43 protein-coding genes and 4 pseudogenes are annotated in these 57,671 nt (G+C 41.5%); 24 read left to right on the forward strand and 23 right to left on the reverse strand.

Features of this window, described 5'->3' with window-relative positions; all coding sequences use genetic code 11:
- Positions 1–189: 189 nt before the first annotated feature.
- Positions 190–960: a 3-methyl-2-oxobutanoate hydroxymethyltransferase gene (gene panB / locus HWQ37_RS11410; RefSeq protein ID WP_292747103.1), complete on the forward strand. Its 771-nt coding sequence runs from the start codon at positions 190–192 to the stop codon at positions 958–960.
- A gap of 55 nt (positions 961–1,015) precedes the next feature.
- Here the strand turns inward: panB and HWQ37_RS11415 are convergent, their stop codons facing one another.
- The gene (locus HWQ37_RS11415) at positions 1,016–1,189 is read right to left on the reverse strand and encodes a hypothetical protein (protein ID WP_292747105.1); all 174 of its coding nucleotides are present in this window, start codon (positions 1,187–1,189) and stop codon (positions 1,016–1,018) included.
- A gap of 674 nt (positions 1,190–1,863) precedes the next feature.
- Between HWQ37_RS11415 and dapB the strand changes: the two genes are divergently transcribed.
- Together dapB and HWQ37_RS11425 are read left to right on the forward strand one after the other, a co-directional pair.
- Entirely contained in the window at positions 1,864–2,700 is an 837-nt protein-coding gene (gene dapB / locus HWQ37_RS11420; RefSeq protein WP_292747108.1) for a 4-hydroxy-tetrahydrodipicolinate reductase, read from the forward strand.
- A gap of 17 nt (positions 2,701–2,717) precedes the next feature.
- A complete protein-coding gene (locus HWQ37_RS11425; RefSeq protein ID WP_292747111.1) occupies positions 2,718–3,401 on the forward strand; it encodes a phosphate ABC transporter permease in 684 nt (227 codons plus the stop codon).
- A 198-nt stretch (positions 3,402–3,599) separates the two neighbouring features.
- On the opposite strand, the gene HWQ37_RS11430 is transcribed toward HWQ37_RS11425, so the two are convergent.
- The 4 genes from HWQ37_RS11430 to HWQ37_RS11445 all read right to left on the reverse strand — a co-directional run bounded on the left by HWQ37_RS11430 (position 3,600) and on the right by HWQ37_RS11445 (position 7,349).
- The gene (locus tag HWQ37_RS11430; protein ID WP_292747114.1) at positions 3,600–5,012 is read right to left on the reverse strand and encodes a right-handed parallel beta-helix repeat-containing protein; all 1,413 of its coding nucleotides are present in this window, start codon (positions 5,010–5,012) and stop codon (positions 3,600–3,602) included.
- 203 nt (positions 5,013–5,215) lie between these two features.
- The gene (locus tag HWQ37_RS11435; RefSeq protein WP_292747117.1) at positions 5,216–5,845 is read right to left on the reverse strand and encodes a precorrin-8X methylmutase; all 630 of its coding nucleotides are present in this window, start codon (positions 5,843–5,845) and stop codon (positions 5,216–5,218) included.
- 104 nt (positions 5,846–5,949) lie between these two features.
- Positions 5,950–6,759: a TPM domain-containing protein gene (locus tag HWQ37_RS11440; RefSeq protein ID WP_292747120.1), complete on the reverse strand. Its 810-nt coding sequence runs from the start codon at positions 6,757–6,759 to the stop codon at positions 5,950–5,952.
- A 434-nt stretch (positions 6,760–7,193) separates the two neighbouring features.
- Positions 7,194–7,349 carry a hypothetical protein gene (locus HWQ37_RS11445; RefSeq protein WP_292747123.1) on the reverse strand — a complete coding sequence of 52 codons (156 nt, stop codon included), beginning with the start codon at positions 7,347–7,349 and terminating at the stop codon, positions 7,194–7,196.
- Positions 7,350–7,462: 113 nt separating this feature from the next.
- Between HWQ37_RS11445 and HWQ37_RS11450 the strand changes: the two genes are divergently transcribed.
- Together HWQ37_RS11450 and HWQ37_RS11455 are read left to right on the forward strand one after the other, a co-directional pair.
- Complete coding sequence (locus HWQ37_RS11450) at positions 7,463–7,783, forward strand: DUF2281 domain-containing protein (RefSeq protein ID WP_292747126.1); 321 nt, start codon at positions 7,463–7,465, stop codon at positions 7,781–7,783.
- Positions 7,783–8,226 carry a PIN domain-containing protein gene (locus tag HWQ37_RS11455; protein ID WP_292747129.1) on the forward strand — a complete coding sequence of 148 codons (444 nt, stop codon included), beginning with the start codon at positions 7,783–7,785 and terminating at the stop codon, positions 8,224–8,226. Before HWQ37_RS11450 ends, HWQ37_RS11455 begins: the two co-directional genes overlap by 1 nt.
- Before the next feature lie 43 nt (positions 8,227–8,269).
- On the opposite strand, the gene HWQ37_RS11460 is transcribed toward HWQ37_RS11455, so the two are convergent.
- From HWQ37_RS11460 to HWQ37_RS11470, 3 genes are all read right to left on the reverse strand, one after another.
- Positions 8,270–8,809 (reverse strand): DUF948 domain-containing protein, encoded by a 540-nt coding sequence (locus HWQ37_RS11460; RefSeq protein ID WP_292747132.1) that lies wholly within the window; start codon positions 8,807–8,809, stop codon positions 8,270–8,272.
- An 11-nt stretch (positions 8,810–8,820) separates the two neighbouring features.
- Complete coding sequence (locus HWQ37_RS11465) at positions 8,821–9,171, reverse strand: YtxH domain-containing protein (RefSeq protein WP_292747135.1); 351 nt, start codon at positions 9,169–9,171, stop codon at positions 8,821–8,823.
- Positions 9,172–9,561: 390 nt separating this feature from the next.
- Entirely contained in the window at positions 9,562–9,897 is a 336-nt protein-coding gene (locus HWQ37_RS11470; RefSeq protein ID WP_292747138.1) for a hypothetical protein, read from the reverse strand.
- A gap of 822 nt (positions 9,898–10,719) precedes the next feature.
- Between HWQ37_RS11470 and HWQ37_RS11475 the strand changes: the two genes are divergently transcribed.
- On the forward strand, positions 10,720–11,712 hold the full coding sequence (locus HWQ37_RS11475) for a metal ABC transporter solute-binding protein, Zn/Mn family (RefSeq protein ID WP_292747144.1): 993 nt from the start codon (positions 10,720–10,722) through the stop codon (positions 11,710–11,712).
- Between the two features lie 538 nt (positions 11,713–12,250).
- Here HWQ37_RS11475 and HWQ37_RS11480 read toward each other — a convergent pair.
- The 12 genes and pseudogenes from HWQ37_RS11480 to vnfD form a co-directional block, all read right to left on the reverse strand.
- Positions 12,251–12,748, reverse strand: coding sequence for a DUF427 domain-containing protein (locus HWQ37_RS11480; protein WP_292747222.1), 498 nt, complete (start codon positions 12,746–12,748; stop codon positions 12,251–12,253).
- A 146-nt stretch (positions 12,749–12,894) separates the two neighbouring features.
- The gene (locus HWQ37_RS11485) at positions 12,895–14,478 is read right to left on the reverse strand and encodes a putative HlyD family type I secretion protein (RefSeq protein WP_292747147.1); all 1,584 of its coding nucleotides are present in this window, start codon (positions 14,476–14,478) and stop codon (positions 12,895–12,897) included.
- Between the two features lie 117 nt (positions 14,479–14,595).
- Positions 14,596–17,607 (reverse strand): peptidase domain-containing ABC transporter, encoded by a 3,012-nt coding sequence (locus tag HWQ37_RS11490; RefSeq protein ID WP_292747150.1) that lies wholly within the window; start codon positions 17,605–17,607, stop codon positions 14,596–14,598.
- 907 nt (positions 17,608–18,514) lie between these two features.
- Positions 18,515–21,106 carry a beta-propeller fold lactonase family protein gene (locus tag HWQ37_RS11495; RefSeq protein ID WP_292747152.1) on the reverse strand — a complete coding sequence of 864 codons (2,592 nt, stop codon included), beginning with the start codon at positions 21,104–21,106 and terminating at the stop codon, positions 18,515–18,517.
- A gap of 401 nt (positions 21,107–21,507) precedes the next feature.
- On the reverse strand, positions 21,508–23,430 hold the full coding sequence (gene ftsH / locus HWQ37_RS11500) for an ATP-dependent zinc metalloprotease FtsH (protein ID WP_292747155.1): 1,923 nt from the start codon (positions 23,428–23,430) through the stop codon (positions 21,508–21,510).
- Positions 23,431–23,775: 345 nt separating this feature from the next.
- Positions 23,776–26,451 (reverse strand): alkaline phosphatase family protein, encoded by a 2,676-nt coding sequence (locus HWQ37_RS11505; RefSeq protein ID WP_292747157.1) that lies wholly within the window; start codon positions 26,449–26,451, stop codon positions 23,776–23,778.
- 517 nt (positions 26,452–26,968) lie between these two features.
- Positions 26,969–27,223 carry a SemiSWEET transporter gene (locus tag HWQ37_RS11510; RefSeq protein WP_292747159.1) on the reverse strand — a complete coding sequence of 85 codons (255 nt, stop codon included), beginning with the start codon at positions 27,221–27,223 and terminating at the stop codon, positions 26,969–26,971.
- Positions 27,224–27,553: 330 nt separating this feature from the next.
- Complete coding sequence (locus tag HWQ37_RS11515) at positions 27,554–28,834, reverse strand: glycosyltransferase (protein ID WP_292747162.1); 1,281 nt, start codon at positions 28,832–28,834, stop codon at positions 27,554–27,556.
- 491 nt (positions 28,835–29,325) lie between these two features.
- Positions 29,326–32,484, reverse strand: a complete 3,159-nt coding sequence (locus tag HWQ37_RS11520) for an esterase-like activity of phytase family protein (RefSeq protein WP_292747225.1) — start codon at positions 32,482–32,484, stop codon at positions 29,326–29,328.
- A gap of 237 nt (positions 32,485–32,721) precedes the next feature.
- Positions 32,722–33,945 (reverse strand): annotated as a pseudogene (locus HWQ37_RS34605) (alkaline phosphatase PhoX); the annotation flags it as partial.
- 551 nt (positions 33,946–34,496) lie between these two features.
- Positions 34,497–34,910, reverse strand: coding sequence for a hypothetical protein (locus HWQ37_RS11525; protein WP_292747165.1), 414 nt, complete (start codon positions 34,908–34,910; stop codon positions 34,497–34,499).
- 88 nt (positions 34,911–34,998) lie between these two features.
- Positions 34,999–37,131, reverse strand: coding sequence for a nitrogenase vanadium-iron protein, alpha chain (gene vnfD / locus HWQ37_RS11530; protein WP_292747168.1), 2,133 nt, complete (start codon positions 37,129–37,131; stop codon positions 34,999–35,001).
- A gap of 1,038 nt (positions 37,132–38,169) precedes the next feature.
- On the opposite strand from vnfD, the gene nifH reads away from it, so the two are divergent.
- From nifH to HWQ37_RS11620, 18 genes and pseudogenes are all read left to right on the forward strand, one after another.
- Positions 38,170–38,997, forward strand: coding sequence for a nitrogenase iron protein (nifH, locus tag HWQ37_RS11535; protein ID WP_292747171.1), 828 nt, complete (start codon positions 38,170–38,172; stop codon positions 38,995–38,997).
- Positions 38,998–39,163: 166 nt separating this feature from the next.
- Positions 39,164–39,550 (forward strand): hypothetical protein, encoded by a 387-nt coding sequence (locus HWQ37_RS11540; RefSeq protein ID WP_292747174.1) that lies wholly within the window; start codon positions 39,164–39,166, stop codon positions 39,548–39,550.
- A 436-nt stretch (positions 39,551–39,986) separates the two neighbouring features.
- Positions 39,987–41,189, forward strand: coding sequence for a substrate-binding domain-containing protein (locus HWQ37_RS11545; protein WP_465249689.1), 1,203 nt, complete (start codon positions 39,987–39,989; stop codon positions 41,187–41,189).
- Between the two features lie 141 nt (positions 41,190–41,330).
- Positions 41,331–42,449 carry a homocitrate synthase gene (gene nifV, locus HWQ37_RS11550; protein WP_292747180.1) on the forward strand — a complete coding sequence of 373 codons (1,119 nt, stop codon included), beginning with the start codon at positions 41,331–41,333 and terminating at the stop codon, positions 42,447–42,449.
- A 198-nt stretch (positions 42,450–42,647) separates the two neighbouring features.
- Positions 42,648–42,776 (forward strand): annotated as a pseudogene (locus HWQ37_RS11555) (CopG family transcriptional regulator); the annotation flags it as partial.
- A gap of 185 nt (positions 42,777–42,961) precedes the next feature.
- Positions 42,962–43,126 carry a hypothetical protein gene (locus HWQ37_RS11560; protein ID WP_292747183.1) on the forward strand — a complete coding sequence of 55 codons (165 nt, stop codon included), beginning with the start codon at positions 42,962–42,964 and terminating at the stop codon, positions 43,124–43,126.
- Positions 43,127–43,207: 81 nt separating this feature from the next.
- Positions 43,208–43,918 carry a 2OG-Fe(II) oxygenase gene (locus tag HWQ37_RS11565; protein ID WP_292747185.1) on the forward strand — a complete coding sequence of 237 codons (711 nt, stop codon included), beginning with the start codon at positions 43,208–43,210 and terminating at the stop codon, positions 43,916–43,918.
- 108 nt (positions 43,919–44,026) lie between these two features.
- A complete protein-coding gene (locus HWQ37_RS11570; protein ID WP_292747188.1) occupies positions 44,027–44,848 on the forward strand; it encodes an NADPH-dependent oxidoreductase in 822 nt (273 codons plus the stop codon).
- Between the two features lie 669 nt (positions 44,849–45,517).
- On the forward strand, positions 45,518–45,745 hold the full coding sequence (locus HWQ37_RS11575; protein WP_292747193.1) for a hypothetical protein: 228 nt from the start codon (positions 45,518–45,520) through the stop codon (positions 45,743–45,745).
- Between the two features lie 294 nt (positions 45,746–46,039).
- Positions 46,040–46,540, forward strand: a complete 501-nt coding sequence (locus HWQ37_RS11580; protein WP_292747228.1) for a phosphate-starvation-inducible PsiE family protein — start codon at positions 46,040–46,042, stop codon at positions 46,538–46,540.
- A 733-nt stretch (positions 46,541–47,273) separates the two neighbouring features.
- Entirely contained in the window at positions 47,274–47,765 is a 492-nt protein-coding gene (locus HWQ37_RS11585; RefSeq protein ID WP_292747196.1) for a DUF2231 domain-containing protein, read from the forward strand.
- On the forward strand, positions 47,765–48,370 hold the full coding sequence (locus HWQ37_RS11590) for a DUF2231 domain-containing protein (RefSeq protein WP_292747199.1): 606 nt from the start codon (positions 47,765–47,767) through the stop codon (positions 48,368–48,370). Before HWQ37_RS11585 ends, HWQ37_RS11590 begins: the two co-directional genes overlap by 1 nt.
- A gap of 125 nt (positions 48,371–48,495) precedes the next feature.
- On the forward strand, positions 48,496–49,458 hold the full coding sequence (locus tag HWQ37_RS11595; RefSeq protein WP_292747231.1) for a cytochrome c oxidase subunit II: 963 nt from the start codon (positions 48,496–48,498) through the stop codon (positions 49,456–49,458).
- A 101-nt stretch (positions 49,459–49,559) separates the two neighbouring features.
- Positions 49,560–51,209, forward strand: coding sequence for a cytochrome c oxidase subunit I (gene ctaD / locus HWQ37_RS11600; protein ID WP_292747234.1), 1,650 nt, complete (start codon positions 49,560–49,562; stop codon positions 51,207–51,209).
- 135 nt (positions 51,210–51,344) lie between these two features.
- Positions 51,345–51,602, forward strand: a pseudogene (locus HWQ37_RS11605) (cytochrome c oxidase subunit 3); the annotation flags it as partial.
- A gap of 427 nt (positions 51,603–52,029) precedes the next feature.
- Positions 52,030–52,917, forward strand: coding sequence for an ABC transporter substrate-binding protein (locus tag HWQ37_RS11610; protein WP_292747205.1), 888 nt, complete (start codon positions 52,030–52,032; stop codon positions 52,915–52,917).
- Between the two features lie 83 nt (positions 52,918–53,000).
- Positions 53,001–53,699, forward strand: a complete 699-nt coding sequence (locus HWQ37_RS11615; protein ID WP_292747208.1) for an ABC transporter permease — start codon at positions 53,001–53,003, stop codon at positions 53,697–53,699.
- Positions 53,696–54,775, forward strand: a complete 1,080-nt coding sequence (locus HWQ37_RS11620; protein ID WP_292747210.1) for an energy-coupling factor ABC transporter ATP-binding protein — start codon at positions 53,696–53,698, stop codon at positions 54,773–54,775. Before HWQ37_RS11615 ends, HWQ37_RS11620 begins: the two co-directional genes overlap by 4 nt.
- 173 nt (positions 54,776–54,948) lie before the next feature.
- Here the strand turns inward: HWQ37_RS11620 and HWQ37_RS11625 are convergent.
- The 3 genes and pseudogenes from HWQ37_RS11625 to HWQ37_RS11635 all read right to left on the reverse strand — a co-directional run bounded on the left by HWQ37_RS11625 (position 54,949) and on the right by HWQ37_RS11635 (position 57,669).
- Positions 54,949–55,695, reverse strand: a pseudogene (locus HWQ37_RS11625) (MAE_28990/MAE_18760 family HEPN-like nuclease).
- Positions 55,692–56,810 (reverse strand): DUF262 domain-containing protein, encoded by a 1,119-nt coding sequence (locus HWQ37_RS11630; RefSeq protein WP_292747213.1) that lies wholly within the window; start codon positions 56,808–56,810, stop codon positions 55,692–55,694. Before HWQ37_RS11630 ends, HWQ37_RS11625 begins: the two are co-directional and overlap by 4 nt.
- A gap of 244 nt (positions 56,811–57,054) precedes the next feature.
- Positions 57,055–57,669, reverse strand: a complete 615-nt coding sequence (locus HWQ37_RS11635; protein WP_292747216.1) for a TetR/AcrR family transcriptional regulator — start codon at positions 57,667–57,669, stop codon at positions 57,055–57,057.
- Positions 57,670–57,671: the final 2 nt, after the last annotated feature.

Below are 57,671 nucleotides of genomic sequence, written 5' to 3' on the forward strand. Positions count from 1 at the left end.
ACGGACAGTGCAAAACCCCATATTGCTTTCAGCCGCGCTGTTAAATGATTAGTTAAGAGTTAAGAGTTATGAGTTAGTAGTTATAAGTTAAATAATTTTTGAAATTGAAAACTCCTAACTTCTCACTCTTAACTTCTCACTCTTAACTTCTAACTCAGCACTCACTACTCACTACTCAGCACTCAAAAAATGGCAATCAATACCCAGCAATTAATTCAATGGAAACAACAGGGACGTTCAATTGTCGCGTTGACCGCCTGGGATTATGCGATCGCTCAACTCCTCGATGCAGCTGGTGTAGACTTAATCCTTGTGGGTGACTCTATGGCAGTAGTTTTAGGGTATGAAACAACACTGCCAATCACTTTGGATGAAATTATCTATCATGCCAAATCTGTACGCCGTGGGGTGAAACGGGCATTAGTAGTTGTAGATTTACCATTTTTGACGTATCAAGAAAGTCTCCAACAAGCGATGCACTCAGCTGGGCGAGTACTAAAGGAAACGGGCGCTCAAGCGGTAAAATTAGAAGGTGGCTATCCAGCAATGGCCGAAACTGTGGCTCGTTTAGTAGAAGCCGGAATTCCGGTCATGGGTCATGTGGGTTTGACACCACAATCAATACATCAACTGGGTTTGCGACAACAAGGCAAGACACAAGAAGCCAGTGAGAAAATTTTACTTGAAGCGATCGCTCTCGAGCAAGCGGGTGTATTTTCTCTCGTGTTAGAGCATATCCCCGCAGATTTGGCAATGCAGATTTCACAAAAATTAAGTATTCCCACAATTGGTATCGGTGCGGGAATTCACTGCGATGGACAAGTTTTAGTTACTTCAGATGTCCTGGGACTTGTAGAGAAGCATCCACCATTCGCCAAAGTTTACACGAATTTGCGCGAGACGATTACCAAAGCTGTGCAAGATTATGCCGCAGAAGTGCGAGAGCGGAAGTTTCCTTAACTCCATCATTAACTATGGCTGAAACTGAAGCAACAAATTTCTTAAGAGTTCTACTTCAAAAAGATTCAGAGCAAGTACAAGCTTGGTTGAGAAAATAATGATACAAATACGCTGGTAAGGGCATGGCATTGCCCATTGGTGTCAACTTAACGCGAAACCGCTTGTCCGCCGGGAATTGAAATTCCCGTCTCATCGCTAAAGTCATCTGAAGATGACTAAATATCGCCAAAAATCTCCAGTCTACTTCAGTAGACTTAAGCTATTAGCCCGAAAATTTATTTCCGGGCGGGCATGGAAGCCAACAGATAAGCTATTTCCAGCTTAAGTTGACACCAGTGGGCATTGCCATGCCCCTACGATAAATCTATATGTATCAGGATTTTCGTGAATTAATATAACTACTAAAGAAATGTTAAATAAGCAGCTAATGAAGAACATAAAAAACCCCGACTTGATAGCCGAGGTAGATGGGAGAAGTCCAAAATGTCGATGGGATATTGTAAAACCGAAGTCTGTTTTTCTTAGTTAACACCCAATGCAACCAAAACTATATAGGTAATAGACAAGGTGCAATCTTAGCTATGCAGCTTACTTTGGAGCTTTACTAAGCTATGTAAATAAATATAATAAAATATTACAAATGGTCAACTAGACTTGACAAACAAAGGCTGATATATTTTATAAAGACTACTTATCAAAACAGTACCATCGGCAAATAAAAAGGGTTACTGGGTAAGATAGTGCAATGAAAACGAGAACCGATATTTTGGAGAGTAGAAAAACTAAGCGATTAGCTGCACAATTCAGGGTAGGTGGAATTAAGCCAAAAATTTGAGAAGCTAGCTACTAGATCGCCAAAGTCTTTACAATTCCCTTGTTGACTCAAAAAGTATTTCTCGACCTATGACGAATCAAGCTCCTATCCCGGTTATTGTCAACGGTGCTGCTGGCAAAATGGGCCGTGAAGTGATTAAGGCGGTAGCACAAGCGCCTGACTTAAACCTAGTGGGTGCAATTGACCACAGTTTAGAACATCAAGATAAAGACGCTGGAGAGTTGGCGGGTTTAAGCGAACCTCTGGAAGTGCCAATTACCAATCAATTAGAACCGATGTTGGGGTATGTGGCTGGCGACAGAAAATCTCCTCCAGGGGTGATTGTAGACTTTACCCATCCTGACTCAGTTTATGACAATATTCGTAGTGCGATCGCTTATGGTATTCGTCCTGTAGTTGGCACTACTGGGTTAAGTCCAGCACAAATTCAAGACTTGGCAGACTTTGCCGACAAAGCTAGCACTGGTTGTCTAATTATTCCTAATTTTTCCATTGGGATGGTATTGTTGCAACAAGCTGCGATCGCAGCCTCAAAATATTTTGACCATGTGGAAATTATCGAACTGCATCACAACCAAAAAGCTGATGCTCCCAGTGGTACTGCCATTCAAACAGCGCAGTTATTAGGGGAATTGGGTAAAACTTTCAACCCTGCTCTTGTAGAAGAAACAGAGAAATTAGCAGGAGCGAGGGGCAGTATCGCAGATGAAGGGATTAGAATTCATAGCGTGCGCTTACCGGGATTGATTGCCCATCAGGAAGTGATTTTTGGCGCAGCCGGACAGATTTATACTTTACGACATGATACGAGCGATCGCGCTTGTTATATGCCAGGAGTGCTACTAGCGATTCGCAAAGTCTTAGCGCTAAAGTCGTTAGTATATGGATTAGAAAAGATACTTTAAACACACTCTCAGCACTCATGTTAGTACCACTGACTCGCCAGAAATTTGAACAAGTTGTCCCCCTAATTGCCACTGGTTTGCAGTATAAGTACTACTGGGGGAAGTTCTCAAATTTTTTGCAACGGCTGTTAATTTCTGTAGTTGCAGTAGTTGTTATTTTAATTGCAACAGTTGTTTTCAAGCTTGCGTTTGCTTCAATAGTATTTGTGGTAGGGATAATTAGCGCTTTTTTTTGGCTGTGGTATCCAGTGTTTCAAGCAAGTATGCGGAATTTACAATGCCGCCGTTATAAATACGGCGGCTTTTTCCGTGGTCGAGTCCTAGATTGGTGGATTACAGACCAGTTGATGGGTAAAACCGAAACAGTCAACAACAAAGGCGAATTGGTGATTATAGAAAACCGAGAAAAACAGATAAACTTAGAGATAGGTGATGACACAGGATTTACCATTGAATTTGTAGCACCATTACGTCCTGCACATAAAGTTATTACTCGCGGCCAAATTGCCGAAATGGTGGTGATGTCAAATCGCTCAGATTTGAGCAGTATTGAACAATTCAGCGATATATACTTTCCCAATCGTGACCTATGGGTTAGCGATTATCCTTATCTGCGGCGGGATTTCTTTAACGAAGTCGGTCGCCGCTTGCGTGAAGACCAACAACAAAAACCACGTCGGCGGCGTAGAGTAGAGGATTGAATAATTAATCAGTATAAATACAGTTCAGAATGAGCAGCAAAACCATCATGTAGAGACGCGATTTATCGTAAATCAAAGGGTTTAAGACCCCAACAATACAGGTAGCATCATTTTCAGTCGGGGTTTAAATCCCCGTCTGAAAATGTCTTTAATTTTGAATTTTGAATTGTTATCGCGTCTTAAAATACTGCCTTTTTGCTAACGAGAGCATCCTATTTTGATGAGTTTCCCTTGTAAACGATAAGTCACTGTCCCACAGGCAAAACTTGCCGACTCAGGTTCTACATAAGACCTTGTTGGCGGATTTTGTTTATCTAACCGCGATTTCCAATCGTCAGATATTTTTTCTAGAGTAGGATACTTGCTTAAAAACTGCGAGTTTGCAACAATATCGTGAGTTCCCTTAACATTTATTTTAGAACTATTCATGTAGATATTATAATCATAAATAACGTTTTTATTTTTAGTCTTATTATTAATATTTTTCCCAGGAAAAGCATAGAGAATGTTCCTGAGAATTTTCACATCAGATGAAGAATGAGCAAATATCTGCCCGCCATTAAGTTCTGGACTCTGATTATTTAAAACAGCTGTATTATTTACAATATCAACGTGTTCGCTTAAGAATGCATGAATACCCGACCCACCATTATTAAATGCTAGATTATTTTTAACTAAAGTATATCCTTTATATGCACTCAGTTTTGGGTTTTCATCATTTCTTGTACTATCGATAATAATCCCATTACCATCTGTAATCTTTCCAACTGCAATCCAAGGGATATACATCCGATTGTTGTAGGTTTTGTTATTAGTAACAAACATCTTGTATCCCCGCCTGTTGTCATAATTCCAATTGCTCAACATCGAGATGCCACTGCAACCATAAACGCTATACCAGGCATTATCGAACACTTCGTTATTATCAATTGTCACATAGTCCGATTCAATCGCTGAAATACCTGCTCCTCCACACCCATGTACCTTGTTGTTAACAATCCGTATATGGTGACTATGACCATTTTTTCGTCCATCCACATTAATGCAGTTTCCATTCGTTAGCGGGTTTACTTTATTAGTTTTCTGACTCATCGCATAATCAAGGGTTATGTTGGCATTATTTCCTATCACCTCCAACCCATTTATCTCAATATATGACGCTCCCTTGTCAATCAAAATTCCCTGCCATCCATTGTGTTGAATTTTCGGCTGATGTCCAGGATATGCTTTAAATTTAATCCATGCATTTGCTTTTCCAGAGCGAGTAATAGATACTGCGTTCCCACTTGGTTTTGCATTCCTATAGACTCCGTTCATAATTAATACTGTATCGCCAGGATTGGTAAGGTCTGCTGCCTTTTGAATTGTCCTAAAGGGCGATGTAGTAGAAAGTCCGCTATTTTTGTCATTTCCAGCACCACTAACATAGTATGTTTTCGGAGTTGCCCGAATGCTGATTAGCTCATGGCTAGATGGGATAATTTCTTTGTTAGTAAATATCTGAGAAATATTTTCAACTAAATATACTTTTATCCTTTCTCGCCCAACCAAAAGACCTAATACCACGGGAATTGCAAGATATGCGCTTAACTTGAAACCTCGAATTACCACAACAAAAGGCTCCTTTATAGGCACTACTTAACAAAAATATAATATCAGGAGATGTCAGTACTTTTAAATACTATTTAGCAGGGGTATGATAGAGCCAACTTTCCCAGCACAGCACGGTGTAAATAAACCACCCATTCCAGATTAACGAAACGCTTACGCTGTATTCATTTTTAATTTTTAATTTTTAATTCCGCCTTGCGGTACTAGCTCCCCCGATTTCCATCTTGTCCATAAGCTTGCCAAGCTAAGTCTACCAATCCATCAACGATCGCAGCTGCTACAACTGCATTACCTTTGCGACTGTCAATTGTAATGTGAGGTACTAGAGAGTCTTGTAAACGCTCTTTAGCTTCATCAACATTTACAAATTTCACTGGAGTTGCAATTATTAAAGCAGGTCTAATTTCCTCAGCTTCAATTAAATCCACCAGTGCTGTCAGTGCTGTTTGGGCTTGCCCTACCACAAAAATGCCCTCTGGATAACGCTTTGCTAAGGTTTCTATTCCCCAGGCTGCGCGAGTCTTTTCTTTTTGAGGGCGTGTTAGGGCTTCCATGCTGCAATAGACTGGATTCGCAAAGGTGTTTTGAATGTCGTAGGCAATACCTACTTGTACCATCGGGACATCTACCACAATTGTGGTACGTGCGGCTAGCGCTGCTGCTCCAGCTTGCAAGGCACGCTCAGAAAAGCGAATCAAAGACTTATACTCAAAGTCAGCCGTGGCATAGATTACCCGACGCACAATCTCATACTCTGCGGGTGAAAATACATGATCGCCAATTTCACTATCAATGATTGCTAAACTTTGAGCATCAGTTACGTGCCATTCCATTTTTGTCGAGCTTCTCAAATATTAGCTTTCAGCTTATCAGCTTCAGAGAGTTAGGAGTTAGGAGTTATAAGTTAATTAAAAACTTCTAACTCCTAACTACTCACTCATAACTCATTACTGGAAGAAGGCCGACTAAAAATAGGAGATAGGTAGGCAACCAAGACACCAATGAGAAACCCAGAGATATTGCGAACTAAAGGCAACCAGTCGCTTGTGCGTGTCACAACTGGCCCAATGCCGAAGGCAATAAACAAGATTCCCCACAAAGGTGAGAAAATTAAAGCCCATTGCCAAGCAAAAACTTGTCCTTTCTCGCGGGGTTGAGCTGCAAATCCACAAATCACCCCACCAATAACTGAGCTAATCAAGGTGAGAATCCATTGCTCTCGTGGCAGTCCGGGGACAACATTGCAACCCCCTTTGAGCAAACAGCCTTTAACCGATTCTAAGGCTTGCAGAATGGCTTGGTCTTCGCCTTGTTCGCGGACAAAATACAAATTACCGAAGCGGGTTTGCAGTTCTATCCAAAAAGTCCGGGGTAAAAGTTCATAAACGGCATCGCCGACACTAAAACTGAGGATGTTACCGCCACGAGAATCGGCAACTAGTAGAATGCTTTTGTCATCCAAACCCCAATATTTGATAACTGCCCTACCTGGGGTGCGGTCATATTGGGTTAATACTCGCAGTTTCCAGCCCGTATCGGCTTCAAACTGCTCTAATTCTTTGACAAGCTTTTCCTCTTGCAGCACAGGTAGAGATTTAGCTAAGTCTACAACTGGGGTAAAGGTGTTAGGGAGTAACTCAGGATTGTCATAAGCCAGTGCTGGGGGAGAATGCATCACCCAAATCGACCCAGCCAGGAAAAATATTGCAATAGATACTAGAATTCGTCGCCAAAAACAAGATTGCATGGACGTTTTTATACAAATATCAACGGTAAAAGCGAACAAGTTGTTTTAAAAGAGTACTAGAAAAATGATAGTTCTTTACACTTGTTTACTTTACTCTAATCTAGGGGATCAAAGCAAAAGGTTTTTGGGGAGGGGAGAGTAGCCTTTTTGGTATATTGGGATAAAGCACATTTTGTCAATAAGTTAAAATACTCAAAATATTCCTGTGGCTAGGGAGAGGGGACTTATATCTTGCACCTAGACCTGGCGATTATAAAGAGACTGTTGGTCAATTCACGGTGGGTTTGACCCCTCACCCCTAAAACATTGGTTTGGCGTTGCTTTCCCGCCCTGAAATAAATTTCGGGCTAATAGCTCAAGTCCGTTGAAACGGACTGAAATCAGAGTAATAAGGAATGATGGGTTAGACCCTCTTTTAATTCGCCAACAGTTTCTTATAAATCGCGGCTATACAAACCAAGTCCGCCTACGCGGACTAACGCAAAATTAAGGGTTTGAAACCCGCCTACGCGGGTTTTGCTTGTGTAGCCGCGACTTCCAGTCGCCCGGTGCAAGATATGAGGGGAGGAAGCTATAGATACTAGACTCATTCATCCTCTTTTTGATTATTATTATCGTCAAAGTTTTTAACAACTCAAAATTCACTAAGCTTTAGCGGAGTTCCCTATACAATAAATGAAAGGGGAATGATTAGAGGTGAGAGATGACTAACAAAGAATTATTAATCCAAGAAATAGAAACTTTACCGCCGGAGTTGCTAACAGAAGCACTCGATTTGATCCGTTCTATTAAAGTTAAATATACACAAAAGGAGTTGGAAGCAGATACGCTTGAACCTATTCCTTTAAGGCATTCTACAGAAACTTCTAATGATAAAGAGCAACTTACATACCGTCCTGCTTCGGGACGCTCCATTCTTCGACACGCTGGCACTTGGGAAGGTGACGACTTTGAAGAATGCCTTCAAGCAGTATATGCTACTCGTGGTCAAGCTAAATTTGATGACGAAAACCTATTTGAATAATGTATTTAGTTGATACAAATCATTGTAGTGCCATTATTTTAGGCGATCCCAATATTGTCCGTCGCGTGAACGAAGTTGGAGAAAATAACATTGCTACTTGCGTAATTGTCCAGGGTGAACTGACATTCATGATGGAAAAATCCCAACGCAAGGAAAATAATCTGGTTCGCTTGACAGAATTTCTAGAAGATATTCGTATATACCACATAACAGAAGAAACAGCAACAATTTACGGTCAAATTAAAGCAGCTTTATTCAATCAATTTGCACCCAAAGATAAAAATAAGCGGCGAAAAACTAAAATTGTTGATTTGGGTTTTGATGAAAATGACATTTGGATAGCTGCTATTGCACTGCAAAATAATTTAACTGTCGTTTCCTGTGATAGTGACTTTTTGCGAATTCAACAGGTGAGAAGCTTTTCGCTGTCATCTTGGGTTTGATTTATAGCATAGAGCTATAGCTGGATAATTAATTAATTTTTGCTCAATCTTCCTCATCAAAATTGTTTTCCCAGCTAGTGGCATCGTTGTAACCGTCATGAACGCGGTACACTTCTGCTTTGATTCGGCGATTTTCTTGCCTTAGCACTTCTCGTTCTCGCAACGTTAGTGGGGGTTTTTCATTGCTTGGCAAGCGATCGCTCGTCCGCCTCGCTGGTTTTTGGCGCGTGAAGTTTTTCCAAGCAGCCTTTGCGCCAATGAAAATGCTGCGTGTACCTACTTGCAGATTTTGAGCCTGAATTCTTGCACTATCAAGGCTTTGGTCAACTTGTTTCACGACTTGACTAGCACTTTTTACGCCTTCACTGACATCATCAGTTAAGTCAGTGAGTTCCAAGCCAGTCACGCGGATAGCCTCTAGAGTGGGTGGTAACTCCCGTGAGAGAGTATCAAATAGCTTTTCTGCACTGCGGGCTGCGCGTGCTAACTCCTGCAAAGCCGGTATTGCCGCCACTAAAACCGCAGTCAAGCTTGTGGCGACTAAAAGTAAGGAAAGTCCCAACCAAAACAGGGGTTCAATCACGGTTATATCATTTATGAGCGTTCTAATTGTTGGGGAAGCGAATCTGAGTCTTCAATAGATGTTTGTCGCTTCAAGACTTGGCTTTCTCGCTGACTGGCATCTACACCTGCTGCGATCGCTTCCTTTAATCTATCTAAAGTGTCATCCCAGTTTTGTAGTGCGATCGCAGAGAGACGATCTGCCTGAATTTGCACACTCATTGATAAATCTTCTGCCAATTCTGGGATAGCATTAGCAGATTTTTTCAAAATTTTACGCGTTTCGCGCCCTGTGCGTGGAGCCACGAGCAAACCGGTCAAAGCACCGATGGTAGCTCCCAGCATCAAACCGCCAATAAATACTCCAGAACGGTTATTAGACATCTTATTGTTTCTCTCCTTACACCCATTTTAGGTGGGTTTTCTCCCCTTGTAAGACTCAACCGATTTTATTCAGTTAATCTATGGTGACAAAATATCAGCCAGAAATGTTGCTTTTATTCATTAATATCAAGGCGATCTTGCTGGGTTGCTTAAGATTAGCGTATAGAAAGGGGAAGCGATGCCTGCGGCGGGCTATGCCTACGCTAGAAACCAATGCACCCGATGGGATCTCACTACACACTTCTCTCCGTGTCCCCCCGTCAGCCCTAATCATAAATGTTCATCTGAACCTGACATACAGCAGATTTCAAGGAAAGTGAGGTATACAACGGTTCGTCTGTTATCCAGATATAAAGCGTGTTTTATTTTACTTCTGAATTCTGCTGTAACTCATTTTGCAACTGTTCTTTTCCCAGATGTTAACTCTAGTTTCGGAAAATAACGCTGCCAGATTTGCCGTCCTAGCAAAAATAGACTGATAATTTGCCGCACTTGTTGAATTTGCATTTGTAGCACTTGATTTCTCTGCCGTAAGTTATAAATATTCTGCTGGCTGAGATAAATATTTTCGGGTGCTTTATTCAATGCTGCATGGGTACAACTTTCGTAGGCGGTTAATCTATCTGCTATGTATGCCAACTGCTGCTTAAGTTGCCACACCCGCCAAGCTACATACAGTAATATCAACGAAATGACGGTGTTAATTATGACAACTAAAATTACCATTGTTTATCTTGTATTAGCTTTGAGGAATTATTCTATATACTTGATTTGGCTCTTATTTAGCGATCAATAAACTAGAGGATAAAAATTATGGTACAAAGTAAATCATGGATTCTGGCAATAAAAAATAGTTATACCAATTTTAAAAAAGAATGCGACAAATAAACCATCTTTAGAGACGCGATTCATCACGTCTTTACCAAAGATGTGTTGCGATCGTTAATTAAATTGGTATTAGATGATACTCTGAGCGCCATTAAAAGGTTCTACTAGGTGAAATTAGTGTAACAAAGGTTGATGGCTAAAAAATCGCCAATTTGCCAATTTTGTAACAACGATATATCCACACCTTGTAAAACCACAGCTACAATTGCCTTAGATTCACAACTCGGTTTGCGAAATCAACCCGTATGATCGATAAGCCCCATCATTACTACCTCCCACTTCTTAACCTGATAATCTTAATCAATTTGCGACCTTTGTGGAATGTAGGCACAATTGTATAGACACTTCAACAGATAGTGAGAGAACTACACTAAACTCCTTGGAGACTTCCCAGTATCGCCTTTATTATTGTGCTGCTACCTCTACCAGTTTTCCACCCGTCGTGTGAAGTTAACTAATATTTCGCCTGTAAAAACCTCACTAATACAGCACGGTGGAAATAAGCCATTCGCAGTCGCTTCTCTTAACCTTTCTCTTTTCTTTGCCGAAGGCTTCCCCGTCAGCCCTTAACCTCTTCCCTGCTGAAGATTTCCCCCTGGTATTTTACTAATACTTTACCAATAATGATTATCTTTTCTATACATCCAGTAGGAGTTGAGGATGTCAAAAAAATCACCATTTAATAATTTCTTCCAAGCTATTCTTGCTGCCTTGACGATTGGATTTGTTGGGTGTGGAAATCAAGCTGCAAGAACTACATTCACTCAGACTAGCACCCAGATAAATGAGAATCTTCCCCAAGTTGTAGCAACTACAAGCGTACTGTGTGACTTAACCAGACAGGTTGCCGGAAATACAGTTAATCTCACCTGTTTAATTTCCCCTAGTGCCGACCCTCAATTTTATAAACCAAAATCGGAAGATCGGAAAGCCATTGAGCAAGCTAATCTTATTCTTTATACTGGTTACAATTTTGAACCAAATCTGATCAAGTTAATTAAAGCAACTAAAAACTCTGCACCGAAAATAGCCGTCGGTCAACTGGCAGTGTCTAAGACACAGAAATTTCAGGCAGGTGGTAAGAATGTAATCGATCCTCATGTTTGGCACAATACCAAAAATGCTATCAGAATGGTGGAGGTAATTAATAGTAATTTGAGAAAATTACAATCTAGTGATGCAGAGGCTTATACCAGTAACACCAAAAAAATTACAAATGAACTCACTCAACTAGATAGCTGGATTAAATCAAGAATTGCCAGTATTCCTACCAAAGAACGTAAGTTAGTTACAACATCTGATGCGCTGAGTTATTACGCCAAAGCATACGGTATTTCATTGGTAGGAGGATTGCAAAGTATTAGTAGTAACGAAAAACTGACAGCCGAACGAGTCAACAATTTGGCTACAAATATTAAACGGGCTAAAGTGTCAACAATTTTTGCTGAGGTGGAAATTAATCCTAATTTAATTCAATCTGTAGCCAAAGAAGCTGAAGTGAACATTTCTGACAGAAAGCTATATGCTGAGGGACTTGGTGAACCAGGAAGCGACGCGGATACTTATCAGAAAATGATGATTGCCAATACACGCACAATTGTAGAAGGACTAGGAGGGACGTATTTGATGTTTGAAGCCAAAGCTGCTAGATAGCTATAACATCAATTCAGATATCTGAAAAACTGAGTTTTTTGTAGTATCAAAAAACTCAGTTTATTAGTAGTAGGTTGGGTTAAGGAACGAAACCCAACATTTTATTCTTGTTCATGTTCAGTTTCACTGCTGTACCCTACAGGAAAGTAAGCTACAACCAAACCTACTGCCGTGGCAAGTTAAAATAGTGCATTAAACGTAGACGTAGACGTAGGTTGGGTGGAGCGGAGCGCAACCCAACATATATCAGGATGTTGGGTTACGCAAAGCCTCCAACGCCACTTGCTACAACTCGGGGAACCCGCGCAACGCAGTGGCTCCCCAACCTACATTTTTTTTGCAACATTTTAGCCTTGTCACGCCACTACATTGAAAGATTCTGTTACAACCCAAATTTCACACCTTCAACAGGCTTTTCAGGTCATCTTGAGGGTTTTTGGTTGTATCTCGGCGCGATACCTTTGTTGTGCAACGCCTAACTATTTCACTTACTTTGAATCTAAAATCTAAAATCTAAAATCTAAAATCTAAAATTGACTCACCATCCCCAAGTACCAGGAGCGCCTTTAAATGGTCCAACAATATCACTGGTTATCCAACCGCCGTAGAAGTTACCTGGTTGTGGTTGAACCTCTTCGCCATTAACGTAGCATTTATCCATTAAATGAGCATAAAAAGCTACATAGTCCTTGATAGATTCAAAGGCTAGTGTGGGTTTGGGGTAGAACCAGGCAGCATTATGGACTTCTTTCTCACCAACTCGGATTATGTAGTAACCAGCACTTCCCTTCCACTCACAAAAACTAGATTGCGGAGACATCTGTAGATATTCCATTTTGATATCTGCTGGGGGAATGTAGTAAGAAGGAGGATGACTGGTTTCTAAAACACGTTTGGCGCTGTGAGTATCTACAATTACTACTCCGTTAAAGATTATTTGGATATGTTTGGTTGTGTCCTCCAACAGAGGAGGACGGGGATAATCCCAAACTGATTCTTGTCCGGGAGCGGGTTCGATACGTTGAAAATTAACCATCATCAAGAGTGCTGTGTGCTGTTAGCAAGGCGTTGAGCCAGTGCTGAGTACTGAGAGAGAAAAAAGTAAAAGTATTTAGTAGGATGTACTTAGTGACGCAGCAACTCTTCTTGTGGAGTCACTGCGCTCTTTTAACTCAACCCTCTTCATCGTACCTCTTTAAGAGCATCAACTTGCTTGGTAAACAACTCAGTGAATAAACTAAGCACAGTCCGTTCTTCGCGCACTTTTATATTGGCACTGATGGACATACCTGATTGCAAGTTAACTTTTTTGCCCTTAATTACTAGAGATTGTTTATCTAATGAGATTTTTGCCGGAAATCTGTAAAACTGATGGGTTTGGTCTGGTGGTAATGCATCTGACCCTATCCCAATCACTTCTCCCTTGATATCACCAAACTCGCTGTAAGGAAAGGAGTCAATTCTGACATCTACTTTCATGCCTTTTCGCACAAACCCAATATCTTTGTTAGTGATGAAAACTTCTGCGATATAGTTTTCATTGGGGACAATTTGCAGCAGTTTTGTTGTTGGAGTTGCGACAAATCCAGGATTTTTTGCTTGCAAATCGAAAACTGTTCCAGCTACAGGTGCGCGGAGTTCTTGATATTTAACATTTAACTGGGATTGAGATATTTTACTATTGACATCTGCCAAACGCTGCTCATTATCCAGCACAACTTTCATGAATTGGCTATCGATTGTGGCAATCTGCTGTTTATTCTGAGCTATCTTATCCAAAATACTTTTATCAGAAACAGCCACCGTATTGCTTAACTCTTGTTGTCCTTTTTCGATATCAAACTTGAGGCGTTTATCTTCCTCGCCTAGTTGCGCTACTTCCGCCGTGCGGTTTTGGACTTCTTGTTGCTGGTTGAGATACTGAAGTTGAGAAATGCCACCTTCTTCTGCTAATACCTTTAGCTTGTTTAAAATCCCCTGTTGAATAGCCAAACTTGCTTTACTATCTTCCAGTTTAAATTGGTTTTGAGTAAGTTGTTTTCTGGTTTTCTCTACTTCCAACCGTGCTGCTGAGGAGCGAGAGTCTAATTCCTGTTTGGCCACTCTTAGAAGTTGCTGTTCATCAATTCCTACTCCAGAATCTTGACCCAAATTTTTTAATTGAGTGCGGAATAATTCATTTTCTGCTACTAATGCTGCCCGACTTTTCAGTAGAAAAGCAGTTTCTTGTGGCAAATTACCGCGCAAATATAACACTTCAGATCCATTGGCGGTACTTGCATTCATCAATCGGCGATAAATCTGGTTTTCTTTCATTAATGCAAGGCGAATTTTATTCAAAGAATTTAATTCGGCAACAGAGGCTATGGAATCAAAGGTTAGCAGTAAAGTTCCTGGCTTCACTTGTTCTCCATCTTTTACATTAACTGTTTTCACGACTCCACTAACAGGAGCCTGAACTTCTTTGACTGTTCCTTGCGGTTTTAATTGCCCTGTTGCTGGCACTACTTGCTCAATTTTTGCAAAATAAGTCCAAGCAATTCCGAAACAGGCTAGCCCCATGAGTGTAACCATGATTGTACGCGACCAAATTGGAGATTGGCGCAAGACAATGGATTGCTCAAATTCTTGATTGTTTAAGTTAGTGAAAGACTCTTGAGCAGCTTTCTGTTGTTTTGTCAGTACTGGTGAATCTTGCTTGACTCCATTTTTGTGATTGCCGTTTTTCTGATTGCCGTTGAGATGATTCCCATTAAGTTGAGTCATAACGATTTTCGGTTTTGGATTTTAGAGTTCGACTACGCTCAATCGAGCGATTTTGGATTTTTTTAGGGTGGGCAATGTTTCCCGATCGCAAAAACCTTTGCCCTCAAGAATGACTAATTACAAGTTTACATCTTGTTGCTGATACAGGTAATAATAATGACCTTTAGTAGCCATTAATTCTTGATGGCTACCTTGTTCTATAACCCTGCTATTATCCATGACAACAATCATGTCTGCATTACTTACGGTGTTCAGTCGGTGGGTAATAAAAAATACTGTATCACCCTTGAATGCTTTGGCTAAGTTGAGACATATTTGCCGTTCTGTGGGATAGTCTAATGCGCTAGTTGCTTCATCTAAAACTAATAATTTTGGTCGTTGTAAAACAGAACGAGCGATCGCAATTCTTTGTCTTTGTCCACCTGAGAGTGCAGAACCCCGTTCTCCCACCCGCGTGTTGTAACCGTTGGGTAAGTTCATGACAAACTCGTGGGCGCACGCCACCTGAGCCGCTTCGATAATTTCTTCGGTTGTGGCTTCGGGATTGGTTAGGGCAATATTTTCCTGAACGCTACCGTCAAACAATAATGTTTCTTGGGGAACTACGCCAATTTGTCGTCGCAGGGAATAAAGTTCTACTTTGGCGATATCATAACCGTCAATCAAAATTCTGCCGGACTCAGTTTCGTAAAGTCTCAGCAGTAATTTCATCATTGTACTTTTACCAGACCCACTTTGCCCGACAATGCCGATAAATTTACCTGGCGCAAATTCCAGGTTGACATTAGAAAGTTGCAGAGGGCCACTTGTACCAAAGCGGAAGGAAACATTTTCATATTTCACTGCTCCCTTAATGGTAGGTAAGGGTATATTGTAGCGGTCTGTTTCTCCTTCTTGTGGGGTATCGACAATATCGCTTAAACGCTCTAGAGACAAGGCTGTTTCTTGGAAGCTTTGCCAGAGTTGAGCTAAACGTAATATTGGGCTGGTGACATAACCCGATATAATCCTAAAGGCAATTAATTCGCCTAATGTTAATTGTTGTTGCAGTACTAAATAAGCTCCTACCCACAAAACTAGTAAGCTGCTGAGTTTGTTGAGAAAGTTGCTGGTAGAGTTAGCGAGGGTAGAAGTCACAACTGTTTTAAAACCAGCAGCGACAAATCGGGCATAACGCTCTTGCCAAGAAAAGCGCGATCGCAATTCGATATTTTGCGCTTTTACTGTTTGAATGCCTGACATCACCTCCACTAAATAAGATTGAGTTTCGGCGTTGCGTTCGGCTTTGGCACGTAACTGTCTGCTAATAGTGGGAGAAGCAATTAAGGTAATCACGACAAACACGGGGATTGTGCTTAAGCCGACTAAGGTGAGTTGCCAACTATAAATCAGCATCACACCGATATAAACCACCGAGAATAGAGCATCCAACCCCACTGTTAAGGCAGTACCCGTGAGGAATTGGCGGATATTTTCTAGTTCGTTGATGCGTGTGGAAAGTTCACCCACCGGTCGGCGTTCAAAATAGCGCAGTGGTAGACGTAGTAAATGGTCAATAATTTGTGACCCTAAACCCATATCGATCCGATTAGTGGTATCGACAAATAAGTAGGTTCGTAAGGTAGTCAACACTGCTTCAAATAGCCCGACTACTAATAGTAAAACTCCCAAAATATGTAGTGTGCCAATACTATTTTGAGTGATAACTTTGTCGATAATTAACTGAACGACTAGAGGATTTGCCAACGCTGCCAACTGCACGAAAAAGGAAGCGATAAAAACCTCTATCAGGACTCGACGGTGTTTTGACAAATAGGGTAGAAACCACCGTAAACTAAAGCGCTCTTGGGGTGTTTCTCTGGTAGCAGTGAGCAGTAATACCCTAACTTTGGGCGGAAAGTCAGTTGGATCGACATCTAATTGTTCAACCAATTGGGCGGGTTTGCAGCGCACAATTCCTTGGGATGGCACACCTACAACCATCGTATTTGCATCCGCTTCATATAAAACGGCAAAATTATCACCATAACGAATCAGCGCCGGTGTAGGAATGCGCGCGATTGAAGCGACTGGTATCTCTATCAACTGCGCCTTCAGTCCGATTAACTCTGCCAGGTAAGCAGTAACTTGAAACGATATAGTCCCCTGACGTTTGACTTGTTCAGTTAAGATGCGGCGAACCACCTCTCGACGAAACGGCATTTCTAGCTGCTTGGCGATCATTTGGAAGCAAGCGAAGGCTGAATTTAGCTCTCCCTTACCGCCAAAAAATGGGTATTTTTGTTTTGACGAATTCTTTGAGTTTTCGGGGGCTGTCTGGGGAACTATTTCGTCTGATGCGTAGGGAATAATATCTACATCGTCAGCGCTATCTCTATCTACTCTGGTTTCAGTTACCGCAAGTTCTATCTCATGACTATTTTCTAAGATCAAATCTGACGGATGTATACCAAGCAACCGTGCGGGGTTTTGACCTATAACCTGAATTTTGTCTCTATCATCGTCTGATTCTAAGCGATCGCCAGGTGAGAAATTCGTGATTGTACCGCCGCCACTGACAAACCAGACGCTTTTACTATCCAGTTGGTTGAAGGTAGTTTTTCCTGAAGGGAGATAGTGTATTTTCGCCTGTAGTAAGGCTTTTTCTGCCAGTTCTCTGAGATTTAAGGTAGCGATCGCTTGTTTTTGCCAATAGGAAGCGAGAATATCGAAAACTTCTACTAAATAACTGCGGTTCTTGCGAGCTTCGGCAAAAGCTGGGTATGAAGCCAGAAAGCTAAAATATGCTGTTGCACTCAAGGTTAAACATACTACTTCGGTGGAAGCGATCGCAGTTTCACAGGCCATATCGCGCAACAAACCAATTTCACCGATAATTTCCCCTGGTTGCAGTAATTTTAGGGTGATTGGCATTTGCGTCTGGGGGTCGTATCCCAACAGCCGCACTTGTCCCTCATAAATGATCGTGATGCGGTCTGGGAGACTTTCTTTACCGATGATTTTCTGACCGATGCGATAGCGCCAAGCTTGCAGTTGTTCTGATAGATTAGCGATCGCTCCATCTGGTAACTGCTCAAACCCCTCAATGGTGGTGAGAAATTCGGGAAAAGTGTTCTTAATATAAGTCATATAAAACAACTAAAAGTGAGGAATTCAGTCGAAAATATTAGGGGGTATCTCTTTTACTAACAGTGGCAGTGTTTGGTTTTATGCCAGCAGTGACAAGGCTTTTGTGAAATTCAGGTGTTTAAATGTGTAAAAGCACAGAGAGAAGGTTCGTCTAATTGCAGACCTGTATTTATATCACACGGTGACGATTGTTATCCATTTTTCAAAATAAAGCATAGTGTAAATAGATCGGTGACAAGTTATCACTTGGTTAACACTACATAATTTATACAAAATTAAAATCAATATTTAGCATTGCAAATATGCGATATGGATACTCATCATCAAACCAAGATACATAAACGCGGTTGTTAAATTTGGCGTTCCATATTTTAATTTATAACAATCAACATGAAAATATCACAGATGCTTTCCTAAGTAAATACCCTAGTTAAGAATTATGTAATAAAAAAAACTTTAAATTTCTGAATTATTTTTTACAAATTCTTGAATATAGGGATTGACAATATTACTAATGGCGAAAGTCAGCTTTCCTCGTTAAACAGCACCCATACCTAATTATTAAAGAATTCTCCATCACTTTTTTGCTAGCTTAATTTAATAAAAATTAACTAGAAAAGTAAAGGTAAAGATTTTTTGTCACCCTAGAGGAATCAACTATTAAATTTATGAAGGAAAGACAATAACTGCCTTCAGTGAATTTACTAGTTTAATTAATAGCAAGTCCATTAATCGCTATACATAAAATAACCCCACCCCGCAACCGGGATGAGGTTGTATGATTTTACTAAGTAATTACTCGCCTTTGATACTAGTAGTCTGTCAATAAATAATTGACGAATAAATTTTCTGTAGAGACGGCGATTTATCGCGTCTCTCCAACCGTCAAAATGGATTTGACAGACCACTAGGCAAGATTGGCACTCAAATTGACCTGTACAATCACATCGTTGTAATCTTTGTCACCACCATTGGCTAAATCCTCAAAACCAAAGGTATTATTTGCCAATAGTCGAATGTGATCTACCTTATCTGAGTTAGCACCCAAAAATGCAAAGTAAACATTCTTATTGCCATTGCCATTAAGAATTTCATCGGGTTTACCATCCACAATGATAAATGGTGCAAACAGAGAATTCGGGCCGAAAGTGCCAGTATAATTTGCAGTACCTTGGTTATCCACCGCCAAGTCAATGCCCGCAACACGCCCACGCATAGCAGCTTCGGTATAACCAGCTTGCCCAACAAGAATATCTGCTGTGCCATCGCCATTGGTGTCAATACCACCATTTTCATCAGCCACCTGATAGAAGCCGACAAAGTTGTTGTAAGATGCTTCTCTGTTAACTGTAAACTCAGCAGTTACTGATTGTGTCACACTCCGTAAATCAATCAGTTCGCCTTGAGATTTGCCTTGCAGACCAGTACCTAAAGATACTTCTTGATTGGTTGCTTGAATATCTACAACTAAATTCTGGAAGTTGAGAGAAAACCCTTCCTCTGCTGTGTTGGTATTGGTAGCTGAGGAAAAAACGACACTTGAAAAAGAAGCTTTTCCAGACAGTACAGCCTGAGTAGTACTGTTAGATACCATATAGAATCGGAGTTTGGTATTTGACTCAAATTCTAAGACATTTTTCAGGTTGTCGTGCTTGAAACCCTTGGGCATATTAGCAAGGGAGCAGAAAATCACCTTGGAGCGTAAAAGAGCAGCTTGTGTATAGCCTTCTGCACCAGGGGCTATGCCATCAATTTTACCTTCATCATCATCAACATTAAATACACACAGTTCATTCACCTCTTTAGAAGTGCTGGTTTTAATCTTGATTGAGATTTTTGCTTTATTGCCTTTAATCTTCAGCTTACTTTTGACACTAAAGATATCGCCTGTAATTAAGGTGAATAGAGTGGTAGGCGTATTTTGATCGGCAACCCCAAGGGTAAATGTATCACTAACTTGCTCTCCAGCAGTGTCTTTAGCAGTGACTTTAATGTTTAGATTACCTACATCCTTATTTTTGGGAGTCCCACTGAAGGTAAGGGTAGTAGGATCGAAGTTCAACCAACTAGGCAGTAGGTTATCATTTTCTAGAGTTGCAGTGTAAGTCAAGATGTCTTCAGAATCTGCATCGCTGAAGGTGTCAACTGGAACAGTGAACTTGAAGACACTATCTTCGGTGGTTTCTTGGTCAAGAATTTCATTTGTCACCTCTGGCGCATGATTGAAAGGCGTACTAAACACTGCCAACGCCGAGTCATCATATCCAGCAGTATAGAGGTATTTGCTATCGGGACTGAGAGTTAGAGAAACGGCTCCACCAAGTCCATCGACACCATCTGTATCATCTTTTTGAACTTCTACAAAACTCAGTTGGCCTGTTTGTTGATTGCGCTCAAACACCGCAACTGCCGAATCCTGATATCCAGCAGCATAGAGGTATTTTCCGTCAGCGCTAACAGTGACAGAGTAGACACCACCAAGCCCATCGACGCTACTGATACCATCTTTTTGAACTTCCACATAACTCAGTTTGCCTGTGGTTGTATCCCGCCCAAACACTGCTACAGCCGAGTCATCATATCCAGCAGCATAGAGGTATTTTCCATCAGGACTGACAGTGATGGAGTAGGCACCACCAAGTCCATCGACACTATTTGTATTATCTTTTTGAACTTCGACAAAACTCAGTTTACCTGTAGTTGTATCCCTCTGAAATACCGCCACCGCCGAGTCCTGATATCCAGCAGCATAGAGGAATTTGCCGTCGGGACTAACGATGACCGAGTTAGCATTAGCAAGTCCATCGACACCATTGGTATCATCTTGTTGAACTTCGACAAAACTCAGTTTACCTGTGGTTGTATCCCTCTGAAATACCGCTAATGCTGAGTCATCATATCCCGCAGCATAGAGGAATTTACCATCGGGGCTGACAGTTACAGAAGCCGCAGCAGCAAGTCCATCAACACCATTGGTATCATCTTTTTGAACTTCTACAAAACTCAACTTGCCTGTTTGTTGATTGCGCTCAAATACCGCTACTGCTGAGTCTTGATATCCAGATGCATAGAGAAATTTACCGTCGGGGCTGACAGTGAGGGATTCAGCACCAGCAAGTCCATCGACACCATTGGTATCATCTTTTTGAACTTCTACAAAAGTCAACTCGCCTGTTTGTTGATTGCGCTCAAATACCGCTACTGCTGAGTCTTGATATCCAGATGCATAGAGAAATTTACCGTCGGGGCTGACAGTGAGGGATTCAGCACCAGCAAGTCCATCGACACCATTGGTATCATCTTTTTGAACTTCTACAAAAGTCAACTCGCCTGTTTGTTGATTGCGCTCAAATACCGCTACTGCTGAGTCTTGATATCCAGATGCATAGAGAAATTTACCGTCGGGGCTGACAGTGAGGAATTCAGCACCAGCAAGTCCATCAACACCATCTGTATTATTTTTTTGAACTTGTACGAAATTCAGGATTTTCTGCGTCATATTTCTCTTGAGATTGCAAGATAGTTAGTAAAAATGTTCTTTTCGAGCAAGGTGAAGAATGTACTATATAGCTTATTGTCTAATTTTGAGTAAAACCTCAGTAAATATACTATGTATTTTTGAGTTTGCGACTCATTCAAAGGCTTTTTATAAATCTAATTTATACAGATACTCAGACATACATACATAGCTGGAGTTATTAAAAATAGAGTCACAAAAATTTTCCCAACTTCTGAAAAAAGTTGGGAATCTTAACCTTTGGATTTTCAGTCGTCTAAAGTTGATGGACTATTGCTTTTGCCTATTCGTTAATAGACATCTGGTGAAATTAAATATGCGTTATCCAGAATCCTTATAGAGACGTAGTAGTGCTACGTCTCTACATTTTTTCACTCTTATATTTAATGAGGTGCAGCCAATTGTTCATCGGCTACCTGAACCTGAGCATTATCAGCAACAATTTTGCGGAATAAATCGCCTTCAATTGTCTCCTGTTCTGCTAGCAAATCTACTAAACGTTCCAAAACTACGCGGTTTTCTTGTAACAGTTCTTTGGCCTTGATGTAGGAATTGCTGACAATTTCGCGCACTTGGGAATCAATTTTGGCAGCAATTTCCTCAGAATAGTCTGATTTATTCATCCAGTCGCGTCCTAAAAATACCTCTGCACTCTGATTTTCCAGTGACAATGGGCCTAATTCTGACATCCCGAAGCGTGTCACCATCTGGCGCGCCATTCCTGTCACGTGTTGTAAGTCATTGCTTGCACCTGTAGTCACTTCTGGCTTCCCAAAAACGATTTCCTCGGCGGCGCGACCACCCAAAGTCGCAGTAATCCTAGATTTGAGTTGGGAACGGGAAATTAACCCCTGTTCTTCGTTGGGAGTAAACCAAGTTAATCCCAGTGCTTGTCCCCGTGGAATTAATGTAACTTTCTGCACAGGGTCATGGTCTTTAAGCAATGTGCCTACTAAAGCATGGCCAACTTCATGATAAGCAATCAAGCGCTTGCTTTTGCTGTCTACTAAGGCAGTACCTTCCATACCTGCAACAACTCGGTCTACAGCCGCATCAATTTCTAAAATGGTGACAGCTTCTTTGCGTCTTCTGGCGGTGAGAATGGCGGCTTCATTAAGTAAGTTGGCTAAGTCTGCGCCAGTAAAACCAGGAGTGCGGCGAGCGATCGCTTCTAATGATACGCTAGGATCGATTTTCTTATTCCGGGCGTGGACTTTCAAAATTTCTAGTCGCCCTTTGAGATCGGGTGGATCGACCATCACTTGTCTGTCAAAGCGTCCCGGTCTGAGTAATGCTGTATCTAAAACATCTGGGCGGTTAGTGGCAGCAATAATAATGATGCCAGTGTTACCTTCAAAACCATCCATTTCGGTGAGCAGTTGGTTGAGGGTTTGTTCGCGCTCGTCGTTACCGCCACCAATACCAGCGCCCCGTTGTCTACCTACTGCGTCAATTTCATCGATAAATATTAGACATGGGGCATTATCTTTGGCTTTCTTGAAGAGGTCGCGCACGCGAGATGCGCCCACACCAACGAACATTTCCACAAATTCGGAACCGGAAATACTGAAGAATGGTACACCTGCTTCCCCGGCGATCGCTTTTGCTAGTAAAGTTTTACCAGTACCAGGAGGGCCAATTAACAGCACACCTTTGGGAATTCGTGCGCCTACAGCAGTAAATCTTTCTGGCTGTTTTAAGAAAGTCACAACTTCTTCAAGTTCTTCTTTGGCTTCTTCAACCCCGGCGACATCTTCAAATTTGACTCCAGTTTTTGCCTCCATTTGGAAGCGAGCTTTGGATTTGCCAAAATTCATCGCTTGGCTAGAAGCATTAGTAGAGCGCCGGAGGAACAATAGCATGAAAGCTCCCAATGGCAAAATCCACATCAAATTAATCAACAGTCCAACAGCAGCGCGACTGTTAGCAGAGGAAACCTCACCAAAATCAACATTTTTGTCTTTGAGAATGTTGATTAATTCTGTATTTTGTGCTAGGAGTCTCACCTGTTGCGGTGGTGTATTATCTTTTTGCCCCTTGAGATAAACCCTTGCTAGCTGTTCGGTTTCATCAAGCTCGACTTTTTGGATTTCTCCCGCCTTCGCTTTCTTGAGCAAATCGCCATAATTTAGAGAGGCGTTGCTGTTATCTGCCTTTTGTGCCATGACAGGAGTACTTCCGAAAATTCCTGGCAACATAATCAAACTAGCGGCGATGCCGACGGCGGGCAACGCCTTCGCACCAAACCAAGCAACGCGCTTTGAGGACTGCCTTTTTATCAATGCTTTTTTTCCCGAATTTGTCATAATAATTACCCTTTGTCTGCTGGCACAAGTTGAGCTATGGTTTTATGCCTATTCTTCTAGCAAAAATTGTAATAACTGGAAATTACACTTTTCTTATCTAGTCTAACTTCCACATAAAATCATTCCCAAGTTTCTTCTGGTTATTCCATCAAGTTAACTCATCCCATGCAGGGGGCAGGGGGCAGGGAGAATATGCAGTATTGGGTTGGACTCCAGCGAAACGACAATAGGGTGAGCATTATAATGCCCACCCCACAATAACGAACTATTTGCTGTAATCTACGTAATTGAAAACCGCCGTTTTAAATGATAGTTATTTCTGCCAAGCTGCACTAGTCGAACAGACTAAGCCACAACACTAGCAGAGAAAACGAAGTCATTTGCAGTCAGGTTAGTTGAGGTAATTTGTAGTAATGAAGCCAACTCTGTATTTCCGATTTTTACGATAGTGTCAGCACCCTGTTGCAATAAGGTTAAGGCGCTAAATTGAGTGACACCAATCCCGCCCAGCCCGATTTTATCAATACCGATCGCAAAATCAGTCACAATATTCTTGCTAGTTGGCAGACTGGCGTTAGCAATCCAGAACTGGTCAGCACCAGCACCACCACTCAGACTATTACTACCCTTTTGACTAGCAAATAACACATCATCACCATCGCCACCAAACAGCGAGTCATTCACACCGGAGAAGAGTTTATCATCACCAGAACCACCATACAGACGGTTATTGCTACCTTCACTTTTGAGGGTATCATTGCCCGAACCACCGAAAGATAATTGACGAGAACCTTCAACTACTGTCAGCTTATCAGCGCCCGCGCCTCCAAACAAATTATTACTACCATTGGCTTCGACTACGGTAACTTCATCATTACCATTGCCACCATCAGCACTAGTATTGTTAGCAGGACTATTTGCACCAATCAAAACTTGGTCGTTACCGTCTCCTGTGGACACTAAAGAGTCACTGCCGACTACCACCGTGTCATCACCGTTCCCAGTTTGGATTGTGTTACCTTTAGTACCTTGTACAAAGTCTGCCCCGTCACCTGTAAATAGAGTTTGATTTGGCTTGGGGGTGACATCATCGCTACTGGTAGAACCAAATTGAAGGTCTAGTGTTGTTAGTCCAACAGTGCGACCATCAAACCCTGCGGCTGTAAAGTAGTGAGTATTGCCTACACTTTGAGAATCCAGAATTGTTGCTTGACCATTAGTAGTTTCTTCTGAAGTTAAGACTTCTTTAGTGGAGGGAACTATATCCGGGCCTCCCACCAGTGCTTCTGTAATGGCACGACCTTTTAAATCGCCATTACTGGGAATGTTTAACCCCAGAATCCGAGCAAGTGTAGGCGTTACATCGGCATTACTAACTGGCGCATAGTCCACATAGCCTTGTTTAAAGTCAGGGCCAATAGCCTCCATATTATTGAAGGTGTCACCTCGCCCAAAGCTGCCATGCATTCCCTGCCCTTGCTGTAATGTTGTATCAGCAATCTCTACTTGCGCTTGAGGGTTGTTTGGGTTATTTGGGTCAGTGCTAAAGGTTTTGAAGTTGATCACAATCGATGGAACTGGTGTTTTAGCATCACCTTTTAGCCCGATCGCACTCAGAGGTAAAGCACCTGGGATGTTTCCATAGGCATCATCTACAAAAATACCACTGATGTAGTCTTTCTGTGCGAGCAAATTCACTACCTGTTTAGCTAAATCAGCATTGCCATTGGGCAGATAAATTAAGTCAGAACCACCATTTGCAGCGACAACAATCTTTGTACCTAAGTCAAGTTTGCCATTAATTACCTCACCTGTACCACCAATTACACCATTCCCAGAAATAGGACGTTGACCTTTTGTAGCATCAACAATCGCATACTGGATGTGGTTGAGGTCTGGGGGAAGGGTTGTCGGGTTAGGATCATATAGAGGTAGATTGAGATCGTGAGCCAAATCAATTGCCACAAAACCTGCTGGTAAAAATCCCGGATTTACACCTGCATAAGTTTGGGTGGCAGCATAACTTGTAGTTTTTGTACCTTGACTATCAATAGCTTGTTTGCTGATGGTAGAAAAACCGTGGTCGGAAGTCACAAAGACATCAGTAGTCTTGTCTAAGCCTGTACTCTTGAGATAATCAAGAAGTTGCTTTAAGTTATCATCAGCATTTTTCACCCCAGCTTTGGAAGTAGGGCCATTGATACCTGGTGTCAAGGTGTTTAAGCTATCACCTTGATTGTGTTGACTACCATCGGGATCTCTTGACCAGTAGACCAATGCAAATGGTTTACCGTCTTCTTGAAACTTGGGTAAAATTACCTTGGTTGTGGCATCTGCAAAGTATTTTTGTTGAGCCACATTAGCATCTAGAGTGCCAGGAGTTGTATTAGTACCAGCTGGTTGGACTCGCGGTGTCGGTTTTACATCTAAACCGGCGGCTTGTAAGCGAGTAACAATATCTGGATCGAGGGGAACAGCAGCAGGTGAACCGGCGGCTGTAGTTGGTGGTGTTGCACCATTTGTACTATCATCAATAATGATTGTATCGGGAGTAGGAATAGTACCTGTAGTACCGCCTTCTCGGTTAACTTGTGTGACATCTTGGATGGCAACAGGCCCTAATTTACCAACTGCTGCTGTGTTGAAACCCTGCGATCGCGCATAAGCTAAGAGTGACTCTTCATCTAAAAAGTTGTTACCGGGAAACTTTTCATCAATATCGCCTAGAACAGAATCATTTTCGATGAATGGGGTAACGCTACCGTTGGCATTAGCACTGGGAAAACCAGTGTAGATAGTGTTGCTAAAGTCACCTGTATCACCAAGATAATGCCCTGTGGCGATCGCCGAAGCATTGGGGGTGGTAAACGTCGGAAACAGTGAATGACTATTGGCGAAACTAACTCCCTGTTGACGAATACTATATAAAGTTGGGGTATCAATGGGATTTACAGAACCGTTCCGCAATCCATCTGCAACAAAAATAATGACATTTCTACCGTTGCCGTTTGTATCAGCCATGCCGACTACTCCTTAAGTATTATGAGCTACGCCTACGCAGCAATTGTGTGTCTATAAATTGAGCGATTAATTACACTCAACCCAAGCAAAAATTATTGGCTACAGAAACCTAAGTAATATTTGGTAACAAAATGCTTGGTGTCCACACAAGTCAGTGCAGACAATTAAATGAACTTAACTTTGGTTACGTCTCAAAAGATAGTTGTTCAATGTTTAAGGAAAGTTATAAACAAGTTAAGATTTGGGGTAAAAAGTAGAAAGAGCTTTAGAGGATGTTTGCAAATCTACGATTTGCTGGGGGTCTTAAACCCGGTTATTCAGACGCGACGCTCGTTCCTAGCTCTAAGCGAAGCCATGCCGTTGGCGCAGCCTCTCGTAGAGAAGGCTTTACGCTGCGCTACCCGCTTTTTCGGTCAAAATTCATTCTGAATTCTGACTCCTGAATTCTGACTCCTGAATTCTGTTCGATAATTTCTACTTTGACCAGAACTTTATCTGTTTTTGCAACACAACCACTTTATCTATATCTAATTTTAAGCCTTAGAATAATCAAGTTAAAAATTAACGTCACGCTGTTAGCAAGAATAATTGGTAAGGATTGTAAATAAATTCCATAAATTAACCACAAAAAAGTACCACTTATGAAAGTAATTAGCGTAACCAAAGAAACATCTTTTGCTGATTTCCTTTGCCATATTTTAAACATCTGTGGCAAAAAAGAGATTGTGTTTAATATGGCGGCAACTAATCCTAAAATTGTTATAAAATCCATACGATGCAACGATATTATAGTGTTTGCTAATAAACTAAGGTATACCTAAATCTTTTCTAATCAAAATAAGCAGCTTTTAAAGCGTACCTCACCAAGTCAGTAACTGCCAGAATAATATACAGAATTTTTATCCTCAACAACTTTTTGGAATACAACCATCGAAATCCGGTTAGGTGTATTGAAGCGTAGGTATTACAGCAAAAAAATGGCGTTGCTGAATGGAAATAATTTCTATCACGCAGAGACGCAGAGTCCCAGAGAGTAAGAGTTGAGAATACTTGATCTTTGAATTTCATTTTCAAATTCAGCAACGCCAAAAAAATAATTTTATTATCGAGTTTGAACTAAAACGGGCTTAGTAGCAGGAACTACTTGCTCGATAATATCAGCAGCTCGACTGACTCCCCCTGCGCTCTGAATGGCTTTTTGTAATCTAACTGCATTCTGTTTGTAAGAGTTTTCTGTCAACACCCGCTTAATTACTTGTCGTAGCCTGGGGACACTCAAGTGAGCTAAGAGTATCATCTCGCCAGCCCCCGCCCAAGCCAGACGTGCTGCTGTTCCTGGCTGATCGTTGGTAATTGGAATACCTACCATTGGTACACCATTACTCAAAGACTCCAAAACAGTATTTGGACCAGCATGAGTAATAGTGAGAGTCGCTTTTTGAAGCAATTCCAACTGGGGTGCATATTCTACAACTAAGGGAGAACCGGGTAATTTTCCTAGTGACTCTGGACTAGTTGAACCACCCAAAGAGATTACCAATTGTACGTCTAATCCTTCACAAGCCTTAGCAATACATTGAAAAATCCCTGGCAGACGATTTTGTATAGTACCCATAGAGGCATAAATTAGCGGTTGTCCAGTTAACTGTTCATAAGGAAAAGGGACAGGTTCCCGACTGCTTGGATTATGATATGGTCCGGTGTAATACAAGCACTGGGGTAACTCCTGCCTGGGGAAGTCAAGCTCGGCAGGTAGTTGAATCAACTGGGCTAGTTGGGAGTATTGATCGTTGGGATGAGAGTAAGGGGACAATTTCCACCTTTGGCGATACTCATTCAACAGCTGGTGGATAGGTAGCTCAAGGCGGTTAAATAAATAATAAGCTCCTTGGTTACGTAGACGCGCCCACGGGCTTGGGCTGTAGTTCCAAGATGTAAAAAAAGGAGGAACCCCTTCTTCTTGGTTAGGGAGCAAGCAGCCACCACTAGAAATGAAGGGAATATCTAAGTAATCTGCAATAGTCCCTCCCCCTGGCGAAAGCTGATCTACTATCAGTGCTTCTATACCTGCTTGTTTAACTGCTGCTGGACCTTGTTGGAGTAACATAGCTGCTGATTGTTGTACTAGATAGACGGTGTACTTTAAAGCAGCCAACCCACTCAGTTTCCCCAACTTTGCCAATGATTCTTTTCTCATACCGCCAGTAAACTCAGAGCCACCAATTTCCCTGAATTCCAATCCGGCTGCCAATGTTTTGGATTGAGCGTCAGTAATTCCTAATACAGTAACGCGATGACCGCGTTGTTTTAGTTCACGACCTAAAGTGGTCATGGGGTTGAGATGACCAGTGGCTGCGGGGCAGATGATGCCAAAATGAGTCATGTAGCAATCCTTGTATTACGTGCAATATAGGAATCTGACTTAGAACGTGAAGAAAATACGGGAACTATTTTTCTCTACTTTTCTATCTTTATTTTTGCCAAAGATTTTGAAACAAAAAACTTTGTATCCCCTTATAAAGGATGGTATAAAATTATTAAAAATACATTATTTTTAAGTAAACAAATAATTAAATTTATAACTAAAATTTAGACTAAACTCCAGTTATAAATAAAATTTAGACTAAACTCCAGGCGAAGAAAATAACACTGAGAAAAACTTAGGGAAAAGCTTTAGATATTGAATTTGTATAATTAGGGCGGGCAAGATGCGCACTACACAAGAGGTTTACTTAATTTTATTATTCAATTTAGATATTTTTCAGCTTATAAATAGATATAAAAAGCGAGGAAGTATTACTCCCTCGCTTGAGCAAAATTGCTACAGCTTAACTAATGAATGAATGTTGAATCTAAGCTGTAATTATTTTTTGGCTAAAGGATACTAGCAGAAAAAACGAAATCATTGCTTGTAAGGCTAGTTGATGTAATTCCCAACAATGAAGCCAACTCTGTATTTCCAATTTTCACGATAGTGTCACGACCCTGTTGCAACAGTGTTAAAGCACTAAACTGAGTAACACCAATTCCACCCAGCCCGATTTTATCAATGCCGATCGCAAAATCAGTCACAATACTCTTGCTAGTTGGCAGACTGGCGTTAGCAATCCAGAACTGGTCAACACCAGTACCACCACTGAGGCTATTACTACCCTGTTGACTAGCAAATAACACATCATCACCATCGCCACCAGACAGGGAATCATTGAGATTAGAGAAAAGTTTATCGTCGCCGGAACCACCGTAAAGACGGTTATTGCTACCGCCACTGCTAAGGGTATCATTACCTGAGCCACCGAATAATGATTGGCGAGAACCTTCAATTACTGAGAGATTATCATCACCTGCCGCCCCAAGTAAATTATTACTTCCACTGGCTTCCACTACGGTAATAACATCATTCCCGTTGCCACCATCAGCAGTAGTATTTTGAACGGGGCCGTTTTGACCAAGAAATATCTGATCGTTACCCTCTCCTGTGGACACTGAAGAGTCGCTACCGACTACCACCGTGTCTTCACCGTTTCCCGTTTGGATTATATTACTTTTAGTACCCTCTACAAAATCTGCTCCGTCACCTGTGGATAAGGTTTGATTGGGCTGAACGGTAATATCATCGCTGGTAGTGGAGCCAAAATTAATTTCTTCAGCTTGAGGTTGACCTAAACCAGGAGCAAGGTTAAGGGGCTTCTCTAACTTCAGTTGGAGAATCTCATTGTTGTCTATGACTGGATTTTGAGGATCGTTCCCAGGGCGACCTGTAGAAAAGGGATAATTGTTGTCATTAGCGACCAAAATGGTATTTTTGTCAACAACTAGAACATTTTCAATGGTTTGGAATGGGAAATCGAAGGTAGTTTTGCCATCTCCATTTAGATCGTTGGGGTCTTGGATGTTTAACAAGTCTGCAACTTCTTCTTTAGCGACATAGCCATTAGAATCTGTTTTAGACAAATCTATTTTGTAGATCCTCTTAAATTTAGCTGCATCCCCTTGATTGTTATCCCGTTCAATGACTAGGTATTCATTATCATTAATGACTGCTAAATCCCCGATAGAATTTGATGGATTATCCAATCTGTAGTTCAGCTTTTTATCAGTGTACTTGTGGCTGGCTAAATCAAATTCGTTAATCCGCAAAGCGCCAGGAGTATCGCCTTGAACCGTACCTTCTAATAAGAAATAAAGCTTAGTTTTGCTGGCGTTAATTGCTCCACCCTCAAAACCTTTGGAACTACCCAAATTAGCAAAGGCATCTCCTGAAAGCACATCGGGGTTTTGTGGCGATCGCACCACATTATACTGAGGATCATCTCTGAGTTTATCCCGTACTTTATCCGCGATATCTGGGAAATCACTAAATAGCGCATCTACTCCTAATTGATAGAACTGCTGAATTTCTAGCTCTAGCTTACCTTTGTAATCTGCTGCTAAATATTGATCTTCGGCGCGGAAGGTGTAAGGATGAACCTGCAACCCAGCGTTGTGAGCATCTTGAATTAAGGTAGTGGGAGGTAATGTTGTCTTATCAGCATCATTGACTGCTCCATCGCCATTGACATCATCAGCTTTGCCATCACCATTAGCATCAGTACCTTTGACGCTAACAATCATCCGTTTCCAAGGGCCAATACCATCAGCATAAGTGGCAACTTCAGCCAAACCTTCGGGTGTTCGCAAGTCGCCATAAGTACGAGTGTCACCACTTACCTTCAGGTCATAAGGCTGACTTTCGATAATCTTGCCGTTAATATCAATGTCACTAGCATCTAAAAGCTGGATAAGTGGAATATCCACCCCTGCCGCCGGCATGATAGTATCATGCAGTTCTTTGAGATTACTCACTTCAAAGGACTGGATAAAGATGCGAGTAGGGTCAGTAAAGTTATTTGCCTTCAGCGCATCAATTAGTAACTGACTGATGTTTCTGTTAGCTTTGTCTGTGGTTCCCACATAAGTGGCTTCATTGGCCAAATAGGTCGGGTGCTTAGTTTCAGGATAGATACCAATCTTTTTACCTGTCTCGGCTTCGACTTCCTTAACCAAATTGATGATTTCCGTAAAGGTCGGAATTTCAAATTGATCGTCAAAGGAATGATCTCGGAAAGGTAGACGTTCTTCAGCGCGTAAAGTCTTGATTTCAGCTAAAGTGAAGTCTTCAGCAAACCAACCTGTAATTGTGTTTCCATCTAAACTTACTGTTTTTTTGCGATCGGCAAACTCTGGATGTTTGTAAACATCTGTGGTTGTGTTGCTGAAATTGACAGTACCATCAGCGTTCAAAACTGCTAAAGCTGGTTCATGGCGAGCAATTAACACACCATCTTTTGTCACAACCAAGTCAGGCTCAATAAAGTCAGCGCCGCGCTCAATTGCTTGTTTATAAGACTCTAAAGTATGCTCTGGACGATAGCCACTTGCACCTCTGTGACCAATAACTTTAGGTGCTTCTCCATCTAAAGTTTTGAATTGGTCGGGTGTCGCAATGGGAGCCTCTAATAATTTACCAGTGGCATCAAAATGCAGCAGGTAAGGGCCAAACTCGTCTCCAATCCAGATTGTCCCATCTTTATCAAAGACAAATGACTCTACATCAAAGTCTGCACCAGTCAGTAATCTGTCGTTAGTTCCCTCATTCACAATTTGGAAAGGAACTTTGTTGTTAGGGTCAGATAGTTGGATGTAATCTAAAACTTTAACGCTTCCGTCTCCATTCTCTGTTCCCTTAAAACTTGGGTCTAGACGATTTATCCGTAGTAGAAAATCTGCACTATTGTCTTTGCTGCCGTAACCGTTATCTGAGAGGAAGTACAAAGAGTTACTATTAGCAAATTGAACACCGCTAAAGCCCTGTATTGGCTGTCCGGGGAAAGGCCCAGTTCTGCCATTGGCTGAAATTTCTGCACCAGAAGCGGGCCCATCACTAAAGGTATCAGCAGGTAATGAGGCAAAACCAACTAATTCAACTTGAGGTACTGGTGTTGCAAGTAGAAGTTGACCGCCGCGACTGTGTTCGCCATTGAGTACATTCAACTGGTTGGGATCTACGCCATTGACTACACCGCTAGCTTGGACATCAAATAGGTAGGAACTGCGATCTAGTTGAGGATTAGAAGCGGCTTCGATAATCCCAGAGCTTTCCCAAGAACCAAAACTACTATTAAAGGCAGTACCTTGGGCATTTTGGTCAACTTCAAACAGAGGTTTAACAGTATCGCTAGCAATATCGTAAGACCAAACGCGATCGTTACGCTCCTGGGCATCGATGATTTCTCCACCGCGACCTGCTGTATCTTCTTGGAGTAAGAGTTTGCCATTTTGGTCAACAGTTACGTTGTCGTAGCTTACTCCTGTATTTGGGCCACCAGTTAGTACCAATTCAAAGTTGCTAATCTCTGCTGTTGGGTCACTTGCGTTCAGGCTGAAGCGATAAGCCTTACCGTAAGGATTTTCAAAAGTGCCATTAGCTAGTTGATCTTCGGTTCCAGTGGTGACAAAGTAGAAAGTACCTGGATTGTTTGGGTCTTCGGTTATATCTTCAATACGACGGAAGTTTGTGGAACGTAACACTCCATTGTCGCTACCATTTACCCAATCACTCAGAGGTTTACCGGCATTAAGTAACTCGTCGTCTGCACGGTCTTCTGTACCTTTAGTATTATAAACTGCTGACCGATCGACCTTAGTCCAGGTAGCTTTTACCTTTGTTCCTTCGGCGACAGTTTCATTGTCATAACCTGTTACCTTCAAGACGTACAAATCTCCGTCTTTCAAGCCATTGGGGTCTTCGGCTGTCTGATTCCCAACGAACAGATACAGTTCGCCATCACCATTATCTTCGGTTGATAATAGTACTGTTTTACCTGAATTGGTGGCGCGATATTGAGATGCTGCTAGTACGTTTTCTTTGGCAAAGCGACCCAAACCATCTATAGATTGAGCTGTACCATCAGTTGTTACTGCCCAACCTAAACTATCAGCATTCTGCTCATCGGCGGTAAAGAATATTGGCCCGCCTTCAAAGCCATAGGTTGCTAAGTAGGCTGAACAGAATCGGCCAAAGTTAATACCTGTTTGTGTGACAGCATCAGATGTAACTGTAATCTTGCCTAATTCATTACCTTTACTATCAACCGCTTTCTCTATTAGGTCTTTACCACCTACTAGCTTCCAGTTTTTGTCAAATTGCAATAGCGAAATTCTACCACCTGTAATTTGTCCAGAAATTGTGCTGGAAAAATCTGTTTTAGTAGTGTCGCTCAATTCATGGTTGACAAATACATAATAAGCATCGTCAGTTTCATAAATGCCTAGACCGTCAGGGATGCCTGTAAAAGCATACTTTTCACTACCACTGGGGACAAAGGAACCAAATTCACCCTTTAGTAATGGGATTTCATCGCCAACTGTCAGTAGTTGATTTAGTCTGTAATTCGATCCATCAAGTGCCTTAACATAGGCAGAAGCCGTTGTTCTTCCGTTCTCAATTGCCATAATTTAGAATGTTTTTTGGGTATTTGGATTTAGATGCATCACAAACTATTCCAGTTCTCTAATTACATCGCTTTAGCAAAAATCACATTCTCACTCTATAAGCTGGAATTAGAGAAGTATTTCAGAATTACAAAAGCATAGTTAAGTCCATTCACATTTTGCCATTAGTTCCGAAAACATATTTACAAACAACGTCTTTTATCAGAGTGATTTAAAACTGTAATGCTCGTAAAATGTTAACTACTAATCTGTGTTATCGAGTAAGAGTGTGCCACTAAATTCTGAGTTTAAGTTTGTCGATAGTAGTTATGAGAGAACTTAACCTTGGAAAATATGTTTACATTTAAAGATTAAGAAAAGGATAAGTGAAACGAAACAAATGATTAAAATACGTCTAAATAAAAATAATTTTTGTTAATTTTTTTGAAAAAATAGCACGGTTAATATATAGCAATCCTAAATGAGTCGTGAAAATCTCTGATTCCTCCTCTGCGTTCTCTGCACCTCTGCGGTTAATTTATTTGTATCCCCTCAAAATTTCGGGGTAGAAATTATTCTGTTATCCATGAGCAACCAAAGGAATTAAAAGAAGATTTCTCTCGAATAATAGCTCCCAAAGATGGAATATGACCGATTTGAGAAATACGGTCACGTATGTATTCAAAAAAATTCAACTCAAGGGAAGTGAAAGCTGTTTGTTGAGGAAGTAATTTGAGTTGATAACTCCATTTGCTTGGCAGGTTGAAATTTATATCTGGTTTGCCTTGTTCTCCCTTCAGTCGATTGTTTTCGTCTCGTAGTTTTTGGTTTTCTTCTTCTAACTCTTTGATTTTTGAACTGAGTTGTTCTACCAGGTTCAATAATAATTCTATGGTTTGACGCAGTGACTCGTCTGCAATCTCTTTTGGGTCGATAGATTGCAGTAATGCCGACATTGATTTCTCTAAGGATGCTGTGTGCGTCATGCCTTATATTCTACGACGCAAGCTGTACCAATGTTCCTTCTTATTTTTCTCCTTACCCCAACTTACTGAGCGGATACCTGAATTCTTACTATGAATCTTGTCCCTCGACAATTTCTTTTTGGATAAAACTAATTTGTGCAGCTAATTCTTGCCGAGTAGAAGCTTTGAATAGATATCGGAAAACAAACCAGATTAAGTAACCAATTCCAGTCAACTCGAAAGCTAGATTTAACTGAGGAATTTCATTTATTACATCTAATACAGCTAGAATTATTTTAACTGCTATAGTCGCTGTAATAATTGTAGCAAAACAAATAATTGGCATCTGGTATTCAGTGGAAAAGCTACCTAAGTATTTAGGTAATTGCTCTAAAAACGCAGAGAATTTACCGCCAATTGGCTGCCATTGAGGTAAGGGTTGATTATCAGGTATTAGCGATGGTTGAGGTTCAAATTTTGAACTTTCAACTGCTGCGATTGTTTCGGTAGATGTAATATCAATAGATTTCGATTGTTGTACTTCGTTCTCCCGATATAATGGTTTATCAGCAGGTATTAGCAATGGTTGAGGTTCAAATTTTGAATTTTCAACTGCTGCGATTGGTTCGGTAGATGTAATATCAATAGATTTCAATTGTTGTACTTCGTTCTCCTGAAGTAATGGTTGATTATCAGGTATTAGCAATGGTTGAGTATCAAATTTTGAACTTTCAACTGCTGCGTAGTTTACCGCCGTAGGCATCGGTTCAGAGGATGTAATATCAACAGATTTCGATTGTTGTACTTTACTCTCTTTAAATTTCCTCTTTTCTTCAGGGATAACAGTTTTCATTTGCTCACCACGGATGTCATCTTTAGCGAGTTTCATCAGAGGGGAATAAATGGCATTATACATATCCCTTGCCATATTCACCGCACCTTTAAAACCCATATAAGGGCCATTGTGGTAGCCATGACCATTCACATAAGGCAAATGCAACTTCTTCACCAATGCACCCACCCGTGGTCCAGTCAAAACCAAATCCGGCTTGACCATCTCCAGCACTTCAAAGAACTCAAGTTCATTGCCATCATCAATATAGATAGTCCCTTCTTCACCTCTGGCAATTACCTTTTCAAAATCCTCTTGGTGTCCAAACTTCGACGACATCGCCACCACTTTCATCCCCAAATCGTCTTCCAGAGCCTTTGTCCAGTGCCACAAACGTGGGCCACCAGTCCAAATACAGACTTTTTTACCACTCAAGCGCTCTTTGTACCACTCAAGCTTCGATTCATATTTAGCGACTTCTTCCGCAATCACCGCTTCGGCTCTATCTTCAATTCCAAAGAAAGCCCCGATTTTGCGTAACCCTTCCTTAGCATAGTCAAAGCCCCAAGTATCCACATCAATCCGGGGAATGCCGTATTTTTTCTTCAACTCATTGGCAATATATCCCGCAGACCGCGCACAGTTGGTAACATTCAACTGCGCTCTGTGCATTCCACGCAATGAGTCATAAGTACCATTCCCAGTAAAATGGGCGATAATTTGCACACCCATTTTTTCCATGTACTTTTCAAGGACAAAGGTATCTCCTTGAATGTTGTAGTCACCAATCACATTGATAGTATATGGGCTGGTAATTTCCGGCTCATAAGTTCCTACTTTATCAGTCATCCACCCCATGTTAAAAACGTGGTGTCCTTTGGATTGACTCACCCCAGCAAAACCCGGACACTCCACAGTGAAGATATCGACATCACCCAGTTCTTTTTCGACTTCTTTGACTACAGGCTTAATATCATCGCCAATCAAAGCAGTAGAGCAGGTGGTGTACACCATCATCCGCTTAATGTCAGGAAATTCTGCAAAGGCTTCCAGCATCGCCTTTTTGAGCAGCTTTTCACCACCGAAGACAACATGCTGTTCCTTCATGTCCGATGACCAGACATATTTAAGTTGGAAGTTGCCATTGTCGCTAGGATAGCGTTTGGTGTGCCATGTATCATAGGCACAGCCTACAGGCCCATGTATCAACTGGATAGTATCCTTGAGAACACCACCAATTACTAGCTTTGCACCACAATAGCTGCATCCGCGTTCAGATAATGAGCCGGGAATGGTTTCGACGTGGGCGCTAGGGAGAAACTGGGTTGTATCTTCTCCTTTCTCTTTAATATATATGTGCTTCTCCCGTTCGGGGATAGTTTCGTCGCACTTAAACAACTTCATTGGCATGGCTGATTGCTCCAGTTGCAATTTAGAAGAAGACAGACTCTTCTAATATGTAATTTTTGTCAGAAACTTGTTGGAGTTCCTTGATTTCAAAATCCTATCAACCTTTCTAATTAATAATAGTAAAGCTGATAACAATAACGCAAATTAATATTGCAAAATAGTCATAAAGTCAGTTTAGAATATACAGTTCTGTCTAGATTTAAAGCAAACGTAATCCTTTTATATATAACACTTTTGCTAATTTAAATAGACAGACTATTCTAACTATATATAACGGCGTTAATGATTTAATTGCTTTCCTGATTCTAGATACCTCAATTGGATAAATCGGTGATAATTGCTCAAATCAAAACAATAGTAAAAACACAATTTTTTGCTTTTAAGCTTTCTAGCTGATGAGTAATTGTAACCACGAATACTGTTTGTAAATTAATTTCTCAGCGCAAGTAAATTGGCCAGATGTATGATATTCTTGATTTATAGGGAATCTAATACCAGAACAAAAACTCCTTAGATTCCTTTGAAGTGAGTATCAGACCAGCCTCATCAGTTATTGGTGACGGCATAACGTTAATCGAAGTGGAGCAAAATCGCCTAAAAATCGGTTTTTCGTTTGGCGAAGCCATTGCCATAGCTTAGGCTGGACTGATTTTTTTATGTATCTTCTTTGCAGCCAAAATAATGCTTGTCTTGCTGTGATGAAGTAAAAATTTCTCATGCACCTGCCGTATATTTGGAAGTTTTTTGAATTTTTGGTGACAGGATTGGAACTAATTTTTAGCACCCTTGTTGTATCTCGCATCCCACTAATATTTACTGCCATATCTGTAAAAAGCTATTTAACTTTTAGCAGATAACTGCAAGATTTATAGTGCTGAATAGACAGCTAATCTCCACTATCTAACAGCATTAATGCAGCCACAAACTGGGTAGTAAATACTTTCAAAAACTACAACTCCAATTTGATTCAATACTCTGCTTGATTACACCATAATCTTGGAGCCGAATCAACAAGTCTGCGCCATTACTGAGGTTTTTATGCGGAAGATTGCTATTTATGGAAGAGGGGGAGTTGGCAAGTCCACAACGACTCAAAATGTAGTGGCTGGACTGACTGATATGAGTCGTAAGGTAATGGTTGTAGGGTGTGACTCGAAAGCAGACTCCACTCGGCTCCTTTTAGGGGGATTCCACCAAAAGATTGTACTTGATACGTTGCGTAAAGAAGAAGATGATGATGTGAATTTAGAAGACTTCCGCCAGGAGGGATGGGGGAAGACGCTGTGTGTGGAATCGGGTGGGCCGGAACCTGGTGTGGGATGTGCAGGTAGAGGCATTCTGACATCAATTGGGTTGCTGGAACAACTTGGTGCTTATGATGATGCAGTTAGACTTGATTATACATTTTATGATGGTTTGGGTGACGTGGTATGCGGTGGATTTGTCATGCCCATTCGTGAACGCAAAGCTCAAGAAATTTACATTGTCACTTCTGGGGAAATGATGGCGATGTACACCGCTAATAACATCTGCCGAAGCATTCAAAAGTATGCTCCTATAGGCGGTATACGTCTGGGAGGATTGATTTGTAATTCTCGCAAAGTCGATCAGGAAGATGATTTGATCAAATCTCTGGCAGATAAACTGGGGACTCAAATGATCTACTCCATACCCAGAGACAATATGGTGCAGCGAGCAGAGTTTCACCGCAAGACGGTGATTGAGTATGCTCCTGAGTGTGAACAGGCGCAGCACTATCGCAATTTGGCAACGGCAATTGACCAAAATACAGATTTTGTCACTCCGAAATTTATGTCTAGCGATCGCTTAGAGGAACTGCTGGTAAAGTTTGGGTTGTTTGGCTAGGACGATGCAGTAGGGGTTATCCCTCATACAAAGTGTCTGGAGCAATTGGCGATCTCTGACTCGAAAAAGCAGAAAAAACTGCGTAAACTTCTTGCGACCATTTGAGAAATCGGCGTTTTGAACCACGCCCAAATTCATCTACCTCATTGAAGGAGCAGAACTCATTATGTTGACCGAAGAGGTTTTAGTCCAAAAATTTACTACCGTAGTCAAGGGACGCTGTGCCAAAGTAGGTGAGTTGCTCCAGTACTGCCATGTCGAACTCGTAAACTCTTACTGGGGTTGTCCTCCAAAACTTATACAACATTTTGTTGTTTATTATCCTAATATGTTGTTTGCCTCAATTAATGCCTACAAAGACGTTTTTAGAGGCGTTGCCCAAGATTTGGGGATATGTGAGGCTGTTTGCATAAATGCCACACGCATTATCCGCGATCGCGCCTCAAGGTTGAAGGAAAAGAACCCGATCTTATGGTTGGAACTCCAGTGGGTGGCAGTACCAACTAAAAAAGGTAATTGGCATCTAGATCAGGATTTACCGCACTTGGACTAAGTTTTCTGTTGGTGATGTAGGCATCGCCTTTTGATTTTACGTAAATGAATAAACGAACCGCATAGACGCGGAGCCGCTTCCCGCAGGGTAGGACACAAAGGACACAAAGGAAAGAGGGTTTTAGAGAGTTATTGCGTAAGTCCTAATATCTGCTAACCAAGGCGATGCCTACGGCGGCAAGCTACGCTAAATCACTAAAATAGTATCCAAAGTGCAAGTATTCTAGCAAGATGTATGTTATGCTTGCAGCAAATAAGCAAAATTGTCAAAACATCAACATGTCTGACAACAAAAACGGCGACACTAGAAAACCTTACTATTGACTCAACAAATTTAAGTTTATCTGCTGCGGCTTTTTCTAACGGAGAGATACAGCCTCATGAAACTGGATGTGAATCTTTGCAATAACCTGAAGTCAATAAGAACTCGCTTAGGCATGAGTCAACAAGAATTAGCTAATATAGCTGGCGTAACTCGTCAGAGTATTGGTGGTGTGGAATTGGGACAATATGCTCCCTCTGTTGCTATGTCACTACGTTTAGCTAAGGCACTTGGTTGCCAAGTCGAGGACTTATTCTGGTTTGAGGAAGATTTACCAGAAGTTGAGGCAATTCTTGCGGGATCAGCTCCTAAGCAACAGCAATCACGAGTTAGTCTAGCGCGGGTTGGGGATCAATGGATAGCTTATCCCCTCGTTGGGAATGATGCTTTTCGGATCGAAATGATTCCAGCTGATGGTGAAACAGTTGCGGTGAGTCACCCCATTGTAGAGACTGGGGAATCCGTAAGGGTGAAAGAGTTTCCCAGCATTAGCAAATTACCATCAGCGTCAGAGGTAGCTAGTAACGAACGTCATTCGGAGGGTGAAGCACAGAGCCAGAATGGTACAAATAAAGTCCAGGTTCGGCTTCTGGATGATATAGACAAACTGCACAATACAGTTGTGATTGCTGGTTGTACACCTGTGCTTTCCCTCTTGGCAAGAGCAACTGAACGTTGGCATCCGCAACTGCGAATTCATTATCGTTTCGCCCACAGCAAGGCTGCATTGCGTAGTCTGTGCCGAGGTGAAATTCATATTGCAGGGATGCACTTATACGATGCTGACACTGGGGAACATAACATCCCCTTTGTGCGGAAAGCCTTAACAGGTAAGAGTGCAATTTTGATTACCCTTGGAGTTTGGGAAGAAGGTTTGTTAGTCCCACCAGGAAACCCGATGGGAGTTAAAACAGTTTCCGACTTAGTAGAATTTGGAGCAACTATTGTTACCCATGAAGTAGGTTCTGGTAGTCGGATGCTTTTAGAACGGAAACTCCAAGAAGATGGAGTGCCATTGCACAAAGTTAAAGGATCTGATCGTATCGTTCACAGCCATCAAGATGTTGCCTTATCTGTAGTCTCAGGAATCGCTGATGCAGGTATCAGTACGGCATCTATAGCTGCTGCCTTTGGATTGGGATTTGTCCCACTTCATCGGGCGCGATATGACTTGGTGATTATTAAATCATACTTGGAAGAAGAACCAGTAAAGCAGTTTCTTAGTATCTTGGGACATCAGCTAGTGCGATCGCAATTAGAGATTCTCGGCGGCTATGACACTAGCAATATTGGGGAAGTTGTAGCAAATATTTCATAATTCGTAATTATTAACCGACGGCTAAGGAATATGTCTTTTACTTTCCACAACTCAAGTTAGCTGCTCTGTCTTTCAATTACGAATTACTCAAGTAAATCAAAATTACCCAACAAGTTGGCTGGTATGAATCATCACTTCACTATGAACAAACATCCCGTTCAGATTAACGATACAACCTTGCGAGATGGTGAACAAGCGGCGGGTGTAGCTTTTAACGTTGAAGAAAAAATTGCGATCGCTACTTTTCTGGATGCTATTGGTGTTCCAGAACTGGAAATTGGCGTTCCAGCAATGGGGCAAGAAGAAGCAGAGTCGATCCGAGCGATCGCTAATCTGGGATTAAATGCCCAATTACTTGGCTGGAACCGTGCTAAATTGTCCGATATCCAGGCATCTATAGATTGTGGTTTGGAACGGGTGCATATTTCCGTTCCTGTATCGGAAATTCAGATTGCCGCCAAGTTTGGGGGTAAGCAGCAGGTAATGCTGGATCTTCTGCGGGATGCAATTAATTTTGCCTGCGATCGCGGTTTATCTGTATCTGTTGGCGGAGAAGATTCTTCTAGAGCCGATCCATCTTTTCTATTGGATGTGGCGTATTATGCTCAAGAGTTGGGAGCTTTCCGGTTTCGCTTTTGTGACACTGTAGGAATACTTGACCCTCTAAACACTTACAGCAAAGTTCGCTCCCTTGTGCATCATCTATTCATTCCCATAGAAATGCACACGCATAATGATTTTGGACTGGCAATGGCCAACTCCCTAGCTGGTATTGAAGCAGGAGCGCGATCGGTCAACACTACGGTAAATGGGATTGGCGAACGCGCAGGTAATGCGGCGCTGGAAGAAATGGTGATGGCACTGAAACACCTCTACGGCATTCCAACGGGTATTAATACAAAACGGTTGCTGGAACTATCACGGTTAGTTGCGAAAGCTGCCAATTGGCCAGTTCCTCCCTGGAAAGCGATCGTGGGTGAAAATACTTTTGCACACGAGTCGGGCATTCATGCTCATGGTGTGTTGCAAAATCCTGGTACTTACGAACCGTTTGCACCGGAAGATGTTGGTTGGGAACGTCGCTTAGTAGTAGGCAAACATTCCGGTCGGCATCTGATATTCAGTGTGTTGCAAGAACACGGAATCACACTCAGTCAGCCAGAAATTCAATCAGTGCTGGATGCTGTAAAGCATGAGTCAGTAAAAGTTAAGCGCAGTCTCACTGTTGAAGAACTCCTGAGTTTTGTTCCCCAAAGGTAAACGCACACATCTACCAAAACATTAAGTTGCATTGTGCTTTTACCTGTTAAAACCTAAGTACATCAGCTTGTAAGCTTTCAGTCAGTTTGACCACAAATCAAAAGTGAACTTGGTTAAGAAAGCATCACAATTCCGTCTCTGATTATCCCAATTATTGTACCAACTGCTAGAATATTACCAATTATGTTGGTAATAAGGATGCCGAGAAAAGAGCAAGGATGGATCACTTTTCAATTGTCTCCCGAAGAACGGCAACTTCTAGAGCAGTACTGCAAGCAGTTCCAACGCACTAAGACTGATGTTTTGCGCTCACTATTGCGTAGTCTCCAAGGACAATTACTCAAACAACAGGGGAAGCAGTTTGATCCTGGGGAGGTTGATCTGGATTTATTTTGAGTAGTGCTGAAGAACCGCTATCTGTAAAGCGAGTTGTCTTGCACCTAAACAAATTTGCAATGAGGTTGGTAATCCCTCTGAAATTGTAAAAAAGCGTTCAAGTTCAAAAGTTGACTATGACAAATCCTACAAAATTATTGCGATCGCGTGAAATTCCTTTCAATTACGAAATTGATGGGAATGACTCTCAATACGGTTTGGTTAAGGCAAGAGACGCGATAAATCGCCGTCTCTACAATAATCTTCTGTGGCTTGAGCAAAGCTTTTTGGTGCAGAGGTAAATCGATTGTTGATGCTTCAATGCCATTTGATGTCCAGGGTAATCATGATTGGTTAATTTTAGTAAAGCATTTTTTTCTACCATGCTTAATTTTGAGTCTATTCGTGCCACAGCAATGCAAAAAGTCCCATACAATTGGGCTTTGATCAAAAACCTGCTTTCACCAGAAGCAAGCTTAGAACTAACTGCGAGTTTTCCCCACGAAGAGTTTCGCCTGTCGGAGGGAGAGGGATATGGATATTCTTGGGGAAAGATGCTTGCCACTAGCGAGGATATTTCCTTGATGCTCAAATCTAGCGATAATCGCTGGCGAGAACGGATGGCACAAGGCAGACTTACTTATGACTTGAGACACCTGAGTAAAGTCTGGCGACAGTTGATAGAAGGACTGTGGACAGATTCTTACCGCAAAGCTTTAGCCGAAATGTCTGGGTTGGAACTAAAAGACTGTGTAATGGATATTGGATTTCGCCGATATCAATTAGGACAGTTGCATCACCCTCATACAGACGAGCCGAACAAAGTTTTAACTCATCTGCTATTTTTCAATCAACAATGGTCTGTAGACTGGGGAGGCTGTTTGCGAATTCTCAAAGACTCCCAGCCGGAATCTGTCTTCCAAGATATTCTACCCCTGAGCGATTCCTCAGTTGCGATCGCACGTTCTGACAATTCTTGGCATACGGTAACTCCCCTTACTTGCCCTGCATCTGAGTATCGGCTAGCCTTACGAGTTGCTTTTTTTCGGAACGATCTAATTTCAGATTTCGGAGAAACCCAGCTAGCTGCATAGCAATTAAGTATTTTCTCTCTAATTTTGTCAGAAAATCAGCCTCCTGATTTTCTAGTTCTTCCTTTTCCTGATTAATCGTAAAAAAGCGTTCAGGTTCAAAAGCTGACTATGACTAATCCTACAGAACTACTGCGATCGCGCTACGGTGAAGTTCCCTTCAATTACGAAATTGACTGGAACGCCTCTCTAGAAACGCTAATAGCCCACCGTTCAGTCCGGTCTTATCTATCCGATCCTTTACCACCAGGAACCCTAGAATGGCTAGTTGCAGCTGCTCAATCTGCTCCTAGTTCAGCTAATATGCAAACCTGGAGTGTGGTAGCAGTTGAAGATCAAGAACGCAAAGCAGAATTATGCAGGTTGGCTAATAACCAAGTATGGATTAACCAGGCTCCCGTATTCTTCGTTTGGTTAGCAGATTTAGGTCGTCTGGCTCATGTTGCTGACAGTCGCGGACTAACTCCCGTAGCTCTGGATTACGTAGAACTGTTGGTTAAAGCCATAGTCGATGCTTCAGTCGCAGCGCAAAATGCGATTGTCGCTGCTGAATCTGTTGGTTTAGGAACGGTATATATCGGCGCAATCCGCAAAAGCACTCAAGAGGTAGCCACATTATTGAATTTGCCGCCTTTTGTGTTCCCTGTGTTTGGGTTGTGTGTGGGTTATCCCAATCCTGAAGCGCAACCTGTTGTTAAGCCGCGCTTACCTCAGCCGGCTGTATTCCATCGGGAAACCTATAAATTGGCAGAGCAAGATGATGCGATCGCTCACTACAACGATATCATGAAAGAGTTCTACACTGAACAAAAAATGAATGTCCCTGGTGATTGGTCGCAACATTCAGCCGAGCGAATAGCCACTTTAGACTATTTAAAAGGGTGTAAGGATTTGCGTGAGACTCTGAATAACTTCGGCTTCAAGTTGCTATAAAAGTAGTCAACAGCCAGAAGAGACAGAGAACTCTAAGCATCGATCATACTTAAGTAAAGCTACGTGCAGAGGCGACTAGAGGAGAACTTTTGATGTATGCACCAAAGCTTTTGACGTTTCAAGACTCAAAACCCTACACTCAGTCTCAAAAAATGATTTCGGTGCGTAAGTCTCAGGAATAGATATAGATAGAACTTACGCACCGTGACAAAATTATGTCATTGCGAGTATTGCGATCGCAAAGCAATCTCAAACCTTAGTTCGGAGCATCTCAGTTTTGCAAACACACCCTAAATCGACCCCCCTTAGTCCCCCCGATGGTTTGGGGGGAAACAAGATTTATGCTCCCTCTCCGATACTTTGGAGAGGGTTGGGGTGAGGTTTAAAGAGCTTTCTACACTCATTGAGATGCTCCCCCTTAGTTTTCAGTGCGTAAGTCCTAAAATAGACTCGCTAACTTGTCAGATATAGCAATTCTCCTGCTTGAAACCTTTGTACGAATTTGGGGAATCTGAAGGCATTTAAGTAGTCAACAGGCGAACAATTTAATTGGTATTCCAGCAAGCTTTATCTTTCAAAAAAGGGCTGACCTGTAAGAATCGCTCTTTGACTGAGAATTGCTGACCAAAAATGTAGAATTAACCCGCGAAACCAAAGGAACTTCAAACAATGAATAATCTATCTACCAAAGACCTCAACAGACTACGCTCTCAAAGCAAAATAATTATTAGTCGAGTCGAGATTTTTATCGAAACTTACTTATCAGAAACCTCTCTTGATGAGAATCTGGTTAACGAAACCTTAGAAGAGATCGTCAAAGCTGCGAATAACTTAACAACCGCAGCATCAAAGATGAAAACTGCCGAAACCGCCCAGAAACTCAACGGTGCTAAATAGTTTAATAGGGCTGAGTTGAACCTCATAGCTAAATGGGGATTGAATACAGTTCAAAGTGCTGATTGACATCCTCACCGGACTGAAGCCACGGTGATTCTGGAGTAATAAGTAATAAGTAATAAGTAATAAGTAATAAGTTAATATTCTTACTCATTACTCATTACTTATTACTTATTACTTTAAAGCCGTGCTAGAAGCACGGGGCTTTAAACCCATTTTTTCGGTAATCGATGCTAGATACTCAGCACTATTTCAGTTATGGAAATAAATGAATCTAGACTGTTAGGAAATACGATGCTCAAAGGGCTAACTTTAAACTTAAATGACTGGTTACAAAGAAATACAATTGTACGTAACCTGGAATTTTTCCAAGACTTTATTATAATTTCTCTCTGCCTTGGTTTATTCTGTGTGATGCTCATCCGACTTGGAGATATGTTCTTCTCCTTTTTGAGTCCATTAGATTTACGGCAAGTAACATCTGATATCCTGTTCATTTTGATTTTGGTAGAGTTATTCCGCCTGTTGATTGATCATATACAACAACAACGGACATCCGTGGCAGCAGCAGTAGAGATTACTATGGTTTCTGCTTTAAGAGAAGTAATTTTACGCGGTGTTCTTGAAATTCCCCGTGACCAAATTTTTGGAATTGCAGTATTTTTAGTAGTATTAGCGGGAATTCTTGTGGCTTTACCTTGGGTATCTAACTTTTTTGAAAAGGTCAAAACTCCTCACACTGAAACAAAAGAAAAAACGCAATTATTGGCTGATAATCCTCTGGTTCATGATTAATTGTAATCAGAAATACTGTTTGAAAATTAGTTAGCGATCGCAAGTAATTTTAACAAATGTATGATATTCTTTATATATGGAGAATCAAAAGTACAAAATTCTTCAAAAAAAAATAAACTACACTCCAAAACCACCAATTCTCATTATGAGCTTAGGGCATAATAATGTCCAAAGTCTATTTAGCCACGTGTATTAGATTCCAAGCGATATTGCGGAGATTTAATATCCTTGTGTTTCTATTTCATACATTGTTTGGCTTCACAGATGGAAAGTAAAACAGCACTTTGCAAGTAAATGAAGTACACCCTTCCCTTGCTTGGGGCTACGGTCAATTACCCCCTTATAAAGGCTACGGTGTATACAAAAGTCGAATTACCCCCCTTAATCCCCCCGATGTATTGGGGGGAAACAGCAAATCTAGTTCCCTCCCCTTCATAAGGGGAGGGTTAGGGTGGGGTATCTTTCTACCTCACCAACTCGCAATCTGCTGTAACTCGTTCATCAGCATTTACCAACGAGTTAAACCTTTTTCGATAACTTGCTATTCTATATTCATTCCAGCAAGCTTTTGCCTATCAGAATCAAGCTACTCTGTGAAAGAATTCTCCTCATCAGAATTGCTGTTGTTATTTAGAAGAATTTTAAGTGCAATCTAAGTTGTTGTAGAAATCAAAAAATTGTGAAGTATTGATTGTTAAGCACTAAACACTAACTAACATATCAGTAGAATACCATGCTTGAGAATCTTCTGAATAACCATAATTTACCGTATCCTGATACGATACATCCCATCATTGTCCATTTTGTGATTGCGATGGTGTTGTTTGCCTTCTTGTGTGATGTAGTTGGATACTTTACTAGCAACTACCGTCTTTTCGAGGTGAGTTGGTGGAATATGTTTTTCGCTACAATCTCCATCTTTGTCGCCGTTATTTTTGGTCAATTTGAAGCAGGTTTAGCACAACCTTATAACGCAGCTGAACGAGTACTTAATTTACATACGCTCCTTGGCTGGTCACTTGCAGGAATTCTGGCAGCCATTACAGCTTGGCGTTACGTGATTCATTGCCGCACTCCAGAAAAGATATCAGTTTATTACCTAGCAGCAAGTCTACTTTTGACGGTTTTGGTAGGCGTACAAGTGTATTTTGGAGATGAATTGGTTTGGGTATATGGATTACACACTGTACCAGTTGTTGAAGCTATAAAGGAGGGCTTACTGTAATGAACCCTGAAGTTATTGAGCAATTAAAAACTCAGATGGGAGCAAATGGGTTGCCCTACAGTATACCCATTCATCCAAATTTAGTTCATCTTACTCTAGGTTTGTTCTTCCTTGGCATTACCTTTGATTTGATTGGTGCGTTCTTCCCCCTACAAGAACCAATCTTCAAGTTTTTAGCAGTTCCTGCCAATCGTTCCAGCTTCTTTGATGCTGGCTGGTACAATATGCTAGGTTCGGCACTCATCACAATTTTTACAGTAGCAGCAGGTTTTTACGAAATCATGTTGGCAGAACCACTCACTGGGGTAAAGAGTGCCTGGGGATTGGAAGCAATGGAAACAATGCTTTGGCATGGAGTGGGTGGTGTTTTTCTTCTAGCGCTGATTCTTGGGATGGCGATTTGGAGAGGATTTCAGCGTTATATTTGGCGACAGGATAACAGTCAACAGGTGCAGTGGACTTATTTAGCTTCTGGACTGTTCATCATGTTCATCATGTTCATCCACGGTACGCTAGGGGCGCACTTAGCTGCTGAGTTTGGAGTTCACAATACTGCTGATATATTGTTGCGCTTGGGTAAAGACCCGAACTTACTGCTGAAGTAATCAATGTTAGTCATTTGTCCTACCCTGCGGGAAGCCGCTAAGGCGTCTATGTCATTTGTCCCTTGTAAATAACTAATGACTAATGACTAATGACTAATGAACAATGACCAATGACTTTTATGGCTATGAAAATCCGAAATATTTTGATCTTGAGTGCGATCGCAATACTCTTAACTGCTGTTAGTCTTTTGATAGGGCAGTGGACGTATTCCTGGATGCCTCCTCAAGCCGCAGCAGAATCGCAGCTGGTCGATAAGTTGTTTAGTTTCTTAATCACGCTGGGAGCATTTATCTTCCTTGGAGTCACGGGAACACTGATCTACTCAGCGATTTTCCATCGAGCAGAGCAATATGATACCAGCGATGGCCCTCCAATTGAAGGAAATATCACACTAGAAATTGTCTGGACTGCAATTCCTGTATTGCTAGTGTTTTGGATTGCCACTTACAGCTACCAAATCTACGAGCAAATGGGGATTCAAGGCCCAATGGAAGCTATGCATCTGCATATTCCAATAGGGGTGAAATCGGCATCTGCTGCACCAATTAACGGAGATGCAGGGATAGTTTCCGCCTCCCCGACTTCCTCAACTGCATCAACTGATGCTACATCAAATGTAATCCCATTTGAAGACATTGAAGTTAATGCCAAACAGTGGGCTTGGGTTTTCCGCTATCCAAAAACAGGAATTACCAGCACCGAACTACATTTACCCGTTAATCATCGCATCCGTCTAGCAATGCAATCTGAGGATGTTCTCCACGGCTTTTATATTCCGGCTTTCCGAGTCAAGCAAGACATTATTCCCAACCGCAACATTGACTTTGAATTCACCCCCATCCGCATTGGCAAATATGAATTGACCGATTCCGAATTTAGTGGTACTTACTTTGCAACCATGCGGGCAAATGTTGTTGTCGAGTCCCCTGAAGATTACAAGAAGTGGCTGCACCAAGCGGCAAATCGTAAACCATGTACTGCAAATAATCAAGCAGCTTCCGAATATGCCCAAGAATCAAAAGAATTAATCAAAGGCTGGGTTACGGTAGCACCCGCACAAGCCCCTGTAGTTAATTACAGCAATTAGTCATTGGTCATTGGTCATTAGTCATTAGTTTTGGACAAGTGACAAGTGACAAATGACAAATGACAAAGGACAAATGACAAATGACAAAGGACAAAGGACAAATGACAAATATTTCCGTTGAAGACATTACAGGTGACGCACCTCAACAGGAACCTAGAACAGACTGGAAGCAATACTTTAGCTTTAGCACAGACCACAAAGTTATCGGTATTCAGTATATTGTTACCGCTTTCATTCTCTTTTTAGTTGGTGGTATATTTGCAATGATCATTCGTGGGGAATTGATTACCCCAGAATCAGACCTAGTTGACCGTAGTGTTTATAATGCAATGTTCACCATGCACGGCACTGTGATGCTATTTGGATGGACATTCCCCATACTCACAGGTTTTGCTAACTATCTTGTACCTCTGATGATTGGGGCGCGAGATATGGCGTTTCCCAGACTCAATGCTGTCGCTTTCTGGATGATACCGATCGCTGCTATCCTACTGATGGCCAGTTTCTTTGTACCTGGCGGTCCAGCCCAAGCAGGTTGGTGGTCATACCCTCCCGTCAGCTTGCAAAACCCTACAGGAAACTTAATCAATGGTCAAGTAATCTGGCTTCTAGCAGTGGCAATATCAGGTGTTTCCTCAATCATGGGGGCGATTAACTTTGTCACCACGGTTGTCAAGATGCGCGCACCTGGGATGACATTCTTCCGTATGCCCATCTTTGTTTGGAACGTATTCAGCGCCCAGATTATCCAACTGTTTGGACTACCTGTCTTAACAGCAGGTGCAGTTATGCTTTTACTCGACTTAACAGTTGGAACTAGCTTTTTTGACCCCGCCAAGGGAGGCGACCCAGTTCTATTTCAGCACTTTTTCTGGTTCTACTCACACCCTGCTGTTTATGTAATCATTCTGCCAGTCTTTGGAGTCTTTTCAGAGATATTCCCTGTTTTTGCTCGCAAACCTCTGTTTGGCTATAAGATTGTCGCTATTTCATCACTTTTGATTGCTGGAGTTAGCGGTATAGTCTGGGTACACCATTTATACGTCAGTGGTACTCCAGGCTGGATGCGGCTGTTTTTCATGCTCACAACCATGTTCGTTTCTGTCCCCACTGGCATTAAGGTGTTTGCCTGGACTGCAACGATTTGGGGTGGCAAGCTACGATTTGATACACCAATGTTGTTTGCGTTTGGTGCATTAATATTGTTTGTCTTTGCAGGTATCACTGGCATCACCCTTTCCTCTGTTCCTATTGATGTCCATGTCAACAACACTTACTATGTGGTGGGTCACTTCCACTATGTTCTGTATGGTACAGTCACGATGGGGATGTTTGCTGCTATTTACTTCTGGTTCCCCAAGATGACTGGACGTATGTATTACGAAGGCTTGGGCAAGTTGCACTTCTGGCTGGCGTTCATTGGCACTAACCTCAACTTCTTTCCAATGCACCCACTAGGATTACAGGGAATGTTGCGTCGAGTTTCTTCTTATGCCCCAGAGTATGAATTTTGGAATATTATCGCCAGTATCGGAGGATTTCTGCTAGGTGTGTCTACCTTACCCTTTATTCTGAATATGATTGGTTCTTGGATACATGGCGAACAAGCATCGAAGAATCCTTGGCGAGCAATTGGACTGGAGTGGCTAGTTTCTTCACCACCTCCTGTCGAGAACTTTGAGAAAATTCCAGTTGTTCTAGGTGAACCCTACGGCTACGGTAAATCTGAACCATTGGTAGCCGAGCATTAGCTGAATGAAAGAATTAACCTCACGCAGAGACGCAGAGAGCTTGGGGTGAGGTATTACGCGATCGCAAACTACTACTTTACTCTCTTTTCTTTCTCTGTGCCTCTGCGTGAGATAAATATATAGGAGTTTCAAGCAATGGACAGTTCCATCATTTCAGAAGAATCAGATCATCCCTCACACGAGCATACCCATGATGAAGAAGGCAGCAAGATGTTCGGCTTCATTGTCTTCTTGCTGTCAGAGACTTTCATTTTTCTCGGTTTTTTTACAGCATATATTGTCTATAAAACAGCAAATCCTGACTGGCTACCGGCTGGTGTTTCTGGACTGGAAGTCAGAGATCCGGCAATTAATACGGTAATTCTTGTTTCTAGTAGCTGCTCAATGCTTTTTTGTCCTCCTCAAAAATGGAGATATACTACTTCTAGAAATGGCTAGACAGAACCAAGTAAGTAAAAACTTCCTTTACCGCTTACTGATGCCAGGAGAATAGCCTCCTTTAATATCTAGGGCTGCCTGGATGCCGACCGTTGCTATTCTTAAATCCATCGTGGACACACGAACCTGTTGCGATCGCAGTCTTTGATCAACTGCGATCGCTCCAGCATTAAATGATAAAACAGGAGCCGCTACGAAAAGAAGGAAGAATTTCTAACAGCAGAGCATATCCACGAATTATGTCAGCATCTTGTCATCATACCAATTGTCTGGAAAACAACATAAATGGTTGATTTCCTACTCAATCTTGCTTATACTTCCCAATGTAAGGTTTACTTGCCATAGTAAAAAATATTGGCATATAAATTGGTAGGAGAGTGCAATGATCAATCATCGGGCTGTGCGCGATGGGTGTTTGGTAAGTTTCCTGGCGATTCTTTGCATCGGCTTTGCTAATAATCTAGTCAAGCAAGAGCCAACTCTTGGACAGTCCCCAGCGAAGAAAGATGTGATCGTGGCGATGACAACCAGCATTGAGGACAGTGGATTACTAGATGATTTAGTTCCGGCGATTGAAAAGAAAACAGGATATAAGCTGAAAAAGGTTTCAGTCGGCACCGGACAGGCTTTGGCTCTGGCTGAAAAAGGTGAAGTTGATGCCCTATTCGTCAATTCACCTAAAGCCGAACGCAAAGTTTTGGCAGGTGGTGCGGTGATTAATCGCCACTTGGTAATGCACAATGACTTTGTGATTGTCGGCCCAGATGCGGACAAGGCAAAGATCCGAGGTAAAAAGAGTGCTGTGGAAGCATTCTCCTTGATTGCCAAAAACCAAGCATTGTTTATATCACGAGCTGATGACTCAGGTACAAACAAACTAGAAAAAGATTTTTGGCAAGAGGCAAATATCAAACCTGCTGGTGCTTGGTATAAGGAAACAGGTTTAGGAATGGGGGAAGCTTTACAAATTGCTAATCAAAAACTGGGATATACCTTAACAGATCGAGCAACCTATATATTTCAGAAGAAAAACCTCCCATCTTTGCAGATACTGGTGCAAGGAGATAAGAAGCTGTTAAATCTTTACCATGTCATGGAAGTAAATTCTCAGAAATTCCCCAGGGTGAATAGTGCAGGAGCTAAAGCGTTTATTAATTTTGTCTTATCTCCTGAAGGACAGACAATAATTGCAGCCCACGGGAAAAAAGAGTTCAAACAACCGCTATTTTATGTTGATGCCGGTAAAACAGAGAAAGATTACGGCTTTTAGAAAAACTTGAGCATCAGATCATTAAGGGTTGCTTTACTGCATATTTGAGTATTCTTTCCCAATTTTTTAAGAAATTTGTATTTGTGAATACAATCATCGAAGGAGCTTTCAAAGCTTTTGAGCTATTAACCAGTGGCGATCGCGACGTTATCCAAGTCATGACGATGACATTGTTCGTATCTGGGACAGCTACAGCTATTAGCGTTTTACTCGGACTACCATTCGGACTGTGGCTAGCATTAGCGGATTTTGTCGGTAAGCAGACTCTAACTAGTTTAATTAACTTCGGTATGGGATTGCCACCTGTCGTAGTCGGTTTATTCGTCAGTCTGTTTTTGTGGCGATCTGGCCCATTGGGAAATCTGGATTTGATGTACACTCCCACAGCAATGATCGTAGCCGAAGCCATCATTGCTTTTCCAATTGTAGCTGGCTTTAGTTTTGCGGCAATTATCAGTATTAATCCGAAACTACGCTGGCGACTGTTATCAATGGGGGCGACACAGTGGCAAGTCAACTGGTTGCTAATTAAGGAAGCACGGTTAGGGTTAATGGCTGCAATTATGGCTGGTTTTGGTCGCGTCATCTCGGAAGTTGGTGCATCCATGATGGTGGGCGGCAATATCAAGGGACAGACTAGAGTCCTGACTACAGCGATCGTCTTGGAAGTCGGGAAAGGAAATTACGATGTGGCGATCGCGATCGCATACATTCTCCTGATCATCACATACACCGTGATTGTGTTGCTGACTATCCTACAGCATGACAAGAAAATCCTATGAGTATTAACGAGTATGTCCTGAATATGCGACAGGTTAGCGTTGATAGCAAAACCCGTAAAAATATCCTGTCAATTGAAAATTTTACAGTCCGTCCTGGAGAACTGGTTGCTGTACTTGGCCCCAATGGCGCTGGTAAAAGCACTTTGTTAAGAACAATCAATCTCTTGCAACCTTATCGTGGTGAGATGCAATTATTTGGAGAGGATATCCGCAATACCAATAAAACATTGTTGCGTCGTCGTTCGGCTTTGGTATTTCAGGAAACCTTACTACTGGATGACACTGTTTTTAATAATGTTGCCAAGGTATTAAAGTTTCGCGGCACACCAACACACAAGATTAAGCAAAGGGTATATACTGCACTTACAACTTTTGGCTGTGAACACCTGGCAAATCAGTCAGCTCGTTCTCTGTCGGGTGGTGAAGCGAAACGGGTTTGTATTGCCTGTGGTTTAGTTGCTGATTCCGAATTGCTGCTTTTGGATGAGCCTTCTGCCTCTTTAGATGTGGGAATACGTCCCCAGATGATTGAGAAAATTAGACAATGGGCGCAAGCGAGGGGATCGGCAGTTATATTAGTCAGTCATAATTTTACAGATATACTGCATTTTGCCGATCGCGCGATCGCTTTATTTGACGGTTGTATTGTCCAGGATGATAACTTGGAAACCATCATCCGCCGACCAGCTAACGAGCAGCTTGCCAGACTGGTAGGGATAGATAATATTATTCCGTGCCATGTAGAACGGAGTAGCCGTGGAAATTTTATCAAACTTGCAAACGGGATAGAGTTTTTATATCCTGGGGAAATCACAAAACCAATTACTACATGTTGTTTATCTGGCGATACTTTCAATCTTTACGATGCAAGTTCTTCCGTACACAAACTGTGTTCGGTAATTATTGAAGGACTAGTAGAACGGGTTTTAAATGGTATTGGTATTTGTAGTATTTGGGTTAAGGTGGGAGAACAGACTTTAATTGCCAGAGTGCCTCGTAATCATATATTAGGCAATGTATATCCCCATGAAATAATTAAACTAGCATTCAATCCTAAAGATGCACATTTTGTTTAGAAAAAATCGCGTTACTCACTGCCGCAGATAACCTTAGAATGTGTCAGGACGAAAGCTTTTAATGGATCAGTAGCGCAGTAAACTCAGTCTCATCCAACTTCACCAAGAACTAAGCAGCATAACCTTGAAGTTAGCCCTCTCGCTACCCAACATTTTCTACAGCGTCCAATCTTCTATAATTTATACTTTTTATTGTCAATATAGTCATCAATATTTTGCAGCATATGAGTTAAATACTTAACCACATTTTCTTTGTCGTCAATCAAGTATCTAAAGATTTTCTCATTCCCATCAGCAGTACTGATTGACTTATTCCAAATAATTTCATTTGATGCATCACAAAATGAAACATTTCCATGAGCTAGATCGCATCGTATTTTAACTACGAAGTTAAGGATGTCATCTATCTCTTTAGCAGGAACTCCTAGATTTCCGTAAAAACCATACATACCTATAAGTTCCTTGATAGTTTTAGCGTCTAGGTTGCCGGATATTGGAATATTAGTTGGATCTAATGTAACTATCTCATCGTCCAGAACCGATCTAATTGTATCTTGAAGATTATTTGCTATAGTTTCCTTCTTAATATAAGAATCTCTAAAACTTTTACTCAGATCATTTAATGCCCATATATTCTTCATTTTTGAACTTAAATCTCTGTAGGTCAACTGATCAATCATAATTGCATCATGAATTGCAGTTATCCCATTCCTAATAGAAGATTAAATTAAGTTGTATAAGAGTAAATAGCAATGAGATTTCAGGATTTTTTGAAGATCACTATCAACCGTGTATTCGCCTGAAGGGAAAACTATTGAATTCGTAGAAAAAGCCCCAAGCTGTTCAATTTTGTCTACCAACTCAAAATATTTGTCAATCTCGGCTACTCGCTTATCAAAGTCCCTTATGAACTCTTTCATAAACTGTGGCTAAGAAGGTTCTCCTTAACATAGTCAATTCTCTGCCGCATATTTTCAGGCTTATGGGTTTGATAGCGACCAATGGGAATACGGAAAGAATATGCCTGAGTATTCTTCTCCCCAGTTTGCCACAAGCCTCTAATGACTAAATCAGGTTTTTGTTGTAGAGCTAGGTAAGAACCAACTGAGATAGCCTCAAAGTAAGGGCGCGGAGTTGAATCCGAATCATGATATTTTTTAAAACCACTTGGGAATGTCTTTTCCACAAAAACCAACATTTGCTCAAAATTACGCAGTTTTTGGCTTTTTTCTTCATTTGTAAAGTTGCTGTTCTTCCAAATAACATATTCGTCAAGAAATCTAGCCACTCCTCTTCGCTCAAGATCAGGATGATTTTTTACCTCAGAGAGGCGAAACTCTGGATAAGTTTCCGAAAACGCAAAAAACCTTAGAACAAGTTCAGCTTCTTCATTCCTGTGTTGGAAGTATCTATAAATTGGACAGAGATTAATAAAGGTTTGATTCTTTGAACATTCAAAAACAAAATCAATAAAATCACCTCTATATACGCCTTTCCTAGTTTCCATAGGAGTTAGGTCAAGGCTACTAGTATTGATTCGGTCAAACATATCATTTCTCACTCTTTCATTAGCTTTGTCTGAAAGAACGATCATTCTGATAGGAGTATTCTTAAACTTTCTCTGGCGTGATGGTGCAAGCTCTTTAAAGCAAAAACCATTCAAGGAGTCTAATGTTCTCAAGTTAGTTAATCGCAACTGATTTGTTATAAAAGCTGCAAGAGTTCTAACTCTCTGTGAGCCATCAACGATTTCTAGCCTTCCAGATTCTTTAATTTCAGCGACGAAGAGTAGAGGGATAGGCAAACCGAGAATAATAGATTCAATTAATCTAGATTGACGAGTAATGTCCCACACAAACTCCCTTTGATACTCAGGTACATAAATTTCGCTGAGATCGTCATCATCCTCTTCTAAGTATTTATTGACTATGATCTCTATTGTGAATTCTCTAGTGTCATAGTCAATTTCTTGCCTTCTATCCTCAATTTGCTGTTCTGCTGTCCTAACGCTGTCTTGCTGAACTGCCTTAACCATAAGACCTCGCACTTCACTCAAACAGTCCTTGTCAAGATTATAGCAAGATATAGCTTTTGGCATAGTTATACAGAATTTCTACATCTAATACCCTATTTAAAGTATTACCATGCCAATGAAACACAGTGAAAGTTACAGGTCATGAAGCAAAAACAGGATGTTGTAAGTAATAAATTGTCATCCCTGACTGCTCCGAACTTAGTTGCAGTGTGATTTGTTACATTAAATCATATAATAGACTTTTTTACTCAGCACTTAGCACTGTTTCAGTAACGCCGGATTTTGATGCAGTCTGGATTAGCGTTGCCGCGACTTTTTTCGCCTGTGAAGCAGTTGACCAACTTCCTTCCATCATCGCAACCACGATCGCACCTTGCACCAACAGAAGCAGTTGCCTAGCTAACTGTTCCGGTGATGAAACTTCTGCGGCTTGAGCTAGTCCTTTGATGTAGTGGTAAATCGATTGTTGATGCTCTAATGCCACTCTATGTCCAGGGTGGTCAGCATTGGCTAGTTCCACTGAAGCATTAATGAATGCACAACCTCGAAAATCTGGTCCCTCAAACCATTCCCGCAGGGCATCAAATATTGCCAATAGTTGTTGGGATGGGTTAGAAGCTCGTTGCTCAATGGTGGTTTTGAGCCATTCACACCATTGTTCATCCTGTTGTCGCAGCCACGCTTCAATCAATGCATCTTTTGACTTGAAATGATTGTAGAGTGACATTTTAGCAACGCCAGATTCCGCAACAATTCTGTCAATACCGACATTGCGAATTCCCTCTCGATAAAACAAGCCTGATGCTGTATTTAGGATGCGATCGCGAACAGATTTACGGGTTGTTTTCGGTTTAGTCATTT

This window comes from Nostoc sp. NMS4 (assembly GCF_017115095.1).
GTDB lineage: Bacteria > Cyanobacteriota > Cyanobacteriia > Cyanobacteriales > Nostocaceae > Nostoc.

Coding starts and splice junctions, on each gene's coding strand:
- panB (WP_292747103.1), top strand. CDS start 190: ATGGCAATCAATACCCAGCAATTAATTCAATGGAAACAACAGGGACGT.
- dapB (WP_292747108.1), top strand. CDS start 1,864: ATGACGAATCAAGCTCCTATCCCGGTTATTGTCAACGGTGCTGCTGGC.
- HWQ37_RS11425 (WP_292747111.1), top strand. CDS start 2,718: ATGTTAGTACCACTGACTCGCCAGAAATTTGAACAAGTTGTCCCCCTA.
- HWQ37_RS11435 (WP_292747117.1), bottom strand. CDS start 5,845: ATGGAATGGCACGTAACTGATGCTCAAAGTTTAGCAATCATTGATAGT.
- HWQ37_RS11440 (WP_292747120.1), bottom strand. CDS start 6,759: ATGCAATCTTGTTTTTGGCGACGAATTCTAGTATCTATTGCAATATTT.
- HWQ37_RS11445 (WP_292747123.1), bottom strand. CDS start 7,349: ATGAGTCTAGTATCTATAGCTTCCTCCCCTCATATCTTGCACCGGGCG.
- HWQ37_RS11450 (WP_292747126.1), top strand. CDS start 7,463: ATGACTAACAAAGAATTATTAATCCAAGAAATAGAAACTTTACCGCCG.
- HWQ37_RS11455 (WP_292747129.1), top strand. CDS start 7,783: ATGTATTTAGTTGATACAAATCATTGTAGTGCCATTATTTTAGGCGAT.
- HWQ37_RS11465 (WP_292747135.1), bottom strand. CDS start 9,171: ATGTCTAATAACCGTTCTGGAGTATTTATTGGCGGTTTGATGCTGGGA.
- HWQ37_RS11470 (WP_292747138.1), bottom strand. CDS start 9,897: ATGGTAATTTTAGTTGTCATAATTAACACCGTCATTTCGTTGATATTA.
- HWQ37_RS11475 (WP_292747144.1), top strand. CDS start 10,720: ATGTCAAAAAAATCACCATTTAATAATTTCTTCCAAGCTATTCTTGCT.
- HWQ37_RS11480 (WP_292747222.1), bottom strand. CDS start 12,748: ATGGTTAATTTTCAACGTATCGAACCCGCTCCCGGACAAGAATCAGTT.
- HWQ37_RS11485 (WP_292747147.1), bottom strand. CDS start 14,478: ATGACTCAACTTAATGGGAATCATCTCAACGGCAATCAGAAAAACGGC.
- HWQ37_RS11490 (WP_292747150.1), bottom strand. CDS start 17,607: ATGACTTATATTAAGAACACTTTTCCCGAATTTCTCACCACCATTGAG.
- HWQ37_RS11495 (WP_292747152.1), bottom strand. CDS start 21,106: ATGACGCAGAAAATCCTGAATTTCGTACAAGTTCAAAAAAATAATACA.
- ftsH (WP_292747155.1), bottom strand. CDS start 23,430: ATGACAAATTCGGGAAAAAAAGCATTGATAAAAAGGCAGTCCTCAAAG.
- HWQ37_RS11505 (WP_292747157.1), bottom strand. CDS start 26,451: ATGGCTGATACAAACGGCAACGGTAGAAATGTCATTATTTTTGTTGCA.
- HWQ37_RS11510 (WP_292747159.1), bottom strand. CDS start 27,223: ATGGATTTTATAACAATTTTAGGATTAGTTGCCGCCATATTAAACACA.
- HWQ37_RS11515 (WP_292747162.1), bottom strand. CDS start 28,834: ATGACTCATTTTGGCATCATCTGCCCCGCAGCCACTGGTCATCTCAAC.
- HWQ37_RS11525 (WP_292747165.1), bottom strand. CDS start 34,910: ATGACGCACACAGCATCCTTAGAGAAATCAATGTCGGCATTACTGCAA.
- vnfD (WP_292747168.1), bottom strand. CDS start 37,131: ATGCCAATGAAGTTGTTTAAGTGCGACGAAACTATCCCCGAACGGGAG.
- nifH (WP_292747171.1), top strand. CDS start 38,170: ATGCGGAAGATTGCTATTTATGGAAGAGGGGGAGTTGGCAAGTCCACA.
- HWQ37_RS11540 (WP_292747174.1), top strand. CDS start 39,164: ATGTTGACCGAAGAGGTTTTAGTCCAAAAATTTACTACCGTAGTCAAG.
- HWQ37_RS11545 (WP_465249689.1), top strand. CDS start 39,987: ATGAGTCAACAAGAATTAGCTAATATAGCTGGCGTAACTCGTCAGAGT.
- nifV (WP_292747180.1), top strand. CDS start 41,331: ATGAACAAACATCCCGTTCAGATTAACGATACAACCTTGCGAGATGGT.
- HWQ37_RS11560 (WP_292747183.1), top strand. CDS start 42,962: ATGACAAATCCTACAAAATTATTGCGATCGCGTGAAATTCCTTTCAAT.
- HWQ37_RS11565 (WP_292747185.1), top strand. CDS start 43,208: ATGCTTAATTTTGAGTCTATTCGTGCCACAGCAATGCAAAAAGTCCCA.
- HWQ37_RS11570 (WP_292747188.1), top strand. CDS start 44,027: ATGACTAATCCTACAGAACTACTGCGATCGCGCTACGGTGAAGTTCCC.
- HWQ37_RS11575 (WP_292747193.1), top strand. CDS start 45,518: ATGAATAATCTATCTACCAAAGACCTCAACAGACTACGCTCTCAAAGC.
- HWQ37_RS11580 (WP_292747228.1), top strand. CDS start 46,040: ATGCTCAAAGGGCTAACTTTAAACTTAAATGACTGGTTACAAAGAAAT.
- HWQ37_RS11585 (WP_292747196.1), top strand. CDS start 47,274: ATGCTTGAGAATCTTCTGAATAACCATAATTTACCGTATCCTGATACG.
- HWQ37_RS11590 (WP_292747199.1), top strand. CDS start 47,765: ATGAACCCTGAAGTTATTGAGCAATTAAAAACTCAGATGGGAGCAAAT.
- HWQ37_RS11595 (WP_292747231.1), top strand. CDS start 48,496: ATGAAAATCCGAAATATTTTGATCTTGAGTGCGATCGCAATACTCTTA.
- ctaD (WP_292747234.1), top strand. CDS start 49,560: ATGACAAATATTTCCGTTGAAGACATTACAGGTGACGCACCTCAACAG.
- HWQ37_RS11610 (WP_292747205.1), top strand. CDS start 52,030: ATGATCAATCATCGGGCTGTGCGCGATGGGTGTTTGGTAAGTTTCCTG.
- HWQ37_RS11620 (WP_292747210.1), top strand. CDS start 53,696: ATGAGTATTAACGAGTATGTCCTGAATATGCGACAGGTTAGCGTTGAT.
- HWQ37_RS11630 (WP_292747213.1), bottom strand. CDS start 56,810: ATGGTTAAGGCAGTTCAGCAAGACAGCGTTAGGACAGCAGAACAGCAA.
- HWQ37_RS11635 (WP_292747216.1), bottom strand. CDS start 57,669: ATGACTAAACCGAAAACAACCCGTAAATCTGTTCGCGATCGCATCCTA.